The sequence below is a fragment of the Lachnospira pectinoschiza genome, from assembly GCF_900103815.1.
GTDB lineage: Bacteria > Bacillota > Clostridia > Lachnospirales > Lachnospiraceae > Lachnospira > Lachnospira pectinoschiza_B.
In genome coordinates this window covers 1-55,574 of the sequence record NZ_FNHZ01000010.1, presented here as the reverse complement: position 1 = coordinate 55,574, position 55,574 = coordinate 1, and the positions used below count along the sequence as shown (strand labels likewise).

At 36.5% G+C, this 55,574-nt stretch carries 55 protein-coding genes and 2 pseudogenes; 22 read left to right on the top strand and 35 right to left on the bottom strand.

Translation table 11 applies throughout. The features are described 5' to 3' along the window. Nucleotides 1-271: 271 nt before the first annotated feature. Nucleotides 272-1,420, bottom strand: coding sequence for a DUF4317 domain-containing protein (locus BLQ66_RS11505; protein ID WP_074522274.1), 1,149 nt, complete (start codon nucleotides 1,418-1,420; stop codon nucleotides 272-274). A gap of 504 nt (nucleotides 1,421-1,924) precedes the next feature. Between BLQ66_RS11505 and msrA the strand changes: the two genes are divergently transcribed. Next, complete coding sequence (gene msrA, locus BLQ66_RS11815; protein ID WP_180364725.1) at nucleotides 1,925-2,800, top strand: peptide-methionine (S)-S-oxide reductase MsrA; 876 nt, start codon at nucleotides 1,925-1,927, stop codon at nucleotides 2,798-2,800. Nucleotides 2,801-2,898: 98 nt separating this feature from the next. Here the strand turns inward: msrA and BLQ66_RS11490 are convergent, their stop codons facing one another. The 7 genes from BLQ66_RS11490 to BLQ66_RS11465 all read right to left on the bottom strand — a co-directional run bounded on the left by BLQ66_RS11490 (nucleotide 2,899) and on the right by BLQ66_RS11465 (nucleotide 8,446). Beyond that, a complete protein-coding gene (locus BLQ66_RS11490; RefSeq protein ID WP_074522273.1) occupies nucleotides 2,899-3,705 on the bottom strand; it encodes an ABC transporter ATP-binding protein in 807 nt (268 codons plus the stop codon). Continuing rightward, nucleotides 3,705-4,697 (bottom strand): FecCD family ABC transporter permease, encoded by a 993-nt coding sequence (locus BLQ66_RS11485; RefSeq protein WP_074522272.1) that lies wholly within the window; start codon nucleotides 4,695-4,697, stop codon nucleotides 3,705-3,707. Before BLQ66_RS11485 ends, BLQ66_RS11490 begins: the two co-directional genes overlap by 1 nt. Beyond that, nucleotides 4,694-5,692, bottom strand: a complete 999-nt coding sequence (locus BLQ66_RS11480; protein WP_074522271.1) for a FecCD family ABC transporter permease — start codon at nucleotides 5,690-5,692, stop codon at nucleotides 4,694-4,696. The genes BLQ66_RS11485 and BLQ66_RS11480 overlap by 4 nt, the downstream gene beginning before the upstream one ends. After that, nucleotides 5,682-6,722 carry an iron-siderophore ABC transporter substrate-binding protein gene (locus BLQ66_RS11475; protein WP_074522270.1) on the bottom strand — a complete coding sequence of 347 codons (1,041 nt, stop codon included), beginning with the start codon at nucleotides 6,720-6,722 and terminating at the stop codon, nucleotides 5,682-5,684. Before BLQ66_RS11475 ends, BLQ66_RS11480 begins: the two co-directional genes overlap by 11 nt. Nucleotides 6,723-6,911: 189 nt before the next feature. Next, complete coding sequence (locus BLQ66_RS11470) at nucleotides 6,912-7,691, bottom strand: protein-ADP-ribose hydrolase (protein ID WP_074522269.1); 780 nt, start codon at nucleotides 7,689-7,691, stop codon at nucleotides 6,912-6,914. A 36-nt stretch (nucleotides 7,692-7,727) separates the two neighbouring features. Continuing rightward, a complete protein-coding gene (locus tag BLQ66_RS12070) occupies nucleotides 7,728-7,865 on the bottom strand; it encodes a hypothetical protein (protein WP_180364724.1) in 138 nt (45 codons plus the stop codon). Nucleotides 7,866-7,942: 77 nt separating this feature from the next. Next, a complete protein-coding gene (locus tag BLQ66_RS11465) occupies nucleotides 7,943-8,446 on the bottom strand; it encodes a DUF4368 domain-containing protein (protein WP_180364723.1) in 504 nt (167 codons plus the stop codon). Between the two features lie 252 nt (nucleotides 8,447-8,698). Between BLQ66_RS11465 and BLQ66_RS11460 the strand changes: the two are divergent. From BLQ66_RS11460 to BLQ66_RS12380, 3 genes and pseudogenes are all read left to right on the top strand, one after another. Then, a pseudogene (locus BLQ66_RS11460) lies at nucleotides 8,699-8,971 on the top strand (ATP-binding protein); the annotation flags it as partial. Between the two features lie 450 nt (nucleotides 8,972-9,421). Continuing rightward, nucleotides 9,422-10,351 carry a MobQ family relaxase gene (mobQ, locus tag BLQ66_RS12385; protein ID WP_330389868.1) on the top strand — a complete coding sequence of 310 codons (930 nt, stop codon included), beginning with the start codon at nucleotides 9,422-9,424 and terminating at the stop codon, nucleotides 10,349-10,351. Next, nucleotides 10,293-10,991: a hypothetical protein gene (locus BLQ66_RS12380; RefSeq protein ID WP_330389866.1), complete on the top strand. Its 699-nt coding sequence runs from the start codon at nucleotides 10,293-10,295 to the stop codon at nucleotides 10,989-10,991. Before mobQ ends, BLQ66_RS12380 begins: the two co-directional genes overlap by 59 nt. A 92-nt stretch (nucleotides 10,992-11,083) precedes the next feature. Here the strand turns inward: BLQ66_RS12380 and BLQ66_RS11450 are convergent, their stop codons facing one another. The 6 genes from BLQ66_RS11450 to BLQ66_RS11430 form a co-directional block, all read right to left on the bottom strand. Continuing rightward, nucleotides 11,084-11,821 (bottom strand): cyclophilin-like fold protein, encoded by a 738-nt coding sequence (locus tag BLQ66_RS11450; RefSeq protein ID WP_143453014.1) that lies wholly within the window; start codon nucleotides 11,819-11,821, stop codon nucleotides 11,084-11,086. Between the two features lies 1 nt (nucleotide 11,822). Further along, on the bottom strand, nucleotides 11,823-11,966 hold the full coding sequence (locus BLQ66_RS12180; RefSeq protein ID WP_242869351.1) for a hypothetical protein: 144 nt from the start codon (nucleotides 11,964-11,966) through the stop codon (nucleotides 11,823-11,825). Further along, nucleotides 11,967-12,320, bottom strand: a complete 354-nt coding sequence (locus BLQ66_RS11445) for a cyclophilin-like fold protein (RefSeq protein ID WP_074522265.1) — start codon at nucleotides 12,318-12,320, stop codon at nucleotides 11,967-11,969. It lies immediately after the preceding gene. A 23-nt stretch (nucleotides 12,321-12,343) separates the two neighbouring features. Next, entirely contained in the window at nucleotides 12,344-12,697 is a 354-nt protein-coding gene (locus BLQ66_RS11440) for a cyclophilin-like fold protein (protein ID WP_074522264.1), read from the bottom strand. Beyond that, a complete protein-coding gene (locus BLQ66_RS11435; RefSeq protein ID WP_242869349.1) occupies nucleotides 12,687-13,298 on the bottom strand; it encodes a flavodoxin family protein in 612 nt (203 codons plus the stop codon). Before BLQ66_RS11435 ends, BLQ66_RS11440 begins: the two co-directional genes overlap by 11 nt. A gap of 93 nt (nucleotides 13,299-13,391) precedes the next feature. Then, a complete protein-coding gene (locus BLQ66_RS11430; protein ID WP_074522285.1) occupies nucleotides 13,392-14,360 on the bottom strand; it encodes an alpha/beta hydrolase in 969 nt (322 codons plus the stop codon). A gap of 148 nt (nucleotides 14,361-14,508) precedes the next feature. On the opposite strand from BLQ66_RS11430, the gene BLQ66_RS11425 reads away from it, so the two are divergent. Further along, nucleotides 14,509-14,967, top strand: coding sequence for a MerR family transcriptional regulator (locus tag BLQ66_RS11425; RefSeq protein ID WP_074522263.1), 459 nt, complete (start codon nucleotides 14,509-14,511; stop codon nucleotides 14,965-14,967). Between the two features lie 56 nt (nucleotides 14,968-15,023). On the opposite strand, the gene BLQ66_RS11420 is transcribed toward BLQ66_RS11425, so the two are convergent. The 11 genes and pseudogenes from BLQ66_RS11420 to BLQ66_RS11370 form a co-directional block, all read right to left on the bottom strand. Beyond that, the gene (locus tag BLQ66_RS11420) at nucleotides 15,024-16,427 is read right to left on the bottom strand and encodes a glycoside hydrolase family 1 protein (protein WP_074522262.1); all 1,404 of its coding nucleotides are present in this window, start codon (nucleotides 16,425-16,427) and stop codon (nucleotides 15,024-15,026) included. Between the two features lie 13 nt (nucleotides 16,428-16,440). Further along, nucleotides 16,441-18,324, bottom strand: a complete 1,884-nt coding sequence (locus tag BLQ66_RS11415; protein ID WP_074522261.1) for a beta-glucoside-specific PTS transporter subunit IIABC — start codon at nucleotides 18,322-18,324, stop codon at nucleotides 16,441-16,443. A 205-nt stretch (nucleotides 18,325-18,529) separates the two neighbouring features. Next, the gene (locus tag BLQ66_RS11410) at nucleotides 18,530-19,432 is read right to left on the bottom strand and encodes a MurR/RpiR family transcriptional regulator (RefSeq protein WP_074522260.1); all 903 of its coding nucleotides are present in this window, start codon (nucleotides 19,430-19,432) and stop codon (nucleotides 18,530-18,532) included. Nucleotides 19,433-19,654: 222 nt separating this feature from the next. Beyond that, the gene (locus BLQ66_RS11405) at nucleotides 19,655-20,206 is read right to left on the bottom strand and encodes a flavin reductase family protein (protein WP_074522259.1); all 552 of its coding nucleotides are present in this window, start codon (nucleotides 20,204-20,206) and stop codon (nucleotides 19,655-19,657) included. Beyond that, on the bottom strand, nucleotides 20,199-20,876 hold the full coding sequence (locus tag BLQ66_RS11400) for a YczE/YyaS/YitT family protein (protein WP_074522258.1): 678 nt from the start codon (nucleotides 20,874-20,876) through the stop codon (nucleotides 20,199-20,201). The genes BLQ66_RS11405 and BLQ66_RS11400 overlap by 8 nt, the downstream gene beginning before the upstream one ends. A gap of 2 nt (nucleotides 20,877-20,878) precedes the next feature. After that, entirely contained in the window at nucleotides 20,879-21,748 is an 870-nt protein-coding gene (locus tag BLQ66_RS11395; protein ID WP_207645144.1) for an aldo/keto reductase, read from the bottom strand. Nucleotides 21,749-21,763: 15 nt separating this feature from the next. Next, nucleotides 21,764-22,150 (bottom strand): pyridoxamine 5'-phosphate oxidase family protein, encoded by a 387-nt coding sequence (locus BLQ66_RS11390; RefSeq protein WP_074522257.1) that lies wholly within the window; start codon nucleotides 22,148-22,150, stop codon nucleotides 21,764-21,766. A 12-nt stretch (nucleotides 22,151-22,162) separates the two neighbouring features. Continuing rightward, on the bottom strand, nucleotides 22,163-22,849 hold the full coding sequence (locus tag BLQ66_RS11385; protein ID WP_074522256.1) for a RibD family protein: 687 nt from the start codon (nucleotides 22,847-22,849) through the stop codon (nucleotides 22,163-22,165). Between the two features lie 34 nt (nucleotides 22,850-22,883). Beyond that, nucleotides 22,884-23,201, bottom strand: a pseudogene (locus tag BLQ66_RS11380) (carboxymuconolactone decarboxylase family protein); the annotation flags it as partial. Nucleotides 23,202-23,262: 61 nt separating this feature from the next. Further along, nucleotides 23,263-23,700 carry a cupin domain-containing protein gene (locus tag BLQ66_RS11375; protein ID WP_074522254.1) on the bottom strand — a complete coding sequence of 146 codons (438 nt, stop codon included), beginning with the start codon at nucleotides 23,698-23,700 and terminating at the stop codon, nucleotides 23,263-23,265. Nucleotides 23,701-23,704: 4 nt separating this feature from the next. Beyond that, nucleotides 23,705-24,058: a cyclophilin-like fold protein gene (locus BLQ66_RS11370; protein ID WP_074522253.1), complete on the bottom strand. Its 354-nt coding sequence runs from the start codon at nucleotides 24,056-24,058 to the stop codon at nucleotides 23,705-23,707. Nucleotides 24,059-24,188: 130 nt separating this feature from the next. On the opposite strand from BLQ66_RS11370, the gene BLQ66_RS11365 reads away from it, so the two are divergent. Then, a complete protein-coding gene (locus BLQ66_RS11365) occupies nucleotides 24,189-24,752 on the top strand; it encodes a TetR/AcrR family transcriptional regulator (protein ID WP_074522252.1) in 564 nt (187 codons plus the stop codon). 63 nt (nucleotides 24,753-24,815) lie between these two features. On the opposite strand, the gene BLQ66_RS11360 is transcribed toward BLQ66_RS11365, so the two are convergent. Further along, entirely contained in the window at nucleotides 24,816-25,658 is an 843-nt protein-coding gene (locus tag BLQ66_RS11360; protein ID WP_074522251.1) for an aldo/keto reductase, read from the bottom strand. A gap of 157 nt (nucleotides 25,659-25,815) precedes the next feature. Here BLQ66_RS11360 and BLQ66_RS11355 point away from each other — a divergent pair, with 157 nt between their 5' ends. Next, the gene (locus BLQ66_RS11355) at nucleotides 25,816-26,613 is read left to right on the top strand and encodes a LysR family transcriptional regulator (RefSeq protein ID WP_074522250.1); all 798 of its coding nucleotides are present in this window, start codon (nucleotides 25,816-25,818) and stop codon (nucleotides 26,611-26,613) included. A 6-nt stretch (nucleotides 26,614-26,619) separates the two neighbouring features. Here the strand turns inward: BLQ66_RS11355 and BLQ66_RS12065 are convergent, their stop codons facing one another. The 4 genes from BLQ66_RS12065 to BLQ66_RS11335 all read right to left on the bottom strand — a co-directional run bounded on the left by BLQ66_RS12065 (nucleotide 26,620) and on the right by BLQ66_RS11335 (nucleotide 30,655). Then, a complete protein-coding gene (locus BLQ66_RS12065; RefSeq protein ID WP_180364722.1) occupies nucleotides 26,620-26,844 on the bottom strand; it encodes a hypothetical protein in 225 nt (74 codons plus the stop codon). A gap of 336 nt (nucleotides 26,845-27,180) precedes the next feature. Continuing rightward, a complete protein-coding gene (locus tag BLQ66_RS11345; RefSeq protein WP_074522248.1) occupies nucleotides 27,181-28,140 on the bottom strand; it encodes an SIR2 family NAD-dependent protein deacylase in 960 nt (319 codons plus the stop codon). A gap of 518 nt (nucleotides 28,141-28,658) precedes the next feature. Then, nucleotides 28,659-28,862, bottom strand: coding sequence for a hypothetical protein (locus tag BLQ66_RS11340; protein ID WP_074522247.1), 204 nt, complete (start codon nucleotides 28,860-28,862; stop codon nucleotides 28,659-28,661). Between the two features lie 1,064 nt (nucleotides 28,863-29,926). After that, nucleotides 29,927-30,655, bottom strand: a complete 729-nt coding sequence (locus tag BLQ66_RS11335) for an acyl-[acyl-carrier-protein] thioesterase (protein WP_074522246.1) — start codon at nucleotides 30,653-30,655, stop codon at nucleotides 29,927-29,929. 1,281 nt (nucleotides 30,656-31,936) lie between these two features. On the opposite strand from BLQ66_RS11335, the gene BLQ66_RS11330 reads away from it, so the two are divergent. Both BLQ66_RS11330 and BLQ66_RS11325 read left to right on the top strand, forming a co-directional pair. Next, nucleotides 31,937-32,764, top strand: coding sequence for a ParA family protein (locus tag BLQ66_RS11330; RefSeq protein WP_074522245.1), 828 nt, complete (start codon nucleotides 31,937-31,939; stop codon nucleotides 32,762-32,764). 2 nt (nucleotides 32,765-32,766) lie between these two features. Beyond that, the gene (locus BLQ66_RS11325) at nucleotides 32,767-33,960 is read left to right on the top strand and encodes a ParB/RepB/Spo0J family partition protein (protein ID WP_074522244.1); all 1,194 of its coding nucleotides are present in this window, start codon (nucleotides 32,767-32,769) and stop codon (nucleotides 33,958-33,960) included. A gap of 888 nt (nucleotides 33,961-34,848) precedes the next feature. Here BLQ66_RS11325 and BLQ66_RS11320 read toward each other — a convergent pair. Next, a complete protein-coding gene (locus tag BLQ66_RS11320; RefSeq protein WP_083330367.1) occupies nucleotides 34,849-36,030 on the bottom strand; it encodes a hypothetical protein in 1,182 nt (393 codons plus the stop codon). 1,848 nt (nucleotides 36,031-37,878) lie between these two features. Further along, nucleotides 37,879-39,276: a hypothetical protein gene (locus tag BLQ66_RS11315; RefSeq protein WP_074522242.1), complete on the bottom strand. Its 1,398-nt coding sequence runs from the start codon at nucleotides 39,274-39,276 to the stop codon at nucleotides 37,879-37,881. A 402-nt stretch (nucleotides 39,277-39,678) separates the two neighbouring features. Between BLQ66_RS11315 and BLQ66_RS11310 the strand changes: the two genes are divergently transcribed. Both BLQ66_RS11310 and BLQ66_RS11305 read left to right on the top strand, forming a co-directional pair. Beyond that, nucleotides 39,679-40,626, top strand: coding sequence for a site-specific integrase (locus BLQ66_RS11310; RefSeq protein WP_083330366.1), 948 nt, complete (start codon nucleotides 39,679-39,681; stop codon nucleotides 40,624-40,626). Between the two features lie 64 nt (nucleotides 40,627-40,690). Then, nucleotides 40,691-41,131, top strand: coding sequence for an acyl-CoA thioesterase (locus BLQ66_RS11305; RefSeq protein ID WP_074522241.1), 441 nt, complete (start codon nucleotides 40,691-40,693; stop codon nucleotides 41,129-41,131). A 127-nt stretch (nucleotides 41,132-41,258) separates the two neighbouring features. Here the strand turns inward: BLQ66_RS11305 and hypA are convergent, their stop codons facing one another. Further along, nucleotides 41,259-41,603 carry a hydrogenase maturation nickel metallochaperone HypA gene (gene hypA, locus BLQ66_RS11300; RefSeq protein WP_074522240.1) on the bottom strand — a complete coding sequence of 115 codons (345 nt, stop codon included), beginning with the start codon at nucleotides 41,601-41,603 and terminating at the stop codon, nucleotides 41,259-41,261. Nucleotides 41,604-41,896: 293 nt separating this feature from the next. On the opposite strand from hypA, the gene BLQ66_RS11295 reads away from it, so the two are divergent. From BLQ66_RS11295 to hypE, 10 genes are all read left to right on the top strand, one after another. Further along, the gene (locus BLQ66_RS11295; protein ID WP_074522239.1) at nucleotides 41,897-43,825 is read left to right on the top strand and encodes an NADH-quinone oxidoreductase subunit 5 family protein; all 1,929 of its coding nucleotides are present in this window, start codon (nucleotides 41,897-41,899) and stop codon (nucleotides 43,823-43,825) included. Next, nucleotides 43,822-44,685: an NADH-quinone oxidoreductase subunit H gene (locus BLQ66_RS11290; protein ID WP_074522238.1), complete on the top strand. Its 864-nt coding sequence runs from the start codon at nucleotides 43,822-43,824 to the stop codon at nucleotides 44,683-44,685. The genes BLQ66_RS11295 and BLQ66_RS11290 overlap by 4 nt, the downstream gene beginning before the upstream one ends. 11 nt (nucleotides 44,686-44,696) lie before the next feature. Continuing rightward, nucleotides 44,697-45,146, top strand: coding sequence for an NADH-quinone oxidoreductase subunit B family protein (locus BLQ66_RS11285; RefSeq protein WP_074522237.1), 450 nt, complete (start codon nucleotides 44,697-44,699; stop codon nucleotides 45,144-45,146). Further along, nucleotides 45,146-45,565 (top strand): NADH-quinone oxidoreductase subunit C, encoded by a 420-nt coding sequence (locus tag BLQ66_RS11280; protein WP_051195430.1) that lies wholly within the window; start codon nucleotides 45,146-45,148, stop codon nucleotides 45,563-45,565. The genes BLQ66_RS11285 and BLQ66_RS11280 overlap by 1 nt, the downstream gene beginning before the upstream one ends. After that, nucleotides 45,558-46,640 carry a hydrogenase large subunit gene (locus BLQ66_RS11275; protein WP_074522236.1) on the top strand — a complete coding sequence of 361 codons (1,083 nt, stop codon included), beginning with the start codon at nucleotides 45,558-45,560 and terminating at the stop codon, nucleotides 46,638-46,640. Before BLQ66_RS11280 ends, BLQ66_RS11275 begins: the two co-directional genes overlap by 8 nt. 96 nt (nucleotides 46,641-46,736) lie before the next feature. Next, the gene (locus BLQ66_RS11270) at nucleotides 46,737-47,183 is read left to right on the top strand and encodes a 4Fe-4S binding protein (protein WP_074522235.1); all 447 of its coding nucleotides are present in this window, start codon (nucleotides 46,737-46,739) and stop codon (nucleotides 47,181-47,183) included. 27 nt (nucleotides 47,184-47,210) lie between these two features. Beyond that, complete coding sequence (gene hypF, locus BLQ66_RS11265) at nucleotides 47,211-49,601, top strand: carbamoyltransferase HypF (protein ID WP_074522234.1); 2,391 nt, start codon at nucleotides 47,211-47,213, stop codon at nucleotides 49,599-49,601. A 40-nt stretch (nucleotides 49,602-49,641) separates the two neighbouring features. After that, complete coding sequence (locus tag BLQ66_RS11260) at nucleotides 49,642-49,860, top strand: HypC/HybG/HupF family hydrogenase formation chaperone (RefSeq protein ID WP_027431520.1); 219 nt, start codon at nucleotides 49,642-49,644, stop codon at nucleotides 49,858-49,860. Further along, nucleotides 49,860-50,930, top strand: coding sequence for a hydrogenase formation protein HypD (hypD, locus tag BLQ66_RS11255; RefSeq protein ID WP_074522233.1), 1,071 nt, complete (start codon nucleotides 49,860-49,862; stop codon nucleotides 50,928-50,930). Before BLQ66_RS11260 ends, hypD begins: the two co-directional genes overlap by 1 nt. A 108-nt stretch (nucleotides 50,931-51,038) precedes the next feature. Next, nucleotides 51,039-52,031 carry a hydrogenase expression/formation protein HypE gene (gene hypE, locus BLQ66_RS11250; protein ID WP_074522232.1) on the top strand — a complete coding sequence of 331 codons (993 nt, stop codon included), beginning with the start codon at nucleotides 51,039-51,041 and terminating at the stop codon, nucleotides 52,029-52,031. Nucleotides 52,032-52,160: 129 nt separating this feature from the next. On the opposite strand, the gene BLQ66_RS11245 is transcribed toward hypE, so the two are convergent. Next, nucleotides 52,161-53,330 (bottom strand): Card1-like endonuclease domain-containing protein, encoded by a 1,170-nt coding sequence (locus BLQ66_RS11245; protein ID WP_074522231.1) that lies wholly within the window; start codon nucleotides 53,328-53,330, stop codon nucleotides 52,161-52,163. Between the two features lie 323 nt (nucleotides 53,331-53,653). Here BLQ66_RS11245 and BLQ66_RS11240 point away from each other — a divergent pair, with 323 nt between their 5' ends. Beyond that, complete coding sequence (locus BLQ66_RS11240; protein WP_143453012.1) at nucleotides 53,654-54,202, top strand: hypothetical protein; 549 nt, start codon at nucleotides 53,654-53,656, stop codon at nucleotides 54,200-54,202. 125 nt (nucleotides 54,203-54,327) lie between these two features. Here the strand turns inward: BLQ66_RS11240 and BLQ66_RS11235 are convergent, their stop codons facing one another. Further along, the gene (locus BLQ66_RS11235) at nucleotides 54,328-55,452 is read right to left on the bottom strand and encodes an RNA-guided endonuclease InsQ/TnpB family protein (protein WP_074521355.1); all 1,125 of its coding nucleotides are present in this window, start codon (nucleotides 55,450-55,452) and stop codon (nucleotides 54,328-54,330) included. Between the last annotated feature and the right edge of the window lie 122 nt (nucleotides 55,453-55,574).

Genomic DNA, 55,574 nt, shown 5'->3' with positions numbered 1-55,574 from the left:
ATCTCTCCTGGTAGGCAAACAGCGAAGCGCTTTTGCCGTACACCCCTCCCTCGGGAGGGCGTGAAAGTCGCGGGGGTGTCGGGCGCGGGGAGCAGGTGTTTCATAAAGGACAATGTAGACGCGTCGGTGGTTAGGCCTTCAAGTCTGAAAGCCCGTAGGGCGACAAGACACAGAAGGCCTTACCCACCGCTACGTGGCTACCTTAGCGAGAGCGTGTCCTTTAGGGAACAGACTGCTCCAAGCGCCCTCCCCCCGGGACTCTCTCCCCTCTCTACCTCTCGATAACCTCCCCAGTCTCAGGATTTACCGAAATTCCATTTACCTCCAATCTCTCATCAATCTCAATTACAAGACACTGCTTGCCATCGATAATCTGAGTTGTTACAAGGTCTGTTTTATCAGGGTTTATCTTAACAACAACGTCCGGTGTCTTAACTTCAAACTTTCTAGCAGGCACAATGTTTGTAGCTGCAAGCTTACCGTCCTCACCAGTTGCCATTTCAAAATGTTCTTCAAAATTTTCTAACTTCTCTTCCTTAACACCACTCTTTTCTAAGACCTCGCGAACCTCAGTCTTATCAAGCATTACAGGTGCTAAAGATTCCTTTTTCTTCTCTGCGATTTTCTCGTTTAGATTTTCATGAATATTCTTAACGATTTCATAGTTAGAATCCTCGCCAAGAGTCTCAGTTACAAGATTATTAAAAGTCTCCTTCTGATCTACGGCACCCATAGGCTCGTTGACCATAAGTACATTTTCAATAACGCCATGCTGGAAATCGTTAGCATCCTTAGTGTAGAAAAGTGTCATGTCAGTGTTGCTTGTTCGCTCGTTAAACGCAGGGAACAAGAAGCCCACATCCGGCAAATCCACCATATGGCTCTGAATCTGATTGTGGAAAGCCTTGTCATCCTCGTTGTAGCCAAGGCCCGGCTTTGAAAGGCTTACATGGCAAATGCTACACAAAATGTAACTAAACACTTCCTCGGAAGCATCTTCCATCTCGATGTTATCGTTAGTAATTGATGGAATGTCGTATGCCTGATGGATAAGCAAAATCAAGTAATTGCCAGGATAATAGTAGTTCTCGATGATCTTGTCGTAGAGTTGATTAACCACCGCATCATCCTTTAATTCTGAATCTCTTAATTTAAGAAGAAATTCCTGCGAGCCGCCTGCTTCATAGGCTCCCTCGTTAAACTGCATATCAAGAAGATTTTTACCAGGAGTTCCTGATAAAGATTTTTTGAAAATGTCAAAATACTTGTGCTTTTCCTCCTCTGGAAGATTTAAAAAATTCTCTGTAAATGTAGTGACTTTGTTCTTCTCTCCGTCAACATAACAGCCACAAAGTCTTGAAATTCCACACTCTTCAAGTGTGTACTGTGCTTTAATCTCATTAATTTCTTTTCTAGTCATATTCTTACCACTCTCTGCGATATCGCTAAATTTTAAAGGTCCAAATTCTCTGATAGAGCCCTCTTTTACTGGGTTAAATCATGATTTAACCCTCTAGTTTCTCGCTATTTTTGCATAAGACTAATTTACCACTAATTCGACTTATGAGGCAAGGAGATATTTGAAAGATTTAAGGGGGATTACTCACCCCCTCACCCCCACTTTACCATTACTCCCCCAACTTTAGAATTCCCCACTGTACAGATGTCAATTCTATGATAAAATAGTATAAAATTTAACTCAGTCGGGATACAAGCTCCGACTGTGTTAAACGCTCCGCGAGGATGCGCACGGATTCGGACAGGAATTTGTCTGCAGTAGGAACATCAGCCATTAGAATTTTGCTTCGCAAAATAAGGCTGACGCTAAGTAGCAAACACGGAGTGTTTGCTACATTTGAAGCAGACCCGAATCCGGCGCGCAAGACTCACGAGCGAGTCTTGACTTACGCAAAGGAAAATGAAAATGACAATTTTACAAAACGAAATTATTGAGATTGGGCTTGATGAAAACAGCCCTAAGAACACATTTGCAATTACTAAGAATTCGCAGACAGTCGGACTTGTAAAATTTAACGAGAAGTCCGAGATTTATTTTGAAATTGATGAAGATAAGCGTGGCAATCACTACGCTAGCAACGCTCTCTTCCTACTTATGCCACATATTCACGAGGTTTTACACGAACCAATAGTTCATGCCATCGTGGCTAAGTCAAACGAAATGGCTATTCACTGTCTTGAACACAACGGCTTTGAACCAATTTCTAAGGATGATACTAATCTTTACTACGAACACAGAATTTACGAAACTAGATTAGATGACAACTACGAAGCGCCAGAAGGTCAAAAGGTGATTTATCTTGCAGGGGGTTGCTTCTGGGGTATGGAAAGAGCCTTTAAAGAATTAAAGGGTGTCACAGAAACTGTAGTTGGTTATGCCAACGGACATGTAAAGAACCCTAGTTACGAGGAGGTTTGCAGACATGAAACAGGTTTTAGAGAGTGCATTCGTGTAACCTACAATCCTGAGCTTACAAGCACTGAGACAATCCTTAAGGCTTACTTTATCTGCGTTGATCCAACACAGGCTGACGGTCAGGGTGGAGATATTGGAGAGCAGTATCTTCTTGGAATTTACTACAAGGATGAGGAGCTTAAAACAGTAGTTTCTTCTTATTTAAAAGAAGAGGAAAAGAAATACTCTGAATTTCACGTAGAAAACAAGCCACTTGATTGCTTCTATGAAGCTGAAGAATATCACCAGGACTATTTACTTAAGAACCCTAATGGTTACTGTCACATTACTAGAGTTGAAATTGACAAGATTAAGGAACTTAATTAATAACAAAAATGTATATCTAAATAAAAAGAAGAAGTTAAATCATCATTTAACTTCTTCTTTTTGATGTTATATTTCACATATAAATTTCAAAATACTTCTTATTTCTCAAAATTATAATCATGTGAACTTATTGGAACTACGATAGGACTTGCAGAAATCGGATCCTGAATAACAACACTATCGATTCCATAGATTTCCTTAATAGTCTCTGGCACCACAATCTTAGTTGGTGTGCCTTCTGTAAGAAGCTTTCCATTTTTCATTGCAAAGATATAATCTGCGTATTTTGAGGAAAGATTAATATCGTGTAAAACCATGACTATTGTGATTTTCTTAGTCATGTTAAGCTCCTTTAAAAGATCTAAAATCTCAATCTGATAAGCAATATCAAGATATGTGGTTGGTTCATCTAAAAATAAAATGTCTGTCTCCTGAGCTAGTGCCATGGCAATAAAGACTCTCTGACGCTGACCACCAGATAATTCATCAATACTTCTATCCGCCAAGTCCTTGATTTTCATTGCTTCCATTGCCTCTTCTATAGCTCTGTAATCCTCGCACTTTAAAGGCGACATGAAATTTCTATAAGGAAAACGACCTCTTGATACTAATTCTTCCACCTTTATGCCCTCTGGAGCAATTAAAGTCTGTGGAAGTAAGCCAATAGTTTTAGCGATTTCCTTAGATTTTATGCAAAGCAAAGACTTATCATCAAGTAAAATTTCGCCTTTGGCTGGTAATAATAATCTTGCAAATGTTTTTAAAAGGGTAGATTTACCACTACCATTTGAGCCTAAAATAACACTGATTTTATTTTCAGGAATGTGTAGATTTACGGATTTTAATATATTTTCATTACCATAACCTACACAAATATTGTTAGCTAAAAGTGTGTGTTTCTTCATTATGCCTTTCCTTTCCTGTGCTGATAAATTAAGAGATAAATCAAGTAGGGAGCCCCTAAAATTCCTGTAACTACGCCAACTGGATATCTTGTTATTAGTAAATTTTCACCTACAAAATCACCAGCTAGAACAAGAATTGCCCCAACTAAACCTGACGATAATATATTTGACTGATTTCTTCCGCAAATCCTTGCGGCAATTGGACCCGACAAAAATGCAATTGATGCAATAGGGCCTGCAATTGCTGTTGCGAAGGCGATAAGCATAACCGCACAAATGATTAAAAGGGCTCTGACGCGATTTACTCTAACGCCGTGAATCACTGCGATTTGCTCCCCTAAAGCTATGGATTGAAGACTGTGTCTAAAGCCAATAACTGTTAGTCCGCAAACTATAACAACTATAAAAAGCATAGGCAAAGATTCAGTAACTATGCCGTTTAAATTACCATTTAACCATCTCATGGCCGTTGGCACATCGTACTCCGCCGCCTTCATAATCATCCAATTTGTCAGGGCACTAAAGAAGGCCTGAAAGCCGATTCCTACGAGGATTAAGCGGTTTGTTGAAAATTTATCTCTATAGGAGATTTTATAAATCACCAAAGCTACCACAATTCCTGCAATTACGGAAATAAAGGACACCAGGTTTCTATTTAGTCTTAAAAATAGAATGCAATAGACCGCAGCTACTGTTGAACCTGATGAAACTCCGATAATATCTGGACTTGCCAAAGGATTATTAAGTAAAGTTTGGAAAATGTTACCTGCGATTCCAAAGGCAAAACCACAAAGAATTGCAGCATAGATTCTTGGAAGTCTTAAGCGGGTAATGATGAAGGCCCCGGTGTTACTCATTTTCAATAAAACCTTAAAAACCTGGTCTAGGCTGTAATTTACCGTTCCAAAGCACAAGCTAATTAAGGCGAGAGCTAAAACAAGGCCTGCTAATATACATAATTTAATAACGTAAATTCTCTTACTCTTTCTCATAGATTAGAAACCTTTGCCTTTCTGACCAAAAAGATGAAAACAGGGGCACCAATTAAGGCTGTCATAATTCCTGATTCAAGTTCTGCTGGACGTCCTAAAATTCTACCCAAAACGTCTGAGAAAAGTAGAATTGAACTGCCATACACAGCGCTAATCGCAATAAGGGGTGCGTGATTAGAACCTATTAGCATTCTTACAAAATGCGGCACCATAAGGCCAATAAAACTAATGGGACCTGCAAGAGCTGTTGATGTGGCGCAAAGTAAAACACCGCAAATGGCTGCAATAATCTTAGTTCGATTTACATTTAAGCCAAGAGCAATGGCCGTTTCTTCTGATAAAGAAAGGGTATTTAAACTATTTGACATACACAAGCTGACAACTATAGCCAAAATTGTGATAGGTAAAATGAGTTTAATGTCCTCATAATTTGTACCGCCGATACTTCCGATTTGCCAAAATCTATAAGTTGTCATGACGTTGCTATTAGGCATAACAATCATGCTTATAACTGAGGATAGGGCGATGCTTATAGCCGAACCTGAAAGGGCAAGTTTAATAGGTGTTGCCCCACCAAAACCAAAGGAAGCAAGTCTATAAACTAAAAGAGCTGCAAGCATAGCGCCTAAAAAGGCGAGGCCTATATATGATATTTTTGATTGTATATTTAAAAATGTAATGCCAAGCACTATAAATAAAGAGGCTCCGGAATTGACCCCTAAAATACTTGGATCTGCTATTGGGTTTTTAGTGATGGACTGCATTAACACCCCGGAAATGCTAAGGGACGCTCCTGCAATTATTCCAAAAATCGTTCTTGGAATTCTAGCCTTTACAACATTGATATTGTAATCTGCGCTTTTACCGCCAAACACTGCCTTTGCTACATCTAAAAAAGCTACGGATTTTGCTCCGTAGCTTATAGATACAAAAGCAGCTATCATTAAAATTAATATTCCAAGAAAAAATACAAATGCAATTTTCTTATTCTTCATCGATATTCTTAGCTGCCTCACTTATTGCTGATAAATAGTCATCAATCGCATATGGGATTGAAAGGATTGATGGAGTAATTGATGCTGCAAGTGTTGATGTTGAATCAATCAATACTACTGCATCATTCTTTACTGCTGGAATCTGACTCATTAAAGGATCTGCCTTTAAGGCTTCAAGTAAGCCCTCGTCGCCATAAACTACCATAATGTCAACATCATTTAAAAGCTCTGCATTTTCTCTAGAGATTGTAACCGAGAAATCTTCTGTGCTTGATGCTAGTGAAAGAATGCTTTCAGGTGTTGTAAAGCCTAAATCATTAAGGTATGAAGCTCGTGGGTCAGATGGTAAGTATGCGTAAAATGTACTCATGTCATCCTGTGAGATCCAGAAGAATGCTGCTGTCTTTCCCTCTAATTCTGGGTAGTTAGCTAACTTATCTGAAATGAGTGCATCTGTTTCTTCAACTAATGCCTCACCCTCTTCTTTCATACCGATTGCTGTAGCATTTGTAATAGTCTGCTCTCTCCAATCAGTCTTCCAAGCTGTTTCAAGATAAGGAATTACAGGAGCGATTTCAGAAAGTAAATTGTACTCTTCTTCTGTCATACCTGAATATGAAGCAATAATAATATCTGGCTGTGCTGCAGCAATTGCTTCATAGTCCCAACCTGTTTCATCGTTAAATACGTTAGGATTTGTTTCTCCTAAATTGTTAAAAGCTTCCTCAGTCCAGAGGTGGAGCTTGTTGTCTGTCATCTTACCGAAGTTTGCGGCAGATACTCCCACTGGAACTACCCCTAAAGCTAAGATAGCATCCTGATTTGCCCAAGAAAGTGTTACTACTCTTTCTGGCTGACTTGTAATAGTTGTCTCGCCAAAAGCATGCTCTATTGTAATCGGAAATTCTGCAGATGCCTCTACAGATATTCCACTCTTTTGATCCTGACTCTTTGAACTAGTGCCACATCCCATAACTGCTGTAGCTAAAATAGTTAAAGTCATTAATAATGCGAAAATTTTACCTCTCATTAAGTTTTTTCCTCCTATCTTTAGTTAGCGTTTGCTAACAGGACAATAATTTAGCATAAAGTATTTAGTTTTGTCAAATTATTTTTGGTTTAATTTAATTAAGCATAATTTTTTATCAATAATTTTCTCCTATCTGTTCTAAAAAATGCAAATACCCCGCCAAAAGACAACCTTCTAGCGGGGAAATGCTTAATTTAATATCTCATTGTAAAGTTTATAATCTATATCCTTAAAGACATTAAAAACTACCTTAATGTCGTAATCATTTTCTTTTAACCAATCCATCACAGTTGCCGTTGCAATCTGGGCTGCTCTAGTATTTGGGAAACTAAAAACTCCTGTTGAAATACAACAAAAAGCGATTGAACTCAGTTCATTTTCACGAGCCAGATTAAGGCAAGACCTATAGCATGAAGCTAGGAGTTCTTCATGTCTTTTAGTTAACCTGCCCTGCACAATTGGACCAACTGTGTGGATTACATGCTTTGCCGGAAGGTTGTAGGCTTTAGTTATCTTAGCTCCACCTGTCTTTTCAGCAAATCCTTGCTTTTCCATTATCTCGTTACATTCAAGCCTTAACTGGATGCCAGCCTTCGAATGAATTATATTATCTATGCAAGAGTGAAGGGGGCTAAAGCAGCCAAGCATAGCCGAATTGGCAGCGTTGACAATGGCATCTAGCTTAAGCCTTGTAATGTCACCTTGATATATGAAAATGTTACTATTTGCCTTGGTCTTTTCTAAGTCCTCTAATGACACAAAACCATTTTTAGCATTTTCCGTAAGTAAGTATCCATCCTGTATCTTAAGAAATTCCTCGCTAATTGGTTTCGCCTCACGCACATTCATCAAAGCCCTTAGAAAGTCCTTCTTTTCCTGTTGTGTTTTTGGTATGTCATAATTTTTATAATAAGGATCTTCATTTTGAAGCTCCTTTATTAAAAAAAGTAATCTCTCGTCTTGCGTCATTGTTTTCACCTTCCTTTAATCTATATATACCCCAGCTTAGTTTTTAAGAAACTGGTCTAGAATCTCATCTACATCAGCATCTATACAGATACTTCTATCCTCAATTTCCACTGGGCTATAGCTTTCACCGTAATTGATGCAAGCATAAGTTGCTTTTTCATTTGCATCTGTCATCTCCCAGAAAGGATACTTAATGATAACTGGGGTGTTTTATTTATTGCGCACCATATAGGTATAAAGGAAGGTCACCATCAAGCTGACACTTCCTCTTCCTCATTTTTAGGTCTGCCTCTGTGTCTGATCTTTGGTGCCAATAGATCGTCTCCCTCCTGATTACCGACTCTGCCAATGAAACGGTAGTAAATATCTACCTTCATCACAATGGCATCTCCCTCCACTTCCTTCTCATGGACTACTACCTTATCAATCAAGGTGTGTAGCAACTCCGAAGTCAGTTCTGTGATATCTGTGTATTTCTCCACTAGACTGGCAAACTGTTTGGCATCCTTCATTTGCTTTGCATCGCCGTTCAGTAAATCTTGAAGTTCTGACGTTTTTGATTTTAATTGTTGTGATTCCTTTTCAAAACTTGCAGACATAGAAGCATATCTTTCATCGGATATTTTTCCAAAAGCATTGTCCTCATACAATTTCTGTAAGAGCATGTCTAATTCACTCAGTCTCTTTAGTCCTGCATCCAATTCCTTCTGATAAGAAGCCCTCTCACCAGTCATTCCATGCTCAGCAACCTGCAAAAGAAATCTGTCTGTCAGGGAGACAGAAAACTGTCAGTGTGATGGAAAGAAACCTATCCCCGTGACAGACAGAAAACCGTCCACTAATAAGAACTATAAAACAAATAACTATTTAAAAAGAAATACTACTTTCACTTATGAATGCAAGGAGGATGAAAGCCTATGACAAATATCGAAATTGATGAAATCACAATCTCTAATGAACTTAAGGAATATGAAAAACGTGAATTTCAAATCAAAGTGTCCCAAATGAAATCAGCCGGACTCCAGGACAAAGCACTCTATGATTACAACTTTGATAATGACACCGGAATCAATCCAGAAATGAAACACGCTCACACCTATGTAGACCGATGGGATGAGATGTTTCAAGAAAATACAGGGCTCCTGCTCTGGGGCGATGTAGGTACCGGAAAATCATTTTTCGCCGGATGCATTGCCAATGCTCTGCTTGATAAATGTGTCCCTGTCCTTATGACAAACTTTACTAAAATACTGAACTCTCTTACCGGAATGTTTTCCGAAGTTGGAAGCTCGCCTAAAGGATATGTAACAAACTAATCTCCCTGATAAGGGCGCGCTTACTCACCACCCACTTTGTGGGCGGTGGTATCCCTCCCTTTGTCGGGGTGCATGACGTCCAGTGGACGTCAGTTCTGCACCGACCGGAACGGAGTGGAGACCGTGCGCTCTTCACAAAGCACCTGCGGTGTTTCTCCAGAGGGGGCAGGGAATGTTACAGACCACCATTCCCTGTGCAGACGGCTACCTATCTTCGATAGCAGTGATTCTCATAGCAGTTGCTCCGGCACCTGCGCCGTCTGCATATCAAGCCTTCTATAAGGCATCAGGCTTGATTGCTACAACAATCCCCCGGAGTGTTGTAGCCCTGTGGTCTCACTGATAAATCAGCAATACCACTTTCTCTTTTCAAGGAGAAACAGAAATCAAAAATACAAAAAGGGAGGATACACAATGGCAATATATCATTTACAAGCAAAAGTAATCAGTCGCGGTGCTGGAAGATCTGCTGTCGCAGCGGCAGCTTATATGAGCTGTTCTGCAATCTATAATGACTATGATGGCATCCAGCACGATTTTACAAGAAAACACGGACTCGTTTGGCAGGAAGTATTCCTACCTCCAAATGCTCCCCCTGAATGGCATGACCGTTCTGTTTTATGGAATGCAGTTGAGGAAAATGAAAATACCAAGGATAGCCGGTTGGCAAGAGAATTTGTAGTGGTTCTACCTATCGAATTAGATACAGCGGCAAACAAAGAATTATTAAAACGATATATCACCGGTCAGTTCGTTGATGATGGAATGTGTGCAGATGTAGCGATCCATGACACCGATGGTCACAATCCACATGCTCATATCATGCTAACAGTTCGACCATTGGATGAGCTTGGAAACTGGCAATATAAAACTGAAAAAGAATATCTTTGTATGAAAGATGGAGAAGAAAAAGGCTTTACTGCAAAAGAATTTAAGGCAGCTCAGAAAGATGGTTGGGAAAAGCAATATCGTTATAAAATCGGCAAAAAGAAGGTGTGGCTTCCTCCATCACAGGCTGGTGACTATGAACGTGTAGACAAGCACCCAAAGAGCACAAAGTTCGGACGACAAAATCCTATCACAGCCCGGTGGAACAGTGAAGAACAGCTTCTAATCTACCGTGAAGCCTGGGCTGAAACCGTCAATCGTTCCTTAGAATCCTATGGATTTAAAGAAAGAATTGATCACCGCAGTTTTGCTGAAAGAGGCATCCTCAAACAGCCAACAATCCATGAAGGAGTCTATTCCAAATATTGCAAATGCAATGGAAGAACTCCGGGGTCATATGATTGTTCTGGAGTATCAGCTTCTCTCCAACCACTCCAAACAGAAAGATGCAAGTGATTGGCTGAAAAGATACTCTCCTTCCATTGCAGAGTATAAGAAAGTAAAGCAAGCAATCTCTGCGAAACAAAAAGAGAAAAAAGAACTCCTTGCTGAGAAGCAATCTCTCTCCATCTTAAATCCGGTACGGCATATGCAGATCAGCAAGAGGCTGACAGAATTATCCGAAGACATCGAGGAGTTAAAATTCAAGAAATCAGATCTTATGCTGAATATGTACTGCAATAGCGATAAAGAAATACAGGAAGTCGAAAGTACCTGCAAGACAGCCTCCCACAATCTAGAAATCCTGCAAAATGAAAATACCTCTCTGGAAAAAGCTCTATCAGATGACACCGAACGATATCAAGCATTGGAATCATCTGTTGCACCTACCCAAACCGCCGAGCTACTGGATGAACGTATTAAGTGTAGACCTACTATCCGAGATAAAATTAGGAGCACTTTGAAAACACTCTTTCGCACTCAACCTAATGATGATCTCATCTACGATGCCGAAAAGAACGTCACTAAAATGCTCCATGAAGATCCTCACCAGTTCAGAGAACGTTCCATCGAGCTTCGTATGAAGGAAGAAGAACAGAGACGAGCTGAACAGCCACAGCAGGAAAACAATCGCCTCAGATCTCGCGGAAGATAAAAATACAGCTACCAAAGAGTCTATTCTCTCTTTGGTAGCTGCTTTTCTCTAACAGTAGGTTTTCTATTATTTATTTGTAAGTAACATTGAAATTACTCTACTTTTTCTATGGTTATAGTTCCTGATAACTCTTTTATATATTCTTCACCAGCTATCACACTTCCCAATTCATATAGTCCACTTGCACTGCCAAAATCCCTATAGAACATTACCACATCACCCCATGGTGCATAATAAGCAAGCGAACCGGCCTCGCTGTCTGCTAGTGGTGTATCACTTGTATTAAGCTCCTTTGGTGGATAATATATTTTTTCATCCGTGCTATAATTCTGAACTTCAATCGTAAGAGGAAGCTGGTCATATAAATCATTTGCTGCGGGGCTTCCGTTCAACTCATAAATGATTGTATTCCCATTTGCTGTTACTTTTATCTGCTTTACAGACGATTCCTTCTCAGTCACTTTCTCTGCAGCAAAAGATTCTTCCTCTACCGCTTGAATGGTAATCTCACCAGACATTCCTTCAATGTTATTTACTCCACTTAATGCCACACCCAGCCGATGCATTTCATCGCCAGCATAAAAATCTTCGTAAAGCATGAATACATCGCCCCAAGGCTCGTAATAACTGAGTTCGCCCTTTTTACCATCATGGTAACTCTCAGCATCTGTTACAGCTAACTTCTCAGGTGGATAGAACATCCATTGTGCATCCCGAAAATTGCTTAGTTCTAAGGTCAAAGGCAGTTGATCATATAATTCTTTCGCAGCTTTTGTGTCATATAGTTGGAAGGTAGCTTCCTTTTCTCCACATGTAACAGATACCACCATGTTAGATAATGGCAATCCGTTCACTTCTTCGGATGCTTGACTTTCTGTTACATTCTTCTGTCCACAAGCTGTTGTTACCAAACTCAGAATAATAAGGAACGCGCTTAACATCAAATATGTTCTTAAATTTTTCATATACTATCACCTACGCTAACTCCACAGTAACTTGTGTCCTTGATGGGAAATCAGCGACCTCGCTTATATACGCACCTTCAATATGTCCTACAATCATCATTCCCGGATAAGAGCCAGACTGCTCCTGTCCGCCATAAAGAAGTGCCAGCCAACCATCCGCCACACTGATATCACCATTCTTCCATCCGGTCTGTTTCTCTGAAGGATCAAATTTGCCTTCTGATAATGTACAACAAATATCAATTCCTGAATTACTTCCAGTAACCGTTACTGGTAATCTTTTAAAAAAATCCTTTGCAGCTACTGTATCATTTAATGTTGCTGGAATTTCTTTATTCCCAGCTATAATTTTTATCTTTGTCATTGCTTTGCAGCTCCTTTCAAAATTTATGCAAGCGATATGACGGCTGTGATATCTCTTCTTCCGAAAACTTTTTTAAGCCCTGCCTGATCGATGTTTTCAAATACACCAAGCTTTGTGAAGTTCCAATGGTTTGTATCATAGTAAAATACTAACTGGTTTCCACAATATAGGATAATATCTCCTGCCTTAGTCGTATACGGCTTATCGTTAGTAGGAAGTTTAAATCCGAGATTTCCTACTTTTTCAAAGTTTGCATAATCATTCATGTGGATTGTGATTGGACCGTCATTTAGTTTATCTGCAAAAGCCTTGGCAGATGAATTATTTTCCAATCTTGCTGTTAATGTTTCTCCGTTTACTTCTACCTTAATTGTCATTGCCTGATTCCTCCTTTTTTTCCACAGGTTCCTTTAACCGAAAAGCCTCTTCTTTGATTTCTGCCAAAGTTTCCTCCGTCACATCTTTTGCTACCAGCTTCATAAAATCAATATCTAACTTCAGGAATTCCTTAAAATTACGATTCAGTTCATAAATTGCTCCCTCGTACACATCATCGTCTCCGGAGCTTAAGATCATGCCTGCCTTTTTTAAGTTTGGCAGCTTCCCAGGATGTGCGATGGCATATGTCCTGTCTATTGCGCATTTCAACTGTCCGGAAAAACTGTGATAGTAAACAGGGGATGCTAAAACAAGCATATTTGCCTCTTTTAGCAGATCATAAATTTCCTGCATATCATCCCTCTGTACACATACGCCTTCACTCACTTTCTGGCAATGATCGCATCCAAGGCACCCGGCAATCCTTTTTCTACAGACATCTACAATATCTACCTGATGTCCTCCCGTTCTAGCTCCTTCCGCAAATGCATTTACCATCTTCTTCGTATTTCCATTCGGTCTTGGACTTCCATTTAATACTAATATCTTCAATCCATGCATCTCCAAATTTTTTATTAAAATAGCCTTCTCAGATGTCATAACTGAAAAGGCTATCTGTATAATCCTATTTTAATTCCTGACAATGTAAAATTCAATTTCCACTATTGCCACCCGTGTGGCATTAAGCATATTTTACATATTTTTCTTGTAAAACTCCTCAATCTTATCAAAAGGAATGATAGCTTTCTGATCATAAAGATCTATATGAGATGCTCCTGGAATACTAATGAATTCTTTATTGTCACCCTTTAATCTTGCATATGCATCCTTGCTAAAATAGTAGCTGTGTGCTTCCTCTCCGTGTACAAGAAGAACTGCATTTCTAATTTCCTCAATATAAGTTAATAATGGCATATTGAGAAGTGAAAGTGGTGATGTAACATTCCATCCACCATTAGAGTTTAAGGATCTCTTATGATATCCTCTGTCAGTCTTATAGTATGCAAAGTAATCTTTTACAAATTTTGGTGCATCCTCAGGAAGCGGATCAACCACACCACCTGCTAACGCATAGGAATCATTTCTGTAATCCACAGTTCTCTGCGCACTCATCACTTTACGCTTTTCGTATCTCTGCTCCTCTGTGTTCTCTGCGTCGAAATATCCGTTTGCTGTCACACGGGACATATCATACATGGTCATGGCTGCGGTTGCCTTAATTCTTGGATCAATTGCTGCGGCATTGAGTGCCATTCCGCCCCATCCACAGATACCAAGAATACCAATTCTCTCTGGATCTACATTCTCCTGTACCGAAAGGAAATCAACTGCTGCGCAGAAGTCTTCTGTATTAATATCAGGAGAAGCTACATACCTTGGCTGTCCACCGCTCTCACCTGTGTAGGATGGATCAAATGCTATTGTAAGATATCCTCGCTCTGCCATTTCCTGAGCATAGAGTCCGGAACACTGCTCCTTTACCGCACCAAATGGTCCGCTAACTGCAATTGCCGGAAGTTTTCCTGTTGCATTCTTAGGAACATACATATCTGCTGCCAATGTAATTCCATATCTGTTATGAAATGTTATTTTGCTATGATCTACTTTTTCACTCTTTGCAAATGTCTTATCCCATTCTGTTGTTAAATTTAATGTTTCCATCATTTTTACCTCTTCTTTCTCTTGACCATCTCTTTATGTCAAGTTATAATCTGTTTATCAAGTTCGAGTTAATCATACAACTTAAAGTTAACTTTAAGTCAATACCTTTTTTGAAAAATTTTAAAAAAATAGATTGGAGATTCAAATTATGTACTATACCGTTGGAGAAATCGCAAATTTACTGCACATTGCCCCATCTACCTTAAGATATTATGATAAAGAAGGACTTCTTCCTTTTGTAAATCGTTCTGGTGGTGGCATACGAGTATTTGAAGAAAAAGACTTTGAATGGCTCTACACTATTGAATGCCTAAAAAAAACAGGTATGCCTATCAAGGATATCAAGCCATTCATTGATTGGTGTATGGAAGGCGACAGCACAATTTCGCAGCGCAAGGTTCTCATTGAACGTCAGCGTCAGGTTATGTTAGAAAAGATGAAGAAAATGCAGGAAACCCTTGACATGCTTACTTATAAAAAGTGGTATTATGAAGTTGCCGAAGAAGCTGGCACCTGCAAAGTTCCAGATGAAATGGCAGATGAAGATGTTCCCGCTGAATTACTTGCCGCCAGAAAACGTTCCAAAAACGCACCCGAAGAAAAGTAATCCATACAAAATAATGCCTCCGTCTAGTCGCACTAACTAGACAGAGGCATTTGGGATTATAAATTTTTTGCATTTTCTTCAATCAGCTTCTTATACCAGTCAAAACTGTCTTTCTTAATTCGCTTCATCTCTTTCAGATCATCTTCCGTCCTGTCAACATATACGAATCCATATCTCTTATTATATCCCTGGTGAGTGCTAACCAGATCAATGAATGCCCACGGACAATATCCGATCAGATCTACCCCATCTGTAATCGCAAGCTGCGCCTGTTTAAAGTGATCACTCAGATAGTCAATGCGATAATCATCATGTACTTTACCATCTTCTGTTAAGACATCGTGAGTTCCCAGTCCATTCTCAGTAATGAGAATCGGCATATGATAGCGGTTATACACTCTTTCTAAGGTTACCCGGAGTCCGATTGGATCAATCAGCCATCCATACTTAGTCTGCTGTAAATGTGGATTCTGTGCAGCACGATACAAGCCTTCTTCTCCGACCATGACTTGCTGATCGCCGTTTCTTGGCTGACAATCATGTCCGTCATTCTTCGGTGCACTGACGGTTGCTGTTGCATAGTAATTAAGACCTAAGAAATCCGGTTTTGCCTTTGCAATTAAGTCCATATCTCCGTCAAAAATTTCCGGTTCATATCCTTTTTCGGTGAGATACGACCATACTGATGGTGTATATCTTCCATAGACTGCAATATCATAATACAGCCAGCATCTGATTGCTTCCCACATATCTGCTGCAAGTGCATCACTTGGATTACATTTTTCCGGATAAACAGCGATAATGTTCGGAGCTGGACCGATCTTCGCATTCGGACACATTTTTCTTAATAATAACGTTGCTTTTGCAGATGCAACAAACATATTGTGACACTGCTGATACAGTTCCTTTTTGTTAGGCACTTTTCCAGGATTCATTGCTGCCGGATGATTGATCATTACATTCTGCTCATTGATGGTAAGCCAGTAATTGACCTTACTTCCAAATCGCTCAAACAAAATTCTGGCATATTCTTCAAAAGCATCGATGGTTTCGCGATTCTCCCAACCCCCATTTTCATAGAGAGCAAGCGGCAGATCAAAATGATACATCGTAACGATTGGCTCAATGCTGTATTTATGAAGTTCATCCAAAAGTCTGTCATAAAACTGAATACCTGCTTCATTCACTGCTCCTCTTCCCTTTGGAAGTATTCTCGCCCATGAGATAGAAAAACGATATGCCTTGAGTCCTAGTTCTGCCATCAACGCCACATCCTCTTCCATATGGTGATAATGATCACTGGCGATCTTAAAGTCTGTAATTCCTTCTGGCGGCGTATGGGTATCCTGAATTGACATTCCCTTGCCATCTTCATTCCAAGCTCCCTCCACCTGATAAGCAGATGTAGATGCTCCCCAAAGAAAATCAGTTGGAAAATCTTTTAAATTCTTATAAAACATATCGCACGCTCCTTTATTTGCTGACGTTAATCATTGCATCTCCAGCATTCATTGACTTACCTGTTGTAGCTGTCACTTCTGCATAATCTGGAGTATTCGTTACAATTACCATTGTCTGCTCACTATATCCGGCGTTTTTTATTTCATCAATGCTAAACTGAATCAACTTATCGCCCTTCTTAACATGGTCTCCCTGTTTAACCAGTGGCTGAAAGCCTTTTCCCTGCATATTAACCGTATCAATTCCAATGTGAACTAAGAGTTCGACTCCATCATCCGAGGTAATTCCTACTGCATGACCAGTATCAAATAACATTTCAATTGTTCCATCAACCGGAGAAACTACTGTCTCATCTGTTGGAATAATCATTGCTCCTTTTCCAAGTGCTTCCGAAGCAAAAGCTTCATCCGCTGCATCACTTAAAGGATGTACCTCACCTATAACCGGAACATAAATAGTTGTTGAATTTCCTTCTGCTAAGGTAGAAGCTGCAATCTCTTTCTTTTCATCTTTCTCACTCTCTATATTTTCGTCCTTTTCATACTTAAGACTGAGAATGAATGTAACTACACCTGATACTACAATGGAAATTACAATCGCAATGATGATATTCACAAAATATGTCATGGTATCATCACCAATATACAGCAGCACTGCCGGAAGTCCGGATGAACCTGTTGCAAATCGATGTGTATGGGTAAGTCCTGCGTATAAACCTCCAAATCCACCACCGATCATTGCCGCAACTAATGGATATTTTTTAGGAAGATTTACTCCATAGAGGATTGGTTCTGTAATGCCCATATATGCAGTAATTGATCCCGAGGTTGCCACCTGTTTTGTCTTCTTATTTCTTGTTCTAAATGCTACGACTGCACCTGCTGTTGCCTGTGCCATATTCGAGCACACACAGCCTGGTCCAAAAATACTATCATATCCAAGATTTGCCATCTGCATCACGCCAAGTGGTGCGACACCATTGTGAATACCAAACATAACCATAACTGGAAGAAGTCCACCAATCAGCACTGCCGGTGCCCAGGAAGCATTTACACTTAAGAAGGTAAAGAATGTTGCCATCCAGCCACCAACGATTGATCCAAGAGGTCCAAGTGCAGAAAATGCTAAAGTTCCCATAATCAGGAAGGTAAACATCGGAACAAAGACGAGTTCTACTGCCTTTGGAATAATCTTCTTCAATGCCTTTTCTACATATGACTGCACGAAAATAATAAGTATAATTGGAATTACACTATTACTATATGATGTCAGTCTAAATGGAATCACGCTAAAGAACTGTACCGGATCACCTGCTGACACCATTGCTGTCCAGTTTGGATGCATCATCATTGCTGCAACACCAACCGCAAGAATCGGATTACATTTCATCTTCTGTGCCGTTGTATATGCAAGAATCATTGGCAGGAAGTAAAATACTCCATCTGCAAATAAGTTTAATAACTGATAGGTCTGTGATGTGTTATCAATCACCTTACAAACAACGAGCAGTGCCAATAAAGCTTTTACCATACCGGCTCCAGATAAAGCCGGAATCACTGGTTGAAATACGGCAGCCACAAAATCAATCACTGTTTCTGCTATATTTTTCTTTACCTTTGTGGCTTCCGTTTCAACTCCAGACTTAATATCAACGAGTTTTTCAACCTCTTCAAATACATCAGCAACATGTGTTCCGATCACAACCTGATAGACACCTGCATTACGAATTACCTTCTGTACCCCATCAATTGATTCCACTTTCTTATCATCAATACTCTTCTCATCCTTAAGTGTAAAGCGAAGTCGTGTCTGACAATGAAAAGCGTTTGCTACATTTTCTTTACCGCCGATTGCAGTGACGATCTCTTTTGCTAGAGATTCATATTTTTTACTCATGCTTCATTCTCCTTTACTATTTACTAGGATGTCAGACTTCGTACAACCGGTTAAAATTCGTTGTCTCACATCTGTGTTTGAAATACGATTTGTTCTTTCTGATATCAGTAAAACACAGAAAAACGCCGAATTCAAGCGATTCGACGTTTTCAAAAATTACTTTCAATATTCGTTTTTATCCGTATCATTTTCATGAAACTTAGTTTCAAGATCGTTCAGATTTTGTTTCTTTAAGGTCATTGATCAGTGTATGTCGTGCCTGTTCCAATGCTCTGGAATTAATAATTTTATAATTTTTGTTGTTTCGATAATCTCTCGCAAACAAGCAGGAAAACAAAACATTCAAAATATATTGAAGCGATTCTTCCGAAGCAAAATTGCCAATTTTGGTGTACAGTCTTTCCCTTGAAGCCATAGAAAATACACAAGGAATCTGCTGTCTCATAAAGTTGTCTCCCCCACTTGTGATTCCAATGATTTTGACATGATTTTTCTTCAAGACAGAAATCTTATCCATGGGATCTTTCATTGGATTATTTCCTGAGTAAGAAATCAGTATTGCACAGTCCTCTTCTTTCATGGAAGCCGCTGTTATCCCGGATTCTCCGGGTATCGCAACACTCGCTACTTTCCCAATGGATAGAAGATTTCTTCTCATCAATTCACCAAAGTATATATTAGGACTCGATCCAAAAATTACGATTCGTTTTGCGGCCCGCAAATAACTAACCGCTTGATTTAAAACATCTCTATCGATCAGATCAGCGGTCTCATTGATACTTTCGATTTGAAGTTTTTTCAAATTCTCCATGATGGATTCATCCGAATCATCCTCAGTAAAAGGAAAATTCCAGTCTATCTCACTCTTATGCGCATTCTCATGACGTACTTCTTCAATGTAATCCTTCATAAATTCACGCCAGCCATCATACCCCATTGCTTTGGCAAATCGAGTAACAGTCGCTTTTGATGTATAGGTACGTTCTGCAATATCTCCAATCGTGTATTTATGTAGATTCCCCTGTTCTCTTATGATAAATTCTCCCACCGCATGACGTGCATCGGTATATTTCATTGTTGTTTCTTCTACCTTTTGAAATAAAAACATAGGGAAGTCACCTCATTTCTTCAATATACTCTATTTTACCACAGATCACTAATAAACGCATTCAATGCAATCCATGTAATCGCAGAATAAAAGATACCTTAATGTATTTTGTATCTAATAGTGGAACAACAGAATCTTTTCTAATTTCTCTTCCTTTCATTACGAACCTTTCTTGCGAAGAGAGGATGCAAATGTTTCCATCCGCATCCTCTCATAACCATCTTATTTTAATGCAGCACCATCTTTAAATGCATTTCCAACCTTCTCACCAAGACCAACATAGACATTATTAAATGGATCAAAAGTAATCGGCTTAAACTTACTTAAATCAACCTTTCCATCTGTTACGGCTGAATCATCTGCACTGACATTAATAATCTCTCCAAGTAAAATTCCATTCTCAAAGGATTTCACCTTACATTCCAAAGCAACTGGAAGTTCATCAATCAGTGGAGCGTTTACAAATTCACTCTTTGTTGCATGAAATCCTGCTTTTTCAAATTTGCTTGGAACCTTTCTTCCAGATTCCATTCCAACATAATCACAGGCAACTACTTGTTCTTCGGTAGCAAAGCTTACAGTAAATGCTCCTGTTTCCTTCAAGTTGTCCGTTGTCTTATGATCAGACAGACTGATTGTAATTTCATTAAAACCTGTTGTAATTCCCCACGCAGCATTCATGGCATTCGGATTTCCATCTTTATCATAGGTTCCGATGATTAACACTGGCTGTGGAAATGTATATGGCTTTGCACCAAAATTTGTTCTACTCATTTACAAGTTCTCCTTCACATATATTTTTTTCTTCAAAAGCAACTCTTTTTAATGGTTCATTTAATATTTTCTGAAATTTTCCGATGATTATTCCAGTCAAGAGTGCAGACACTAGTGTGCCTTCCCGGATTGCGGTAACTTTTCCCTGACTGAGCAATGAAATCACTACACCTACTGCAATGAATAAACAATCCGATAACACTTTACTTCTGGAAAATGGCATTGAAAATCGTTTGCTGACAGCAAGATTAAATCCTTCTGGAGCATTTGGAACAATGTCCATTGCAATATATATGGTTGCACCCAAAGCACAAACAATGACACCTAACATCATAATCAGGAATTGTTGCAAATAATTTTCAGGATGAATAAAAGCTAATATTCTTCCTGTCATATCCACAAAAAGTCCAAAGCACATGCTAAAAGGAATCTGCAACAAATCTTTTGCTTTAAATTGCTTCTGTAAAAGCAGCCATTGGATCAATACAAGTACACTGTATGTCAAAACTGTAATCAGCCCCAGACTAAGTCCTGTTGCCTGACTTAACGGATAAGTAAAAGCAGACACCGGAGACACTCCCAACGCTGATATAATAGACAAATTGATTCCTATCGTAATAATAAACAAGCCTACCAGATACAGAATGATTCGACTGACATTCTTTTTCATAATTAAAGCTTGCCACCGTAAACAGGGAATCCACTGGCGTCTCCATAGGTTTCAATCTTCTTGATTCCCTTTAAGATTGCCATATCTTCATCGCTGATTACAAAATCAAGCTGTGCATTGCTCTCCATATGCTCTGGATTCGCAGTCTTAGGCAGAGATACACATCCAAGCTGAACCGTATATCGGATGCAAAGCTGTGGAATAGTCACACCATACTTAGCCGCAATTGCTCCAACTTCCTCATTCTTTAACATCTCGCCGTGTGCAACTGGAGAATACGCTTCTACGACAATATCATTCTTCTGGCAAAATGCAATAATCTCTTCCGGTGTGTTACTGATATGGCAGAGTACCTGATTGACTGCCGGCTTAATTCTGCATCCATCTAAGATATTTTCAAGGTCTTTCTGATTAAAGTTTGACACACCAATAGAACGGACCTTTCCAGCTTCTACTGCATCTTCTAACGCTCTCCACACCTCTTTGTTCTCCGCATAATATCTGTTTTCAGACTGATTTACCTCGATCCAAGGCTGTGGAGAATGGATGATCATCATATCCAGATAATCAAGTCCCATCTTTTCTAAGGTCTCATCAATCGACTGTGCTGCTGATTCATAGGTCTTATTCTCTGCTGCAACCTTTGATCCTACATAGAGATCTTCTCTTGCAACTCCACAAGTACGGATTCCTTCTCCGACACCAGCCTCATTTCCATATGCCTGCGCCGTATCCACGTTGCGATAGCCAAGCTTTACTGCTGCTCTGACTGCCTCAGCAGCTTTATCGTCATCAATAAACCATGTTCCAAGTCCAAGCTTGGGAATCTGTTTTCCATTATTTAATGTATATGTCTCATTAAAAATACTCATAGTCACAACCTCCTGTTAATCTTCTAATGTTACTGGCTTCTCTGTAAAGGAATATACCTTTGCATCCATATTATCCAAATGATAGACAATGAGTTCTTCAAATGTGTATACATTCTTCAATGCTGGATGTGCCTCGAACATCGCATTTTTCAGCTCATCATCTTCATCCATGACAGCTTCTCCGGAAATTCTGATCCACTTACCATCAGCCATACCAGAGATTGCCACCTTCGGACTCTTTAACATTTGCTGATACATATTTTTCTTGTTACTTGTCTCAAAATAAATCTGTCCCTTGTATTCCATCACAGAATTAATTGGTCTTACCTGTGCCTGATCGCCATCTACCGTTGCTAGATAAAACACCTTACTCTCATGTAAAAAATCTACAATCTTGCTCACTTTGATTTCTCCTTATTTCTTTGTGCTATATCTTAAAAGTACAGCATCCGAAGGATATTGCTTCACTTCCTCAAGCTTTAACTTTGTTACGCTAAAGTCCTTCTCATCACTTCGATTAAATACAGGTGGGAAGGATGCTCTTCCATCTACACCTGCACCAACTAAAAGGATGACCTCATCTAAGAGACCTGCATCCAAGAATGCCGTGTTAATTGTAGGACCACCTACGATACCAAGTCTTTTGATGCCAAAAGTATCCGCCATAATCATTGATGCCTTTACAATATCTGTTTTCTCGCTACCTGCCACAATATAAGAGATATTCTTCTCGTCTAGATAAGCAAGATATTCCTTCGACACCTGTGTTGATGTAATGATAAGACGTGGTCTGTCATATTCACTGTCATTTTTCCAAAGAAGAGTTCCCTTGCTATCTACTACTACTTCATAGCCGTTACTACTATCTGCCTTTTTGGATACTGTTTCCTCGCCTACTGCAGTCGAATTCTTCGCCATAAATTCTCCAGCCTCTGCAAGTTCTAATTTTGCAGTTGTTCTGCCACTAACTACAGAATCAAAGTTCAGTTCCTTTAGCAGTGGATAATAATCTTCTACTCCTGGAAGATTTGTTGTCATATTGCAATCGATTCTTCCATCAATGGAAGTCATCATATAGCATGTAATAAATGGTTTACTCATAATTTAACCGCCAATCCTTTACTTATTTTTCTACTTCCCAGATTTCTTTTGCCATATTAAAGACTGCCCACCCCTTTGGCCAACCTACATAAAATGCGCAATGTGTGATGATTGCTGCGATTTCCTTCTGTGTTACACCTGCAGTTTTGGCATTCTGCAAATGATATTTTAAGGATGAATCCGTTATACCACTAGACATCAAGGCTACCACTGTGATGATACATCTAGTCTTGTGGTCGATATCTTCATTATTCCAGTTCTCGCCAAAGAGAACATCATCGTTAAAATGTGCAAACTCTGGTGCAAATTCACCAAGAGCGTTTCTTCCTGCAGTCTGTACAATTTTTTCCATGTCTGTTTACTTCCTTTCCTGAACGATTGTATCTATTCAGCACCTTCATAGATACGAACGATTAACCTAATTTATTGTAGTCCTCATCGGATACAGGCTCACACCACTCGTTCTTACATTCCTCGCCAGGAACCTCAACTGCTATGTGGCTAAACCAAGAATCCGCCTTTGCACCATGCCAATGCTTAACCTCTGCCGGAATGGTAATGACAGTTCCAGGAGTAAGGCTTACTGCCTCTTTGCCTTCTTCCTGATACCAGCCTTCCCCTGCTGTGCAGATTAAAAGCTGTCCACCACCAGATTTTGCATGATGGATATGCCAGTTATTACGGCATCTCGGCTCAAAGGTTACATTCGCTAAGAATACCGGACACTTGCCGAACTCAGTCAAAGGCTTCAAAAATGAATTCCCCTGAAAATACTGGGCATAAGCATCATTAGGTGCGCCTACTCCAAAATTATCAACTTTTTCAAACTCTTCTCTGTTTGCATACTTCATGATTTTAATCCTCCTTAAAATTGATTGTTATCTTAATATTACTTGGTAAATCTTTCAGTATAGAGACATCTCTCACATGACCGATTACCATACTTTTTTCTCTGTCCTGTTTCACATCCGCATCCATATATGGAAGTCGAAAAATGCCATCCCATAAAATTATATCTCCCTTGTAAAATCCAAACTGAATATTGTATGGGTCAAATACTCCTCTTGGCATATAACTATAGTATTCCACCTCGTTCTTCCTACAGGATATAGATAGCGGCAATCTCTTTTCAAATTCCTTTGCAGCCTTAGTATCATTTAAAATTCCCTGCAATACGATTTCATTTACTTCTATCAATATCTGTTTCACAAAATCTACCTCATCTCCTATCCATGTGTTGATTTAACTCTTCATACATATTATAATATCCACATGGACACAATTCAATTTCCACTATTACCTCTTGTGTGGCATTAAGAGATTTTTTGAAAGGTATTTTATGAAACAAACAGAAGGAAAAAGAAATACACGGACAAAGCAGGCAATTCACGATGCATTTGTAGAGATGATCTGTGAAAATAAGTCCGATGAAATCAATATTAAAAATCTAACTGAGCGTGCTGGTATACATAGAAAAACTTTTTATCTGCACTATACCTGCATAGAGGCACTCTATGAAGATGAGCTGAGTCTCCTGGCGCAAGGATATTTTGAGGAAGTAGAGAAACTCCCTCTTCCATTTAGTTATTATGATTTGACACGTGTTTTATTTGAGTATAATTCGAAAAGTCAATACTCAGAACTACTTTATTGTAATCCCACATACAGTGATTTTTCTATGAAACTTATCGCTACTACTATGAAGCACAATCGGCAAATCAATAACCCTTATGAGGCCTATTCCCCGGAAATGCAAAATATCATCAATGCATTTGTTACAAATGCTTCTATGGTAGCTTATCGTCAGTGGGTAGCCGATGGCAAAAAAGTCCCGGTAGAAGAAGTCGTTCAAGTTGTCGGCTCTCTTTTAGAAACTGGTGTACAATCCATTGTGAATGAATAATTACTATAACAGCCAATAATAGCCTTTTCAGATTCTTGAATCATCCGAAAAGGCTATCTTCAATTACTGCAAAATACTCATGAACCATTCAACCGTCTTTGGATCATGATGTGAGAAGAACAAACTCTCTCCTCCATCAAGTGCTTCAATCTTTTTCATGTCATCGACATCAAGTTCAAAATCAAAGATATTGAAGTTCTGTTCCATACGCTCTACATGTGTTGACTTAGGAATGAGCACAACACCACTCTGTAATAAGAAACGAAGGGCAACCTGTGCCGTTGTCTTTCCATACTTCTCTGCTACTTCCATAAGTGTTGGATTATTAAAGTAGTCATTTTTTCCTTCCGCAAAAGGTCCCCATGACATAATCTGGCAGTTACGAGCCTTCATATATTCCTTTGCCTCTTTCTGCTGCTGGAATACATGTGTCTCTACCTGATTTATCGCTGGCTTAATCTCAGCAAAATGCTCAATATCGATGAAGCGATCTGGATAAAAGTTTGATACGCCGATTGCTCTTACTTTTCCTTCTTTATAAGCCTCTTCCATGGCACGATAAGTTCCATAATAGTCACCAAAAGGCTGATGGATCAGAAGAAGATCAATGTAATCTGTCTGTAAATCTTTTAAAGACTGCTTGATAGAAGCCTTTGCCTTCTCATATCCAGCATTTGTAATCCATACCTTTGTTGTGATGAAGAACTCTTCTCTAGGAAGTCCTGACTTAGCGATAGCTGCACCAACACCTGCCTCATTTCCATAAGCTTGAGCAGTATCGATACTTCTGTATCCAACCTTGATTGCATCCGCCACACATCTTTCCGTATCTTCAACAGGTGTCTGATATACACCATATCCAAGCTGTGGCATCTTTACTCCGTTATTTAATGTTATATATTCCATTGTGTAATCCTCCTTGTTTTATTCATTATTTTTTATATTTGAAAGCATTTTGTATTTGCTTTTCTCTTTACAATACATACTTTACATCTATTTCCCTTAGTTGTACAATATCAATAATGAAATCTAGCATAAAAAATATGAATAGTGAGGATTGAATATGTTAAATTTAGAGGACTTGGCTCAATTTGTTGCATTTCATAAATGCGGTACACTAACAAAAGTAGCTGAGGAATTTTTAATTTCTCAACCAACAATAACACGAAATATGAAACGCCTGGAGGAAGAATTTGGTATTCCTCTCTTTATTAGGTCTGCGAATAAACTTTCTTTCACAGAAACCGGAGATTACGCAGCACAATGTGCAGAAGAATTATTAGTAGCTGCAAATCAATGCGTGATAAATGTACAAAACTATGACCAAAAACTTCACACCATTACAATAGAATCCTGTGCTCCTGCTCCTTTATGGAATCTGATTCCATCAATCACTCGCAAAAACCCTGATAAAACTATTTCTTCTAAACTAGAAGATGATTTGTCTAAAATTGAAGAAAATATATTGAATGGATTAACTACCTTGGCTATTCTGCCTCATCCGATGGAAAACGAAAAACTTTGTTGTGAACCATTTTTAGATGAGCATCTTTCTATCTGCGTTCCTAAAAGTCATGCACTTGCAAAATATGCAGAGGTAAGTACCTCTCAAATTAATGGCTACAACTGTCTACTTGCATCTGAAATTGGATTTTGGAATAGCTTCTGCAAGCGAAAAATGCCCTCATCAAAATTTCTGGTCCAAACAGACGAATTCGCATTTCGAGAGCTGATACGAGAATCTACTCTCCCTTATTTCACAACTGACCTATCAAAAGAACCGATTGCAGATAATCGAATCTCAATTCCGATTACTGATGATGAAGCAAATGTTACATACTTCTTAATAAAGAACAAATAAAGTACATTAGTTATGATTGATGTATCTATGAATACTTGCTTCTAATCTGCTTAGCCCATCTTCCAAGACCGCCTTAAGGCAAGCCACATTGAGTAGAAGGAATTTATTTCCTTCGCTACCATACTGACTACCTTCTGCCAGATACAAACCAGTTTTATTCCTGATACATTCAGCAAGTTCTTTCGTATCATTAGTTATTTTACTACAATCGATCCATTTGTGAGTTCTCAAAGGCTTGTGAGAAATACCTAGAATTATTAAAGAAAGAAATAGAGCTAGACTAAAAAAGACCTGAAAGTTCAATAGACATCGTAGTCATTGAAATCTCAGGTTCTTCTTTATCCTCTCTGCAATCATATTATAAATACAGGCTGTCTTTTGCAATTACTTTCAAAAAGTCATATTGTTATATCATAACCACTGTCACAACTTTTTTATAATATTTTCAATATCATCATCAATACAAATCAATCTCACTCAGAGCATACGCTTCTGAAAGAGCTATCTTTAATTTTTCTTCACCATTTTCTGTATTTGTTTTTCTGTCCATATAATTGATTCCAAACACTATGCAGCCCTCCTCTCGTTGTTGTAGTTCAAAGAAATGCTGAAATATTCTGAAATAGGTTGTTTTCTCACAATTTTATTATTTTTCATTTTGGTGCTCAAAGAATATAACACCGGCGTGTTAGAACCAACTCCAAGCTCTAAGTAGAGAACCTTTAGGCCTTCATGTCTTCTAAGAAAATCGGCATATGCATTAGAAGCCTTTCTCCAACCATCGTCCTCAACAAAACTGTCATCAGCTCGCAAGTTAGTTATCACATCACTGTTATCAATAGGACATTTAGGGATTAAATCAGATGGAATCTCCATCTTTATATTTTCCTTATGACTAGCAACAAAGACTCCGGCTTCGTTCTTTTCAAAGCCCTGAGCCTCCATTGCCTGCATAACCCAGTCTTCATTGTCAAATGTCTCTCTTATCTTAGGGTTCACGCTCTGAAATAAACCATAATCACCCTGAGTATAGAATAGACGCTTCTTATCAAACTTTGCTTTCTGAAAACAATGATCAACATTAGTCGTGATTACAAAGTAGTCTTTACCCTCCATTAAGCTATAGAGCTTGTCATAAGTATCCTTAGGGGGGTTGAGATACCTATTTATGTAAATATATCTAGCCCAGTAGGCCCAAAATATTTCTTTCTTTTTAAAAGGATAAAAACCACCTGTGTACATTTCATCAAAGCCATAACGCTTTGCGAAATCGAAGAAATATTTTTCAAATCTTTCTCCGTTATATATGAAGCCAGCTGCAGTGGATAATCCAGCCCCTGCGCCAATAATTACAGCATCTGCTGTATCCATAGCCACTTTTAACTTATCTACATTAACGTCAATTTGTCCTTTTCCAAACGACACGCGAGGGCTAAAATACCTAACAGCTGTTACTCCCTTGTTAATTGTTTCTCTGTAGCCATCTCTTAGTTTTGATGGCTTATTTTTTTCCATAAAATTTATCATAATTTTCTAGCTCCCATAAAACTCATATCTATATTACATTTTTATTATAAGACTTCTAGAAAATAATATAAGTACGCACTTTTATGTAACTATGGGATAGTAAAGCGGACATTCGGAATCCGCTTCGCTACTTACCTATGAACGCAGTGGCACTTTGTGCCACCTGTCAGAAGGGGCTTTAACCCCTTCTGACACTAGTAAGCTTTATACCCCCGCTTAAAGCTTACGCTTTTGAAGCGGGGATTGCTTACACTGCGTTCAATTAAACTTGTTTCAACTAAATTCCTTAGTGCTTTTTATAATAATTTTTACCTATTCATTGCTTTATATAAGCAAACCTTGATTATTATACTTTATAATCTCTGTAAAAGAAACATAAAAAAGGTCTTTTAGAAGGGAAAATAAAGATTTTTTTTACTTTCCCACATCTAAAGACCTTTTTCTTATATTTCATATTAGCTTTTATTTATCACTTTATCTTATCTTATAATTAGTTTTTTAATATTTCACGTAAAACTTTATTCGATAATATCTGCAATCTTTGATCCTACTTTTTTACCAATCTTTTTTGCTGTTTTTCCAGCTTCTGATGCTACTTTCTTTGTTTTCTTATCAATTTCGTGCTCTTTGATGTAAGCTTCAGCCTTATCAGCTGCATTATTAGTAGCATCTACGGCCTTTCCCACACCGTTTAAAAACTTCTCTTTATTAATTAGTGTCATAAAAATCCCTCCTTTTAGGCTATTTATAGTAAACTCTTGGCCGTTAGAAATGCATTATAAAGCGGACATTCGGAATCCGCTTCGCTACTTCCTCATGAACGCAGTGGCACTTTGTGCCACCTGTCAGAAGGGGCTTTAACCCCTTCTGACACTAGTAAGCTTTATACCCCCGCTTAAAGCTTACGCTTTTGAAGCGGGGGATTGCTTACACTGCGTTCAAAAAGCGAAAGCCTAGATTATAATTTGTATATAGGAAAGATTCCTTTATACATAAGGTTATAATCAAGGCTTTCGCTTTTATTGTTATGCATATTATACTTGTAAGCTTTTTTATCTATGAAAATATATTGTTGTTGTCCAAAAAATGTATTATTGTCTTTAAAATTGAATGTAAAAATCTAATTAGTTTGGATTTGATTTCAGAACATAAAAATGTCCCCGGCCTGGGGGACCGGGGATGAGTAGAGGGGATAGAAATATAGTCAAACACGAAGGAATATGGAGATTAACCTTCATGTCTCTGTGCTTTTTCAATGTTCGTTTCTGTCTCACGAACAAGTATTATTATATCACCGATTTCATATTATACTACTGATTTTTTGTCTTATTTTGAAAAAATTTACTGATTTTTTGTCTTGAACTAGATTTTACACAATTTATTGATTCAGTATTTATGCGGCTTTAACGCATTAAAACTTTAAAAATGTGAAAACCTTTTCACATCATTCATACAAAATCATACAAATTCAAAATCAACAAAAGCGCATGAAATCTAGCTTTCTAAGGATTAGACATATATTTTACTTAATTTGTAAAGCGGACATTCGGAATCCGCTTCGCTACTTCCTCATGAACGCAGTGGCACTTTGTGCCACCTGTCAGAAGGGGCTTTAACCCCTTCTGACACTAGTAAGCTTTATACCCCCGCTTAAAGCTTACGCTTTTGAAGCGGGGGATTGCTTACACTGCGTTCAAAAGCATTAAAAAAGGCCCTTAAGTATGCTAAATTAACCTATCTCTGTTAATTTGAGTATACCATAAGGGCCTATTTCTTTCAATCTTCTTTAGTTTTTATATTCTATAACTGCATTAAGCTTATTCTCTGTCTCAAAAGTTATCAAAACTCTGTCATTATCCTGGAAATACTTTACCACAACCTCGTCATCCTTTAGGATTTCCTTCTTGTATTCAACTCTAATATCAGAAAAATGCTTATTAAAATATAATTCTTCCGGAAGGACTTCATTTGCAATATCAATATAGCTGATATTATGCATATGACCGTTATAATCCATGTCTCTACGTCTAAGTTTATAGTTTAAGCTAGCAATTTCCTGCTTGTTTTCAAGAGCTGAGATATCGATCTTGGCAATTTCTTCATCAAAAACAGAAACATCCTCTGATTCATATCTATCCATGATATCTGCAGTAATCTTCATTGGTCTACGCTTCTCAAGATTCATGTAAATCCATCTAGAACTGCCAATTGCTATTAAATTCTCATCTTTATCGAATAATTTGAAATCTCTATAAGCTAAAAGTCTGTCAGCCTTTCTAGACCAAGTAACTGCCTTGATTTCTTCGTCATAATCTGGTCTTCTAATAACCTTTACTTTCCAATCAAGTAGTGCCCAAGCAGCGTTATTATCCTGTATTTCCTTAACGCCAAAGCCCACAGAAGCTGAGTGAACTGACGCAATATCTTCCATAATCTCTAAAATTGTTTTGTTTGTGGCTAAATTTTCATAGCCAATATCCTCTACACCAATTCTATAAGAACGTTCAAATGTCATTAAATCTACCTCTTATTCTTAGTTTCGTGTGATTTATAAGAAAATGCTCTTAAATCTTACAGATTTCTTATATAAGCTCATAATTCTAATAAAAACTAGCTGCTAATATCATTGCAATATAAGATTTAAAGCTTTTTACTTACGTCGTCATACAATTAATTATTTTATCATGATTAAAATGTAAAATCACCTAAAGATTTAATAAAATCACAAATAGTTCTAATTCCTTGAGTTATTGTTCCACGTGAAACAAAGAACGTATGTTTATATATGTTTAGTACGGGATAATTGCTGTATTTTCACATTTCTTTAATGAGAAGTGAACTCAGTTCAAAATTGGAGATATATTCTAATGGAGATATATAATTTTAAGATTTGTTATTGTGAAGTGCAGGATGAGATTTGGTATAGTTTAAGTAAATTTGTAATTTGTAGTTTTATAATGGCTTTAGATTATAATTGTGAACTCAGTTCAAAATTATTGTTATACGAGTTTTGTTTATGATATAGATCATTTAGAACTTTATTGAAGTAAGATTTGAAATCTTCGAGGTAATTAGTTTTGGATTAGGAGTTGATTGCTAAAACTGTATTGATATCTTTTAATATAACTTATCTAATACTTTTACATTCCAGGAAATGATAGCGCTAAGATAAAAGTTAAAATATAATATTATAAGTGAACTGAGTTCAATTTTGAATCAGTAATCTTTATAGGAAAATTTTATTGATTGCTAATCATTAATTGATTCGTAATCCAGTCTACATAAATATAAATAACATGGATTATTTTTGAACTCAGTTCACAATTTAATCCAGTTAGAATTTAAAATACAATCACAAGATCTTATAGGGTTAAAAAGGAAAATGAACTGAGTTCAACTTATTAGATAACATAAAATATTCACTTCCTAAAGATTAACTGGAAGTGTAGGATATAATCATTGTGAACTCAGTTCAAAATTTTCCTTTGTTACAGCATTTAAGGAGGATTTAAAGATGAATGTTGAAAATTGAAGCATCTAATATAGTTTGTAATATAGTTTGAACTCAGTTCATTTTTTAGCAGCTATCTAGATATATTTTCATAATAATTAGTAAAAACATGATGATAAAGCAGTAGAAATAAGCTATAAATTCTATAAAATTCCATTGTTTTTCAAAAAATGAGGGTAAAATCTTGAACTCAGTTCAAAATTATTGTACTTTTTGATGAAATCTCCTTGAATGAAAAAATATATGATGTATAATGAATATTAGATGAAATAAGGGAGGTCAACAATGTCTGAAGTTATCAGCTTAATTAATGAAAAAGGCGGTGTTGGTAAGTCAACTTCGTCTATCACAATTGCTCAGATTTTAGCAATTTCTGGTTATAAGACTCTTCTAATTGATCTAGATCCTCAGATGAACACAACTAAAATGTTTAGTTTATCAGAAGGAATAGAAGATGAGAACTACGAACAGTTGTTTTGTAGTAAGATGGATAATATTGATGAACTTGAATACTATATTACAGATACAGAATATGAGAACATTTCGATATTATCAGCATCAAGAGAATTAAACAATCTAATCTATGTAATTTATGACAAGATGAAAGAAACTAACGTTGAATTATATTTACGTCATAATTTAGCACTTCTTAAAGAGAAATACGATTATATCATCATCGATAATTCACCATTTAAATCATATTTAACAACATGCGCAATGTGTGCAAGTGATAAGATTATTACTCCAATCTGTGTAGATAATTTCTCATATGATGGATTAATGTCACTTATAGATTCAGTTGATGAATTAAACGAAAAGTACAATTTAAATATTGAATTTGCAGGTATTTTCATGACAAGAGTAGCTGGAAGAACAACACTCTTTAAGCAGATGTTTGAGTCTTATGAAAATATGTTCGGAGATAAATTCCTTCCACCATACATCAGAAATAGTATTGCTGTAAATGAGTCAAATACAACATTTGAACCACTTTTAACATACGATAAGAGATGTGGCGCAGCGCAGGATTATATAGAGCTTGTAAATTATCTCGGATTAATGGATAACAAGCACTATAGAGAACTTGCAAAATACTTGAAAGGAGAAAAGTAATTATGGCTAAAAAAAGTTTTAGCGCAGGAACAACCAAATCAGGTAATTTAGGCAACGCTGGGGAGAAGATGAAGGATCTTCAAGCAAGAAATCAATATAACTTTAAGTTCATTCCAAAGGAGCAGATTAAGGCAAACCCTAAGAATGAAATGTACACTCAGGATGGTATTGAAGCATTAAAAGAAAGTATCTTAGTAAATGGTCTAAGACACAATCTATCAGTATTATTTGATGTAGATACAAACACATATAGATTAGTATCTGGTGAAAGACGTTTTAATGCTATTTCATCAATGACAGATAAAGAATATAACAATCTTTTCCCATCAGGTATTCCTTGTAAGGTTGAAAAGCAGACAACAAGCGAACTTGATGAAGAAATCATGCTTATATCTGCTAACCATGATGTAAGAGAAGCATCAATGGAAGTAAAGAGATGGGAAGTTAGCCGTCTAAAAGAGCTTTACGAAGCAAAGAAATTAAAGGGTGAAATCAGCAATATTAACGCTGAAATCGCTAAGCAGCTTAACATCAGTGAAAGACAGGCAAGAAAATATACTACAGCCGAGAAGTTAATTCCAGAACTCAGTGAATTACTTAACTCTAACGGTATTGATCTTAACCAGGCTGATAAGTTTGGTAAGCTCGATGAAGAAGCTCAGATGTCAATTTTAAATCTTATTAAGAACAATGGTAAGGTTGAAAATGAAGAGTACAAGTCAATCAAGAAGCTCTCTGAGCAAAAAGAAGCAGAAGCTAGAGAATATCAAGAAAAACTTCAGCAAGCTTCTAAGGAATTAGAAGAGAAAAATGAAAAACTTACACTTCTAGAAAACAAGCTTAGTGAAATAAATAGCGCTCCTCAGCCAACAAAGAGCAAAGAAGATCTTGAAGATGAACTCAAGTATATAACTAAAGCTAAGGATAAGGCTGAAAAGGAAAGAGCTAGATTAGAAACTAACCTTGAAAAGTTAAAGCAAGCTCAAAAAGAAAAAGAGCAACGCAACACTGCAATTTCAGATTCAGAATTAAAAAGAATTTCTTCAATTGCAAAAACAGAACAGGCATTAAATTTACTTGAAAATAATTTCGATATTTTGAAGAATAACAAAACTGTCATCAAAAATGATGCAGATTTACGTCTCAGAATCGAATTATTAAAGAGCAGAATGGATGACCTTTTAAATAACCTCTAATTTGCTCATATAGACGTTTTTGTTAAAAGCTAATAAATTTATCATTTTAAATAAAAAAGTCGCTATATGGACAAATTAAAGCTATAGTTATTTGTGGATAATTTTAAAAATTATTTGGATTTATACACAAAAAAGAAAATTTTAAAAAAAATAGAGCAGGAAGTAGATTTTATTTTCTGGAGAAACAAATCAAGCCCTTTTAAATTATTAATCGCAGTAATTAAAAAGAGCATGATAGAGAAGAAAATTCTCCAAAATAAAATTTACTTCCTAAATTTTTATAATTCATACTGTAATTTTAAATACTTTCAAGAAAAAATATATAATGTGAGTCTTAAATAATGAGATCCTGTAGCTTTATAAGCATTTTCTATCGTTAAAACGATATTAAAAATTCTTTTTTATCAAATTTATAAATCAATAAATATATTCCAGATACTCTATTTATAAACATAAATACAATACATTAATTATTAACATTAATTGCTAAATCTAATTCTTTTAATCACAGTAGTGGTGCGGTTTTCAACGATTTTCACAAGTGAATTTTTTTACCGAGAATTGTTGAAATCTTTTAAGGGATGTTGAATACATTTTCCTAAAAGTCGAATAGTTTTTTTGTAGGTTGAAAGCTTAAAAGTTATGGTTGAAAAGCTGATAAAAATAGTTGAATACATTCAAAAAAATGTCGAAAACTTTCTAGTAAAAAGAATAAAAATCTCACTTCTTTATAAAACTTTTTAAATTTATTTCAAAATTCTAGGTAAAAATGACTGAAAATTGTGGAAATTAAATGATAATTTAATATTTTTAGAGGAAAAATGAGCAAAAATTAAACGAGAAAGTGAATTTTTAAAATTTCTGGACACAAAAAGAAGACTACTTGTTTTAAGCAGCCAAATTTTTGTTATTAAATTGAGATCGTAATATTGAATTTATCAAGGCTCCAACGTCTTTTATATCGTTTTGACGATTGGTTAAATAATAGCTCTTGTAAATAATTTGTATTACATCAATTACATAATCATAAGAATAATGAACAGCAATTCTTGAAATATTTTCAATTTCTTTTGGACTAAATTTCAATAACTTAAATCCTGATTCACAAGTTTCATCCTTAAAGAAGTCCTCAAATCGTTTTTCATACTGACCAGATGAATTTATGATAGGAATGTTTCTATTGAAGTCCATTACAAATTGAGTAAACATTTTCTCATACTCATTAGTAAGGTTTTCTTTCTGCTTTTTAGCTAAGAACTTCTCATTAATTGTAAACTTGATAATCTTCTTCTCGATGTTGATTTTGAAAATGTCAGTTGGTGTTTCAAGAGAGCTCTTAATAATGCAAGGCTTGCAGTAGTCTGGTAGGCCTCGCTTGATATCCTTGATATTTACTGAATCAATGCTTACGATTCCGTTATAGTTTGTCTGATCTAGATTGATGAGCTCACGTAAATAAATTCGAAGCGCAACTAAAGACTTAATAGCAATTAAATTGTTAAGAAGTTCTCTAGATAACACAATAAAACCACGACCTCCCTTATTTGCTGGAAGATAGTAGTTTTCGAAATTATTGATAATTACTGTAACCTTATCAGTATCTGACTTAACGTAATCAATATATGAATAACTTGTTAGAAGTTCGAGGTTATTCCATATTGTTTTTGGATTACAATTAAGCTGCTTAGCTAAATCTAAAACATCAAGGTTTTCTATAATTCCATGTCTATCTGGATGATAGAAGTGGAGTAGTAGTAAAAGCTTAATTCCGTTAGCTTTAAGCATTGGCTTGTAACCAAATTGATTTTTCTCATTATGATATACTGTTTCAGTCACGGTCTGGTTAGTGAAAGACTTGTAAGGACAACTATTACAGTTATCACAGGCTTGCTGATATTTAGTTGATGACTTAGGAAATGCGTTAATGATTGATTTATTAATACAATTACTACATCTTGTATTAGTAAAGTCTAAAGTTGGAACTTCGACGCTTCTTGTTTCAGAGTAGTTTTTCTGAATACCAAGAGCTGGAACTATAACAATTTTTCCGATATTAGCAAATTTATCCAAGATCTTTCACCCCCTTTTTTTATTGTGAGTTTATCAATATCTTGTGGTTTTATCAAATTGAAGTATTTACTTGTAAAATATCTACAAATTGTGGAAAAGTCTCGATTTTTTCGACGATTTACTCTAAAATTGTCTACATCTATCTTGAATTACTCTGAAATTGTCTACGTTTTTTTTGAAAATTTTTTTTGTAGAGCAATTTTTACAAAAAATCGCAAAAATACTCTTATTTTATCTACAATTTTCTTTTTTTAGCCTGAAATTTTTCTTTAAAATTTCTAAAATGCCCTATTTATCGAAAAAATGTAGACATACCGATTTTTGAAGTCTAAAAAAAACGACAAAAAATTATACTAATTACAGTATAAAATATACTGATAATATACAAAATATTTTAAATTAAGGCGAAAAAAATCAAAAATTACTCTAATTTTGTCTACATAGAAAAAATTTACTCTGAAATTGTCTACATTCGATTTAAAAAAAACAAAAATTTACTCTAAAATTGTCGACATTATCGTAGTAAATTTTATATTCAATAAACTTAACAAAAATAAAAATGACAATTTGATTTTTTAGAATTCAGTATTTATGCGGCTTTACAAAGACTTGTTCGAGTTAAATTTAAGAAAAAGACGACAAAGTATAAAAAAACACCTAAATTAAGGCATTTTTCAAAATGAAATTTTTAGAATCGGAAAATTTTTCTTTGAATTTTTTAAAGGGAAATTTCGAAAAAATGTAGACATAATGTAGACTAAAGAAATCTAACTTTTTATAAAAAATTGAATTTAAGACAGGTTATTTTGAAAAAATGTAGATAGTAAGATTGTAAAATTTGTTGTTCGCTAATCTGATTTGAAAAAGCTAAGCCCAAATTATAAAGCAATGAGTTTAGAGAAAAGCCTTAGCTCTGCTTAAAAAAAACAGTAAAGAATAGCGGACTAGTAATCTCTGAAAAACGAAGGGTCATTCGAAATATTCAGAGAAATCAAAAGATGAAGAAAAATAAGGAACGGGAAATCTCTGAAAAACGAAGGGTCATTCGAAATATTCAGAGAAATCAAAAATAGCATAAAATAGTTTCCTGGTTATTTCTCTGAACATTAACTAAAAGGGTCTATTTTTCAGAGAATCTCCAATCCTAAATTTAAATCGACCGGTTCTTTCTCTGAAAAATCAGCCACGTCATCGTATATTCAGAGATTTTCAAATCCTTATTATTTATAAGAGAAAGATTTCTCTGAAAAACAATGTGCCTTTACGAATATTCAGAGATTTACAATTCCTTATAAGAAAAACTCAAGTAAAGCGGACATTCGGAATCCGCTTCGCTACTTCCTCATGAACGCAGTGGCACTTTGTGCCACCTGTCAGAAGGGGCTTTAACCCCTTCTGACACTAGTAAGCTTTATACCCCCGCTTAAAGCTTACGCTTTTGAAGCGGGGGATTGCTTACACTGCGTTCAAAAGAAGAGGTATTGTGCCTATAGCGGCAAACCAACCCCCAAAAAGTCACATCGCCCCGAACCAAAATAGAAGAGCATCAAGTCAACTTCTACCACAAAACAAATAAAGCAGAATCCTGTGCCTATAGCAGCAAACCAACCCCCAAAAAGTCACAGTCCCCCGGACTCATGAAAGAATACAAGAAAAGAAGAAAAGTAGCAGAGTAGAAGAGCAGCAAGTCATGTCACCAACAAATCATAACTATATCCATAGCTTATCTCATACATATACTCTGTTGTATATTCATCTTCCAGCTTCCACAAAAAAAGATGCTGCCCTCTGGCAGCATCTTCTTCATATAATCACTTAAATTAAATTCTCATCTCATTAAAACCAATTCTACTTAGCAACACTCTCAATCAACTTGTCTTTCTTATCAAACTGAAGATCTTCAAGTTCTGCATCTGATAGTGGAAGGAACTTGATAATGAATACGCCGTTCTTAAGCTCGAAGCTTTCAATGGCGATTTTGTTGTCTACGAATTCCTGAAGACTATCTTGGATAAGCTGGAGATTCTTCTTCTTATTCTTCAACTTAAATCTTACAATCTTCTGGAAATATGTGTAGCTGTATTCGCCAAGTTTGTTTTCCTGATTTGCAATCTGTTCCTGCTTCATTGCGTAGCAGATAATCTTTGAAAGATTATTCTGTAAAACATCATAAGAAGCAGAAGTAATAGAAATTAACTTCTTTTTGATTATGGCATTACTTAAAACTTCTCCGAACTGAGCAATGGCATAAGGTCTTTCTGCATCTTCCTTAATAACAATGTTATCGAAAAGGTTAAAGAAAATCTTACTTCCATCTGACTCGTAGAAGAAGTTATATTCTACAAGCTTGCGGCAAGAATTTGAAATTTTATTAAGAACGTTCTTACCAACATGATAATTTACAACTTCCTTACCCAAAGTATTCAAATCCACGATTACAGATTTCTCTCTTGAGAACTCCTGCATATTGATATTAGAAATGAAAGCATTAACAAGTTTTAAATCGTTAGTGTCCATTGCCTTAGGTGGATTAAGTTTACCTGAGTTTACATGAACCTCTAGAAGTTCAGTTCCATTTTCATCAGTGATAATTTCTTGTAAAATATTCTCTGATGCTTCGTTCATCATCAATGTAAATGATGAAGGACTGAATAGAGGTTTATCAACTAACTCCGCTGGGAACTGACGCAAATATGAATCAATGTTACCAGCAAGTTCTGACTCGATGTACTTCCATGAACTTATGATTACATCATTCTTAAGAGAGTTGTAAATTGACTTATCTGTAAATGATGAAATTCCAGGGAAGTTTATGAGTAAACTGTTTGAGTCGTTCTTCCATTCAGTAGCTGCATTTTTACGATCCTCAATAATTTCTGGAATATCTTTATCTCCGAAAATATCAGCATACTTATCGATAGCAATAGTCTTGGCCATCTGGATATCATTAGCAAGTGGATGCTTTGGATCATCAATGCTCATTGTGTTAATGTCGTTGATGTAATTCTTATACCAACGAGCTCTTTTCTGTAATCTCGATTTTTTGATTTTATTAATAATGGGAATTAAATCATCTCTACTGGTCTTACCTTCAAGATGTTCCATTAAAGCTTCATCTATTAATTCAGCAACATTATCAGCTTTGAAACCTTTATAGACTGACTTCTTTTTGTTGAAGTAATCAATAATAAGCGGATCAATATGGTTAGCTAACTCTTCGATGAATCTTCTTGAATATTGTTCCATTAAGTTACCCCCGTCTAAATAATACGTAAATAATAAAACGCTTTTACTATTATATTTGATTCCCGATATAAAATCAATTAATTTTATTCACAGCCAAAATGGTGAAATGTGCATAAACACTAGCTTTGTTGTGGATAACTTATAAATAATATTATTGATATAAAACTCTGAACTCAGTTCAAAATCACTTTTCTTTTTAATTACTATTTTGTTTGAGATTTCGTTGTGATTTATGTTTTGTGGAGGGATTTGATATTTTAAAAATGCTTGACATATGTCGTCAATGTATGACAAAATTAGACTAGCACTACTACTATTTCGGAGGTGATTCCTATAAAAAGGGTAAATTTAGATATAAGCAAAGAATTCAATGAAAAGATTTGGGTCTACTTTGAGACCAATTTGAAGGCAAGAACAAGGAAGGAATACTATAATGTTGTGGCACATTTTACAAAGTGTGTTGGCCACGATCCCTACAACTTAAGTCTTGAGGATACTAAGAAGTTTTACGAAGATTTAATTAAGAAGATCAACAATGAGAAATTGTCCTACAGTACTGCTGTTATGCGATATTCTGTAATGCGTTCGATTTGCGATTTTATAGAGAATTACAGAATAAATCATGGTGAGGAATACACTAATTATTTTAGAGAGTTTAGCCTTCCAGAGCAGGACAAAACCATAAAAGAAGAGGATTTGCCAAGTCTAAAAGAGGTTGACTTGGTTTTAAATAAATGTTTAGAATGTAATGACTACAAGGCCTTTACTATATTTTCCTTATGTCTTAAACTAGGCCTTACAAACACAGAAGTTTGTCATTTGGCTTTTGAAAATGTATTGCTTGTGGATGATGAGCACATAGCCATCAGCCTAACATCAAGCGGAAATTCTAGCAGAAAGATCACACGAATCCTTGAGCTTGATAAAGACCTTTCAGAAATTCTTGATAAGTATATCAAGGACTATGAAATAACTGCCGGCCCGCTATTTTACAATAACAGAGGCAATCAGATAAAGATGCGTGACACAGAGCGTTTACTTTTAAAGTATATTGACATGATAAACACTGAGGGCAGCGAGACTGTAAAGGCAAGCCCCAAAACTGAAGCAAAAACTATAAAGGCAAGCAAAAAGAGCGACACAAAGCTTGTAATCAAGCCCTTCACTATGCAGAGCCTTCGCCATATCGCAATGATTATGCTACTTAAAGGCAATGTGAGTAAGGAAAATGTAGCTAAATTTGGTGGTATAACAACAAAATGGATGAATCGCTACGAAAGAATTGTAAATAAGAATGACGTTGATACTAACGGAGAGATGTCCATTTTATCAATAAAGACAGGCTTTTAAATTTGGCAAGATAATTCCAAATTAATAAGACTAAATAAATTAGCTAAAAGGAGAGAAGTGTATAATGATAAATTTAAAGGAAATCAAACCCTACCAGCACCAGGTGCAGTACTACGAGACAGATCAGATGGGAATTGCTCATCACAGCAATTATATTAGATGGTTTGAAGAGGCAAGATCCTACATTTTAACACAGATTGGCATGGGATATGAAAAGATGGAAGAAATGGGAATTATAAGTCCAGTTCTTTCAGTTTCAGCAAAATATAAGACAATGACTCACTATTACGACATTGTTAATGTTGATTTAGAGGTGACAAAGTACAATGGAATCAAATTATCCATTAAATATACTATTTCAGATTCAAAAACTGGAGAAGTTAGATGTGTTGGTACCTCAGATCATTGCTTCCTTGATAGAGAAGGCAAGCCAATGTCCCTTAAAAGAAGCTATCCAGAGGTAGATGCCATACTTGAGCAGTTCAACGAAAAGAGCAGCAAGTAAATATCATTTGATATAAATATCAACCAATATAAACCAATATAAATATCAAAAACTAGCCAAAGGAAATTTCAATACTCCCTGGCTAGTTTTATTTTGCTTAAATTGGCATTATTGCATTTTAAAAAGCTTACTCCCCTTCAATCCTTAATATTACACAGTCCCTACCTTTCACAATATGACTGTGGATTCCCTTACAGATTGGACAGGAGTAGTTATTTTCACGACTTGGTTTAAATTCTTTTTGGCAATCCTCACAAAAGGCGATAACCTCTTGGTTTGTGAGATGAAGAGTTGCATTTTCAAGGCAAGTATTAAGCTTGGCCTTCGAGAAGGCCTTTAATAAAAGTTCGTTTACACAGGCGGTCATCTCGCCAACCTCTACGTAAACCCCAGAAACTTCCTTTATATCATTATCTACTGCGGCTTTAATAGCCTCGTCCACAATACGAACGCAATAGCTCATTTCATGCATAATAAAACCCCCTTTTTTATCATAAATCTTTGACTGTAACTTCAATATAACTTCAATAAAAATACAATATAAATTTCACAAAACAGCAACAAATTAGCAAGTAAATCTCTATATTCTCACCCATCCTTAACTATAGCCCAAAATGTCATTTATTTTCAAGAAATAATTGAATTAGACTGTCAGAAATAATATAATATAGAGTGAATTGACTTATAGAAAAATAGTATTCATAATAGAATACATTTTCCAAAAAAATACAAATGTTTAAGTCAAATAATTTTACGGGGGTGCTTATGGCGATAATACCATTCTTAATTATTTTTCCATTAGTTATAGCCATAATAATGTACTGTACTAGAATTAACAAAATCAGAAATGCCATAGCTTATTTATCAGCTGTTGTCATTATGGTTTCTGTTGGGGTTCTTGTATGTCAATGGATTAGCAAAGGGATGGAAACAATCACTCTTTACTATAACACTGAGTTAGTTGATCACATTATATTAGCGGCTGAAATAGTACTAATGGGCGTTGTGACTTATCTGTCTTTTAAGTATAAAAAGGCCTGGGTAAGTTTGTTATCAATCTGTCCAACAGCTCTTATAGCCTATTACGAGATCTTCGGACCTGAAACACGCGAAGTTGTTGGTCACATTTACATCGATTATCTCTCAATTTTAATGTGTATAATCGTTGGAATTATCGGAAGCTTAATTGTAGTCTATGCAGTGGGGTATATGCATGGATACCACCACAGCGCACACCACAGTAACGTTACTGATAGAAGATATTACTTCTTTGCTCTACTTTTCTTATTCCTTGGAGCAATGTTTGGATTTGTTCTATCAGAAAACCTACTCTGGATTGACTTCTTCTGGGAAATGACAAGTATTTGCTCATTCCTTCTTATTGGCTACACAAGAGAAGAAGAAGCTGTTAACAACTCATTTAGAGCATTATGGATGAACCTTCTTGGCGGTTGTGCTCTAGCTATTGCAATTGTTTATTTTGGATATACCTATGAAAATGTAGATCTTCATACCTTAGTTGCCATGGGTACAATCCAGTCGAAATGTGCTGTAATTTGCGTTGCACTTATTGCCTTTGCAGCACTAACAAAAGCTGCACAGTTACCATTCTCAACTTGGCTTATTGGCGCCATGGTTGCTCCAACACCAAGTTCAGCCTTGCTTCACTCAGCAACAATGGTAAAGGCAGGAATATATGTTTTACTTAGACTGTCCCCTGCAATGTCAGGCACAATGACAGGAAATATGATAGCCTTCGTGGGTGGTTTTACATTTTTAATAACCTCCTTCATGGCCATAGCGCAGTCAGATGGAAAGAAAGTGCTTGCTTTCTCGACAATATCAAACCTAGGCCTAATGGTGGCCTGTGCTGGTGTTGGTACATCTGAGACAGTTTGGGCAGCAATCTTTTTAATGATGTTCCACGCAATTTCAAAATCTCTTCTTTTCCAGGACATTGGTGCAACAGAAAATGCCCTTGGTTCAAGAGACGTAGAAGATATGCATGGTCTACTTTATATGCTACCTAAGCTAGCAATCTTTATGTTTATTGGAATTGCTGGAATGTTCCTTGCTCCATTTGGTATGTTAATTTCAAAATGGGCAGCACTTAAGGCTTCAGTAGACGTAAGAAATATTGTTTTAGTATTCTTTATCATTTTTGGTTCGGCTACAACATCATTTTACTGGACTAAGTGGATGGGCAAGATTATTAGCCACAGCCACTTAAACGGAGCTCAAGTGAAGGATAAAACAAAGAAGAATGAGATGATTTCTCTTACAATTCATGCAATCCTTATGATTGCCCTTTGTGCTCTCTTCCCACTAGTTTCCGAAACATTTGTTAACCCACTAGTTAATGAGATGTTTGGTTCTTCTGAAAATGTATTGTCAAATCAGGTTTTATTTACATTAATTATCATTATCGTTGTAGTATTTGCAGTGCCATTCCTTGCTTACCTAAGCAGCAAGCAGCAAACACAAGATCTTAAGTTATCTTACATGAATGGTGTAAACACAGGCGATAACAGAGCCTTTACAGATTCTTTAGGAAATGAAAAGACCCTTTGGTTGTCTAATTTCTATTTCCATAAGATTATCGGTTCAAGAAAACTTATGATGCCATCACAGATTTTTACTCTAGCAGTAATAGTTGTAATGATGTGTAGAATAATAGGAGGTGTGTTCTTATGATTAGAATAATTCTTACCATATGCTACATCCTTCTAGCTCCACTAATTGGCGGTTTACTAGATGGACTAGATAGAAAAATTTCTGCAAGAATGCAGCGAAGAGTTGGTCCGCCACTTTTACAGCCCTTCTATGATGTATCAAAATTGTTAACTAAGAGAGAAACTGCTGTAACAAAATCACAGAATTTTCTTTTGATTTCTTACATGGTTTTAATGATTCTTACAGGAGCAATGTTCTTTTCAGGTACTGACATTTTAATGTGCTTCTTTGTAATGAGTACAGCAGCAACTTTCCTTTATTTTGCAGGCGTTGTAACAAGTTCCCCATATGCATCAATCGGTGCTCAAAGAGAGCTTTTATCCATGATGATTTACGAACCTGCAGTATTATTTGCCTGCGTTGGCTTCTACCTTGCAACAGGCAGCTTTAACGTAGCAGACATTGCTAAAAGTTCAGATAGTGCAATTATGTACTTACCAGGATTTTTCATAGCCTTTGTCTTTATCCTTACAATCAAGATGAGAAAGTCACCATTTGATTTAGCAACTTCTCACCATCCAAATCAGGAGATTGTAAAGGGTATAACATCAGATATCGGAACTAAGAATTTAGCTATATTTACAGTAACTGAGTGGTATGAAAATGTATTTTTAATGGCAGTTGTATCACTTTTTATTGTAAATGAAAATCCAATCAGCATAGTTGTTGCCTTAGTCGTAGTGTTATTAGTATATTTTCTTGAAATATTAATTGATAATGCTTCCGCCAGAGTAAAATGGCAGACAATGCTTAAAACTACATGGGTAGTGACTTTATTTACTGCTGGAGTTAACTTAATAATTCTTATGATTATAAAATAATGGAGGTTGACATGGGAAAAGGATTAAAATCACCTTGGCTTCTCCACTATGATGGATCTAGCTGTAACGGATGTGATATTGAAGTTTTAGCCTGTCTGACACCAGTTTATGACGCAGAAAGACTTGGCGTTATAAACACAGGTGATCCACTTCAGGCAGACATTTTAGTAATAACAGGTGGCGTAAATGCACAAAACGAAGCCACAGTAAAACAGTTATATGAGCAAATGGCAGACCCTAAGGTGGTAGTTGCAATTGGCGTATGTGCCTGTACAGGCGGCGTATTTAAGGAATGCTACAACATCAAAGGCGGCGTAGATACTACAATTCCTGTGGATGTCTATGTTCCTGGATGCGCAGCAAGACCACAATCAATTATTGATGGCATTTTAAAAGGCATCGAAATTTATAACCAAAGAGCAGAAGCTCTAGAAAGAGAACTTGAAGGAGGAATTGCATAATGGATGAGACTGTTGAATTAAAGACTAACGACAAAGTGCGCCAGCTCTCAAAAATTGAGGAAATTCCAGCAAGTGACTTACTTGAGAGATGTCTTGAATTAAAGCGAGAAGGTTTGAGATTTTCCCAAGCCTGCGCAGCCTATTACGAAGATAAATTTCATTTAACATATACATTTTCAAATTACGAAACTCTTGAAGCGCTATCTTTAAGGGTTGTGATTTCGCCAGAGGAAGAGATTCACTCCATTACTGAATTTATTCCGGCAGCGCTATTTTATGAAAATGAAATGAAAGAAATCTTCGGTGTCAAAATCAAGTTAATTACTAACGATCTTGACAATAAGCTCTATAGAATAAACGTGGAGGCGCCACTTGGTGTACCACAAGAAGAGAAGAAGGAGGAAGAAAACAATGGGTAAACGTAGCGTTATTCCTTTCGGCCCTCAGCATCCCGTACTTCCTGAGCCAATTCATCTTGACTTAGTTGTAGAGGATGAGAGAGTAATTGAAGCAATTCCTTCAATCGGCTTTATTCATAGAGGTTTGGAAGGTTTAGTAAAGAAGAAGGATTTTAATACCATGACTTATGTGGTGGAGAGAACCTGCGGTATTTGTAGTTTCCAGCATGGAATGGGATATTGCGAGACTCTTGAGCACATTATGGATGTGGAGGTCCCTGATAGAGCGAAAATGCTTAGAACTATCTGGGCTGAGCTTAACAGAATGCACTCACATCTTCTCTGGCTTGGTTTATTAGCCGATGGTTTTGGTTTTGAAAATCTTTTCTATCAGTGTTGGAGAATTCGTGAGAAAATTCTTGACCTACATGAACTTACTGCAGGTGCGAGACTTATTTTCTCCGTAAATACAATTGGCGGTGTCAAAAGAGACATCGACGAGGATAAGCAAAGAACAATTCTTGAGACCCTTAGTGAGGTTGAAAAGGAACTTAAAGTTATTGAAAAGACTTTCTTTTATGATTACACAGTTGAATCAAGACTTAAGGGCGTGGGCATTCTTTCAAAGGAAAAGGTTCACGAACTTGGCTGTGTTGGTCCATTTGCAAGAGCTTCAGGCCTTGCAGTAGATTTAAGAAAGCTAGAATATGCAGGATATTCTAAGATAGATTTTGAGCCAATTACAAGTAATGATTGCGACTCATATGCTAGATGTTATGTGCGTTTAAAGGAGCTATACCAGTCAATTGACATTATTCGTCAGGCTATTGCAAAGCTTCCAGCAGACAAGACACTTAGCACTCCAGTTAAGGGAAATCCTAAGGGCGAGTTTATTATGAGAGTGGAGCAGCCACGTGGCGAGGCCTTCTACTATGCCAAGGCAAATGGCACTCCATACCTAGACAGAATCAGAGTAAGGACTCCTACATTTGCCAATATTGCAGGCCTTTGCGAGATGTTAAAGAACACAGAGCTAGCCGATGTTGGTTTACTTGTACTTACAATTGATCCATGTATTAGTTGTACCGAGAGATAAGATTTTGATAATGAAAATGTATCGCCGGCCGAAAGGCTTGCAAAAGGCCGGCAGTTTAACAAAATCTGGAAACAACAAATACAGAAAGGAGTAGATATGGCTATTTTACAATTTGCTACACAAGCATTAAAAAATCTATTTCTTCCCCCTGTAACAACTAGCTATCCAGCTAGTGAAATTCAGTACCCAGAGGGTAGTAGAGGCCATGTAGAAATCGACATCGACAATTGCATTTCTTGTGGTATGTGTGTTCGTTCATGTCCAAGCAATGCCCTTGCCGTAGACAGAGCTAATGCCACTTGGTCAATTGATAGATTTGACTGTGTAGCCTGCGGATTTTGCGTAGATAAATGTCCTAAAAAATGTTTAAAGATGGTGGTAGGTTATCAAACACCTGAATTTGAAAAGAGCGTTGCTACTTATAAGAAATCCGAGGAACAGCTTAAAAAAGAAGCAGAGGCAAAGGCTGCCGCAGCAGCTAAGGCCGCTGAAATAGCAAAACAGAAAGCCGAAGCCGCAGCAAAAGCTAAGGCAGAGGAATAAACATAAACATAAACGGGGAGGGATTTGATGCATACACTTTATAGCTTAAATGTTACTGGACTTGTACAAGGTGTGGGCTTTCGCCCATATGTAGAGGAACTCGGCAACAAACTAAACCTGAAAGGAAGTGTATCCAACATTGGTGGTCAAGTCCTAATTAAAATATTTGATGATAAAAAAGGACTCGATATCCTTAAAGAAAATCTATCAAAGCTATGTAAAAATAACACAGTTTTGCCAGGTTCAAGGGTCGACAATATTTTAATTAGCACAGAAACTAGCAATGAAAATCCTCCCCGTAATTTTTTTATTAACAACTCTCTAAACATCCACGATAACATTCGTTTCATCCCCGTGGATTACGCAACCTGCGACAAATGCAAGAGCGAACTTCTTGATAAAAATAACAGAAGATATCGCTATCCCTTCATTAGTTGTGTGGCTTGTGGTCCAAGAATTACCATAATTAATGAGCTTCCCTACGACAGGGAAAACACTAGCATGAAGGACTTTCCAATGTGTGAGGCCTGCGAAACGGAGTATAAGACTTTTGAAAATATAAGACATTACGCTCAAACTATCGCTTGCCATGACTGTGGTCCCATTCTAAAGTTTTATGCAAAAAAAAGAAACGAAATTAATGGCCTAGTGGAAGATTATAAACTTGAAAGGGAAGATGCATTTTCAAAAGCTGTGAAAGAAATAAAGGCAGGAAAAGTGCTAGCCGTCAAGGATATTGGCGGATACCACTTTGTTTGTGATGCAAAAAATGTTAAGGCCATTAGGAAAATGCGCCAAGTAAAGGCACGTGAGAAAAAGGCCTTTGCAGTCATGTTTCCTGATGTTAAGACAATAAAGAAAATCGCTTATGTTTCAGAAAAAGAAGCAGAGCTTCTTGAATCTAATGCTAGACCTATTGTGCTAGTTAGAAAGAGAGAAGAGATTGGCAGTGACACTGATAGTTTTGGCTACAACTTATCTGAGGAAATCGATGACAATGCCATAAGACTTGGGGCAATGCTTCCTTCAAATCCTTTGCAGATTTTACTAATGCAGGAATTTGATTGTCTAATTATGACTAGTGGAAATCTTGCGGGAGAGCCTATAATTGCAAGGGATAAAGACATTTTTGATCTTGTAAAAAATGGACAAATTGACGGAAGCTTATATAATGAAAGAGAGATAATTAATCCATTGGATGACTCTATTGTAAAGGTCACAAAGCTTGATAATAGAGAGATAACGCAGATTATAAGGAGGGCTAGGGGCTATGTTCCTGACCCAATTAAGATAAATAAATTTTTGAAAAATGATTACTACGCAGCAGGGGCAGATTTAAAATCCGTCTTTGCTCTAGCAAGAAAAAACTATGTAACTTTAAGTGGCCATTTTGGTGACTTAGACGACTATGAGGCAAGGAGGGCAAAGGACAGGGCTAGAAAGATTTTCACAAAGCTACTAGACCTAAAGCCGGAAAGTTTTATAGCGGATAGGCACCCAGGCTACTATTCCAACAAAGATACCAAGATTTTGGCAAATGAGGCAGGCACTAAAGCCCTTGAAATTCAGCATCATCACGCCCATCAGGCCTCGGTTATGGCAGAGCATTCACTATCTGAGTGCATTGGCATTGTTTTAGATGGCACGGGCTATGGAAATGATGGAAATATCTGGGGCGGCGAGTTCTTGTACTGCAAGGACACTGATTTTAAGCGCTTGGGACATTTTGACTATTTAGAGTTAATTGGGGCAGACAATGCCACGGTGGATATTGATAAATCTGCCATGGTGGCAATGATTCAGGCAATTAATGCAAAGCTAGTAGATGAAGAGCTTTTGATTAATCATCCTTGCTTTAAAAAATATATCAACTCCGCAAGTCTTGATCTTTTAAAGGCTGCGCTAAAAGAGCACATAAATTCTTACAAGTCTTCTTCTGTTGGAAGGCTCTTTGATATTGCGGCGGTGATTATGAACATTTGCCAGAAAAATAGCTACGAGGGCGAGGCTCCAATGAAGCTAGAAGCCCTTGCCACAAGGTATTTTGAGAGAATTGAAAATTTAAATCCAGCCATAATTCCTGTAATAGTAAAGGAAATCAATGGTGAGATTTTAGTGGATAGTAAGGGCTTTATGTCCGATTTATTCAAATTATATATTGCCGGCGCAAGAGTGGATGAGCTTGCTTTTGAATTCCACAACTCCCTTGCAAAGGCCTTAGTTAGCGTGGCTATAGCCATGCGCGATAAAACAAATTGTTCTGACATTGCCCTATCCGGAGGCTGCTTTAATAACAGCTTGCTGCTTAAACTTCTAGTAACTAGACTAGAAAAAGAGGACTTTAAGGTTTACCTAAATGAGAAGGTGCCTTGCGGTGATGGTGGCATTGCCCTTGGCCAGATTTATCTAGGAAATTAGCTGAGGCAATCAATGTCAAATTTTACAAAAAGGAGGAAATATGTGTGTTGCAATTCCGGGTGTGATCACCCAAATTAATGATAATAATACAGCAACTGTGGACTTTAACGGCAACTTAGTTAATGCAGCAACGGGACTTGTAGATGTCTCTATAGGCGATAACGTTTTAGTGCACGCAGGTTGCATAATTCAAAAGGTTTCTAAATCAGAAGCCGAGGAGATTCTAGACATTTTCAAAGAAATAGAGGAACTTAGTTAATGGCTGAAATTGATGTTAAAAAATATGTCGAATTTTTACAAAAATATGATGGTGAAGAATTAAGGCTTATGGAGGTTTGCGGTAGCCACACTGCAGCAATTTCTAAGTCAGGAATCAAGAAAATTATATCTCCAAAGATTAAGTTGATTTCTGGCCCTGGCTGTCCTGTGTGCGTTAGCCCCTCTGCCTTTGTTGATAAATTAATAGAGCTTGGAAGAGAGGGCGCTCACATTGTTTGCTTTGGGGACATGATGAGAATTCCCGGCAAAGAATCTAGTCTAAACGAAGAGAAGGGAAAAGGCTTAAAGGTAGACTACGTCTACTCTCCAATGGATATCCTTCCCATGGCTAAGGAAAATCCAGAGATAAATTACATTTTTGCCTGTGTTGGTTTTGAGACTACAATTCCAGTCTACACCTTACTTCTAGATGCAATTATTAAGAATGATATTAAAAATGTAAAATTCCTAACAGCCCTTAAAACAATGCCGGAGGCTATAGATTTTCTTTGCGCTAACGATGCAAAAATTGACGGCTTTATTGCCCCTGGCCATGTTAGTGTAATTACCGGCAGTGTTGCATTTTCAAAGGTATCAAAAAAATATCAGATACCTATGGCAGTCACTGGCTTTAGTCCAAAGGAATTGGTGGTTGGCATCTACGCCCTTACAAAAACTTGTATAAATAAGGAGCAGTTACTAGCTGAAAATAAGTCTTTAGTTGGAAACTACTACAGGTCGGTCGTTAAGGATGAAGGCAATGAAAAGGCGCAAGAAAACATCAACAAATATTTTAGAAAAGGCGATGCAATCTGGCGTGGAATGGGAAATATCAAAGATTCTGGCCTTTATTTAAGAGACGAATATTTAAAATACGATGCCGGAAGCTTTGACTTAGTGGACGATTACAAGATTAACAAGGCTTGTCGATGTTCTGAGGTTTTAATGGGTAAAATTTCTTCAAAAGAATGCCCACTCTTTAAAAAGCTTTGTAGCCCGCTAACACCGCAGGGCGCCTGCATGGTGTCTTCTGAAGGAAGCTGCTATCAAAGTTTTAAGAACGGAGATTAAAAGAGACGTATTTTTGCTCTAGGATTTAAAGACAAAAGCACAAAAAGCTAAAACATAAAAAATAAAGCATAAAAGATTAGGAGGCGGACCAAAAAAGGTCAAAACAAAATGATTATAACAATGGCTCACGGAAGTGGAGGAGCTTTCACTTCTGAATTAATAGATGAAATTTTCGTAAAAGAATTTGATAATGAAACAGTAAAGGAATTGGAGGATTGCGCTGTTATTCAGGGTTCAACTAGGATTGCAATGACAACTGATAGTTTTGTTGTAAAGCCTATTGAGTATCCGGGCGGCGATATTGGCAGACTTTGTATTTGCGGCACAGTTAATGACTTGCTTATGCGCGGCGCCAAGCCAAAATACATAACTTGCGGCTTTATTATAGAGGAAGGCGCAGACTCAGAAACTTTAAAAAAAATTGTGCATTCCATGGCAGAAACAGCAAAAGAGGCTGGTGTGATAATCGTTGCCGGAGATACAAAGGTTATAGATGGTAACGGTGGAATCATGATAAATACTGCCGGTGTGGGATTTGTTAAGGAAGGTCTTGATATCAAATCCACAAATCTACAGGTGGGAGACCAGGTACTCTTATCTGGAAATCTTGGCGACCACCATGCAACAATTCTTGCTAGCCGTATGAACATCACCAATTCAATTAAAAGCGATAACGCGCCTTTAAACGATTTAGTATCCAATCTTTTAAAGGAAAATGTTACAATTCATACAATGCGTGATGTAACTCGAGGCGGCCTTGCAACCGTATTAACCGAGATTTCAAGAAGTTCTAATCTTGATATAAAACTAGAAGAGAACAAAATTCCAGTAAGCAGCGCAGTTCATGACTTCTGCGGACTTCTAGGCCTCGATCCCCTTTATATGGGTAATGAAGGAAAATGTATCGTTGTTCTTCCAAAGGAAGAGACAGAAAAAGCCCTTGAAATCATAAGAAAGTCTAACTATGGTGAAAATGCAGTCGTAATCGGTGAAGTAAAAGAAAAAGCTGAAGACAAAGCCTGCGTATATATTGAAACTGAGATAGGCGGAAAGCGCATACTTGATGTATTGCAGGGCGAAGGCTTGCCAAGAATTTGTTAGGACAGGACTTGAAACATATTTTAACAACTCGTCAGATAAATAATATAATTTATCTGACGAGTTGTTAATTATATATATATGAATATTTTTCTTTTTAAATCATAATGATTTAAATAACAAAACATTATATTATCTAACTTCAATTCCCATTTCTTTAGCACGTTCCATATAAACATTACCCAACCCTTTTGCAGTAACTAAAACTTTTTTTGCATATTTTCCACCAAATCTTCTAGTTACAGTCTCTAATTCATACAAAGCGTGCAATGCTTGCTGTGAACCCATTTTACCGCTTTTACAAGAGATAAAAGTAGGAATGTTACCGTTCAAAGATAAAACATCAATTTCATTAAGCACATCTTGACCAGGAATACCATGAATAATTCCATCCCAATCTAAATGAACCCCTACCTGACATTCATTATTTATTTTTGATTCCTTCAAGCAAGTGTGAAGTTCTAAAATACTTCCACCTTCCCACAAGCACTCCTTAATTTCTTTATTTTTAAATCTAAATGAATAGTTTTCTTCTGAATGTTTTACATCTAACAATATTCCTTTTAAAGCAAGTTCATCTACAATTTTATTTAGTTGCTTAATACTTTTTAGACTTGATTTAGAAGCTGATAAAGCCTTAATAATTGTACTGGTTTTCTTTTTTACTGAAAAATCAGAAGAATTTACAGGAACCATTGTACTTCTAAGTAAATCTGAAAAAGGATTCCAATATGACCAATTGTTTTTTGCTGTTTGATAAATCAATTCAATATCATCCATAAAATCTTGATCATTAATTCCCTTAATATCTTTTTTAAGATTTGTATTTATTTTCCCACCATGCATTTTTACCAGAAGATCTAATGTCATAGCAACCTTACGTTTCTCGACATTTTGACTAATATTAGTTTTTGTATTTGCATCAAGTTCTATTAGCTTGTCATTTTCTATATCATACATATGCATTGGTGTTTCATAATCCATTGATAACATTCCAAATGCAACTAAAATAAGACTTTCACCACCGGTTATATCAAAATAAATTTGATTTTTATTATCTATTTCTTTTTGGATTTCGCTCCTCATAATTTTAATTATTTCCTGCATATTATTATGAGGTAACGCAACAAACATCACATTTTTAACATCACAATATTTTTTTAGAAAATTTTCTGTAATGTCTCTTTGAACATCTATAGTATCTTGATATCCAAAATACACAAGCTTATCGATTTTAAAATTCATACATGTAATCAAATTCTCAATGGCTTCTTCTCCCAAAAATTCAAAATTAACTACCATAAATGTACCTCATTTTTATAAAATATTTTACACTTTCTGTGTTATTTATTCTATTAATATTGATAATTATAAGACAATGATAAATAAAAATCAATTTAACTATCGTGTGCAAATCAAGACACTATGAAAAATAAACTCGTCAGATAAATTATATTATTTATCTGACGAGTTGTTTAAAAATATATATCCGACATGGCAAAACTTAAAATAATGTGTCACGTAACTTACACTCCTTTTTCTTAAAGAGGTCGGCACGTATGTGACAACATTATTATCTCAGAAAGATCCCCATAAACAGCATAAATAATTTTAAGTGCGTGAATTTGCTACTATGTTATGAACTAACGCAAACCTATATCAGTACACAAGAAATCATTAATAGTAAAGATGGTTGCCTGTATTGGGAAAAGATAGATGACTATCTAGTTACAGCAGACCTTGACTCAAATGCTAACAAACTCACTTTTAACTCTTACAAAATTACAGACACAGGTGTTGAAAAAGTAGATAGCATTGATATTGAAGATTTAATTGTTTACGCAGATGAAATCAAAATCCTATTTTCTAACCTTGAACTAAATAATGGTAAGAAACTAATAATGATAGAATCAAGATCTTTCACATATACTTTCGGTGATGGAGTAGGTTATAGTATTGATTTGCTAGAGCTTACTAGTAGTGGAAAGCTAAACAGTTACTTTTCAGATGAACTAGCCGGATCTGGCGATGCTGATATAACTAAAACAATTCGCGCAGGCTTTAATAATGCTACTTCTTTGAGTTGTAATCAAGATCAGTTTGAAAACGCATTTTATGATGGCAACATGTTGACAGAAACAGTGAACTACTCCGACTTAATACTTCGTATTTGAAGTCGGAGCTTCTTGCTTCAACCACCACTGCGTAGGCTATCCTATTGGATAACGAACGTCTTACACAGTGTCCACAAGCGTATAAGTTCGGCTAGTTCCTAGCCTACTATAAGATTTATCAGAGTTTAGGCTACTTCAAGCAATCTAAGCCCTTCATTTTTTATGTTTATAGCTGCATTTAGGTCACGGTCCATTGTAAGCCCACAATTACACTTATAGATTCTTTCTTGAAGTGTAAGTTTTTTACGAGAACCACAACAGCTACAAAGTTGTGATGATGGATACCACTTATCTATTTTGATAAAGTATTTACCTCTATCATTTAGTTTATACTCAAGCATAGATAAAAACATTCCATATCCATTATCTAAAGTAGCTTTACCGTTACCAAAGCCCTTATTTGACATGCTTTTCATATTTAGAGATTCTACACATACTATATCATACTGATTGGCTATCTCAGTAGATTTCTTGTGTAGATTATCTAATCTTTGATTTGAGATATGTCTATGAATTTTGTTTACTTTCTTTAATTGCTTTAGATAGTTATTGGATTTAGTTTGGTTCTTCTTAGAACCAACTTTGCGAGAAAGTTTACGTTGTTCTTTAGCAAGCTTTTTATGATTTTCTCGATAGTATTTATGATTAGAACCTATATTCCCATCACTATCCATATATAAACCATCAGATTTATAATCTAATCCAATTACATTATCTGATTTAGTTACCTTAGTAATAATTCTGTCAAATTCAAAGAGAATAGAAATATAAAAACTACCATCTCTTTCTTTAGACACAGTAGCTGATTTAATGATCCAGTCTTCCTCTGGAAATCTGTGAATTACAGCTTTTACCTTACCAATCTTAGGAAGCTTGATATATTTATTCTCTATGATAGCAACAGTACCTTTTTGATTATTAGTGGTATAGCTATTTCTAGCTTTACGAGATTTGAATTTTGGGAAGCCATTTTTCTTTTTACGTTTTTTATCAAAGAAACTCTTGTAGGCTTTCTGTAAATTCATTTGTACATTGGCAAGAGCTAGACTGTCTACTTCCCTAAGATAATGGTAATCGTTTTTATATTTGGCAGGTGTCACAGTGGGGAATTTGCCCGTAGCTTTGTAGCCGTCAATCTTATCAGAAAGCATAAGATTCCAGACCTTACGACAACAGCCGAAGGTCTTAGCAAACATAACTTCTTGTTCAGTTGTAGGATATACTCTGTACTTAATTGCCTTATTTGCCATCTTTCTTTCCTTGTGCTTGAATGTATTGTTTAATAATATCTACAGTAACACCGTCTGAGTAATACGATAGATTTATACTTATATTATACAATCAAATTACAAAGTAGTCAAACAAATGTTCT

What these genes read in the sequence shown, in the direction of transcription:
- msrA (WP_180364725.1), top strand. Translation starts at nt 1,925, where the DNA reads ATGACAATTTTACAAAACGAAATTATTGAGATTGGGCTTGATGAAAAC.
- BLQ66_RS11270 (WP_074522235.1), top strand. Translation starts at nt 46,737, where the DNA reads ATGGCTATTTTACAATTTGCTACACAAGCATTAAAAAATCTATTTCTT.
- BLQ66_RS11330 (WP_074522245.1), top strand. Translation starts at nt 31,937, where the DNA reads ATGTCTGAAGTTATCAGCTTAATTAATGAAAAAGGCGGTGTTGGTAAG.
- BLQ66_RS11315 (WP_074522242.1), bottom strand. Translation starts at nt 39,276, where the DNA reads ATGGAACAATATTCAAGAAGATTCATCGAAGAGTTAGCTAACCATATT.
- BLQ66_RS11415 (WP_074522261.1), bottom strand. Translation starts at nt 18,324, where the DNA reads ATGAGTAAAAAATATGAATCTCTAGCAAAAGAGATCGTCACTGCAATC.
- BLQ66_RS11485 (WP_074522272.1), bottom strand. Translation starts at nt 4,697, where the DNA reads ATGAGAAAGAGTAAGAGAATTTACGTTATTAAATTATGTATATTAGCA.
- BLQ66_RS11335 (WP_074522246.1), bottom strand. Translation starts at nt 30,655, where the DNA reads ATGACATTTGAACGTTCTTATAGAATTGGTGTAGAGGATATTGGCTAT.
- BLQ66_RS11475 (WP_074522270.1), bottom strand. Translation starts at nt 6,722, where the DNA reads ATGAGAGGTAAAATTTTCGCATTATTAATGACTTTAACTATTTTAGCT.
- BLQ66_RS11395 (WP_207645144.1), bottom strand. Translation starts at nt 21,748, where the DNA reads ATGAGTATTTTTAATGAGACATATACATTAAATAATGGAAAACAGATT.
- BLQ66_RS11375 (WP_074522254.1), bottom strand. Translation starts at nt 23,700, where the DNA reads ATGAAGTATGCAAACAGAGAAGAGTTTGAAAAAGTTGATAATTTTGGA.
- BLQ66_RS12380 (WP_330389866.1), top strand. Translation starts at nt 10,293, where the DNA reads ATGATTGTTCTGGAGTATCAGCTTCTCTCCAACCACTCCAAACAGAAA.
- BLQ66_RS11385 (WP_074522256.1), bottom strand. Translation starts at nt 22,849, where the DNA reads ATGAGTAAACCATTTATTACATGCTATATGATGACTTCCATTGATGGA.
- hypA (WP_074522240.1), bottom strand. Translation starts at nt 41,603, where the DNA reads ATGCATGAAATGAGCTATTGCGTTCGTATTGTGGACGAGGCTATTAAA.
- BLQ66_RS11280 (WP_051195430.1), top strand. Translation starts at nt 45,146, where the DNA reads ATGGATGAGACTGTTGAATTAAAGACTAACGACAAAGTGCGCCAGCTC.
- BLQ66_RS11505 (WP_074522274.1), bottom strand. Translation starts at nt 1,420, where the DNA reads ATGACTAGAAAAGAAATTAATGAGATTAAAGCACAGTACACACTTGAA.
- BLQ66_RS11345 (WP_074522248.1), bottom strand. Translation starts at nt 28,140, where the DNA reads ATGATAAATTTTATGGAAAAAAATAAGCCATCAAAACTAAGAGATGGC.
- BLQ66_RS11425 (WP_074522263.1), top strand. Translation starts at nt 14,509, where the DNA reads ATGTACTATACCGTTGGAGAAATCGCAAATTTACTGCACATTGCCCCA.
- BLQ66_RS11365 (WP_074522252.1), top strand. Translation starts at nt 24,189, where the DNA reads ATGAAACAAACAGAAGGAAAAAGAAATACACGGACAAAGCAGGCAATT.
- hypF (WP_074522234.1), top strand. Translation starts at nt 47,211, where the DNA reads ATGCATACACTTTATAGCTTAAATGTTACTGGACTTGTACAAGGTGTG.
- hypE (WP_074522232.1), top strand. Translation starts at nt 51,039, where the DNA reads ATGATTATAACAATGGCTCACGGAAGTGGAGGAGCTTTCACTTCTGAA.
- BLQ66_RS11470 (WP_074522269.1), bottom strand. Translation starts at nt 7,691, where the DNA reads ATGACGCAAGACGAGAGATTACTTTTTTTAATAAAGGAGCTTCAAAAT.
- BLQ66_RS11275 (WP_074522236.1), top strand. Translation starts at nt 45,558, where the DNA reads ATGGGTAAACGTAGCGTTATTCCTTTCGGCCCTCAGCATCCCGTACTT.
- BLQ66_RS11295 (WP_074522239.1), top strand. Translation starts at nt 41,897, where the DNA reads ATGGCGATAATACCATTCTTAATTATTTTTCCATTAGTTATAGCCATA.
- BLQ66_RS11260 (WP_027431520.1), top strand. Translation starts at nt 49,642, where the DNA reads ATGTGTGTTGCAATTCCGGGTGTGATCACCCAAATTAATGATAATAAT.
- BLQ66_RS11430 (WP_074522285.1), bottom strand. Translation starts at nt 14,360, where the DNA reads ATGGAAACATTAAATTTAACAACAGAATGGGATAAGACATTTGCAAAG.
- BLQ66_RS11360 (WP_074522251.1), bottom strand. Translation starts at nt 25,658, where the DNA reads ATGGAATATATAACATTAAATAACGGAGTAAAGATGCCACAGCTTGGA.
- BLQ66_RS11445 (WP_074522265.1), bottom strand. Translation starts at nt 12,320, where the DNA reads ATGACAAAGATAAAAATTATAGCTGGGAATAAAGAAATTCCAGCAACA.
- BLQ66_RS11355 (WP_074522250.1), top strand. Translation starts at nt 25,816, where the DNA reads ATGTTAAATTTAGAGGACTTGGCTCAATTTGTTGCATTTCATAAATGC.
- BLQ66_RS11290 (WP_074522238.1), top strand. Translation starts at nt 43,822, where the DNA reads ATGATTAGAATAATTCTTACCATATGCTACATCCTTCTAGCTCCACTA.
- BLQ66_RS11420 (WP_074522262.1), bottom strand. Translation starts at nt 16,427, where the DNA reads ATGTTTTATAAGAATTTAAAAGATTTTCCAACTGATTTTCTTTGGGGA.
- BLQ66_RS11325 (WP_074522244.1), top strand. Translation starts at nt 32,767, where the DNA reads ATGGCTAAAAAAAGTTTTAGCGCAGGAACAACCAAATCAGGTAATTTA.
- BLQ66_RS11435 (WP_242869349.1), bottom strand. Translation starts at nt 13,298, where the DNA reads ATGACATCTGAGAAGGCTATTTTAATAAAAAATTTGGAGATGCATGGA.
- BLQ66_RS12070 (WP_180364724.1), bottom strand. Translation starts at nt 7,865, where the DNA reads ATGACAGATGCAAATGAAAAAGCAACTTATGCTTGCATCAATTACGGT.
- BLQ66_RS11400 (WP_074522258.1), bottom strand. Translation starts at nt 20,876, where the DNA reads ATGAAAAAGAATGTCAGTCGAATCATTCTGTATCTGGTAGGCTTGTTT.
- BLQ66_RS11235 (WP_074521355.1), bottom strand. Translation starts at nt 55,452, where the DNA reads ATGGCAAATAAGGCAATTAAGTACAGAGTATATCCTACAACTGAACAA.
- BLQ66_RS11305 (WP_074522241.1), top strand. Translation starts at nt 40,691, where the DNA reads ATGATAAATTTAAAGGAAATCAAACCCTACCAGCACCAGGTGCAGTAC.
- BLQ66_RS11285 (WP_074522237.1), top strand. Translation starts at nt 44,697, where the DNA reads ATGGGAAAAGGATTAAAATCACCTTGGCTTCTCCACTATGATGGATCT.
- mobQ (WP_330389868.1), top strand. Translation starts at nt 9,422, where the DNA reads ATGGCAATATATCATTTACAAGCAAAAGTAATCAGTCGCGGTGCTGGA.
- BLQ66_RS11245 (WP_074522231.1), bottom strand. Translation starts at nt 53,330, where the DNA reads ATGGTAGTTAATTTTGAATTTTTGGGAGAAGAAGCCATTGAGAATTTG.
- hypD (WP_074522233.1), top strand. Translation starts at nt 49,860, where the DNA reads ATGGCTGAAATTGATGTTAAAAAATATGTCGAATTTTTACAAAAATAT.
- BLQ66_RS11340 (WP_074522247.1), bottom strand. Translation starts at nt 28,862, where the DNA reads ATGACACTAATTAATAAAGAGAAGTTTTTAAACGGTGTGGGAAAGGCC.
- BLQ66_RS11410 (WP_074522260.1), bottom strand. Translation starts at nt 19,432, where the DNA reads ATGTTTTTATTTCAAAAGGTAGAAGAAACAACAATGAAATATACCGAT.
- BLQ66_RS11480 (WP_074522271.1), bottom strand. Translation starts at nt 5,692, where the DNA reads ATGAAGAATAAGAAAATTGCATTTGTATTTTTTCTTGGAATATTAATT.
- BLQ66_RS11440 (WP_074522264.1), bottom strand. Translation starts at nt 12,697, where the DNA reads ATGACAATTAAGGTAGAAGTAAACGGAGAAACATTAACAGCAAGATTG.
- BLQ66_RS11450 (WP_143453014.1), bottom strand. Translation starts at nt 11,821, where the DNA reads ATGGTGGTATCTGTTACATGTGGAGAAAAGGAAGCTACCTTCCAACTA.
- BLQ66_RS11405 (WP_074522259.1), bottom strand. Translation starts at nt 20,206, where the DNA reads ATGAGTAGAACAAATTTTGGTGCAAAGCCATATACATTTCCACAGCCA.
- BLQ66_RS11490 (WP_074522273.1), bottom strand. Translation starts at nt 3,705, where the DNA reads ATGAAGAAACACACACTTTTAGCTAACAATATTTGTGTAGGTTATGGT.